Source organism: Mesorhizobium sp. B2-8-9, assembly GCF_006439475.1.
Taxonomy (GTDB): Bacteria; Pseudomonadota; Alphaproteobacteria; order Rhizobiales; family Rhizobiaceae; genus Mesorhizobium.
Map to the genome: position 1 here is coordinate 57081 of NZ_VFTQ01000006.1, position 55456 is coordinate 112536.

Genomic DNA, 55456 nt, shown 5'->3' on the forward strand with positions numbered 1-55456 from the left:
GCGGCTTCAACGACATCGAGTGGCTGTAGGCCGCTCTGTCACGAACCGCTTTTCGACAGATTTCATGGGAGGAAACCATGGCAGCACAATTTGATCTCAACAATGACGGCGTGGTCGTCATCATCGGCTCGGGCGCGGGCGGCGGCACGCTCGGCAACGAGCTCGCCCAGAAAGGCATCGACGTCATCATCCTCGAGGCGGGCGCACGCCACGAATATGAGGACTTCACCAACGACGAGTGGGAGTCGTTCGCCCAGTTCGCCTGGAAGGACAAGCGCACCACTTCGGGCGACTGGCGCGTGGCCAAGGATTTTCCGAACCTGCCGGCCTGGATCGTCAAGTCGGTCGGCGGCTCGACCACGCACTGGGCCGGCGCCTCGCTGCGCTTCCAGGAGCACGAGTTCAAGGCGGCCACGACCTACGGCAAGGTCAAGGGCGCCAACCTCCTCGATTGGCCGGTGACGCTGGCCGAGATGGAGCCGTATTACGCCAAGGCCGAAGCCAAGATGGGTGTCACCGGCACCAACAATTGGCCGCGGCTGCCGGGCAACAACAATTTCAAGGTGCTCAAGGCCGGCGCCGACAAGCTCGGCTACAAGGAATGCCATACCGGCAACATGGCCATCAATTCGGTGGAGCGCGACGACCGCAATTCCTGCCAGCAGACCGGCTTCTGCTTCCAGGGCTGCAAATGGGGCGCCAAATGGTCGACGCTCTACACCGAGATCCCGAAGGGCGAGGCGACCGGGCATCTGGAGGTGCGGCCGAACTCGATGGCAATCAAGATCAATCATGACGCCTCCGGCAAGGTGACCGGCGTCGTCTATGCCGACAAGGACGGCAAGCTGCAGGAGCAGAAAGCCCGCATCGTCGCCGTCGCCGGCAATTCGATCGAGAGCCCGCGCCTGTTGCTCAATTCGGAATCATCGAAATTCCCGCACGGGCTCGCCAACTCGTCGGGACAGGTAGGCAAGAACTACATGCGCCACACCACCGGCTCGGTCTATGCCATTTTCGACAAGCCGGTGCATATGTATCGCGGCACCACCATGGCCGGCATCATCCGCGACGAGGCGCGCCACGATCCGTCGCGTGGCTTCGTCGGCGGCTATGAGATGGAGACGCTGTCGCTCGGCCTGCCATTCATGGCGGCCTTTCTCAACCCCGGCGGCTGGGGCCGCTCCTTCACCACGGCGCTCGACCATTACGACCATATGGCGGGCCTGTGGATCGTCGGCGAGGATATGCCGCGCGAAGAGAACCGCATCACGCTGCACAAGGACGAGAAGGACGAGCACGGCATGCCGATCGCCGACGTCCATTTCGATGACCATCCGAACGACGAGGCCATGCGCAACCATGCCTACAGCCAAGGCCAGGCGCTCTACGCCGCGGTCGGCGCGACGCGGACCTTCCCGACGCCGCCTTATCCTTCGACCCACAATCTCGGCACCAACCGGATGAGCGAAAAGCCGGAGGACGGCGTCGTCAACAAGCACGGCCAGTCGCACGATATCAAGAACCTGTTCATCTCAGACGGCAGCCAGTTCACCACGGGTGCGGCGGAGAACCCGACGCTGACCATCGTGACGCTGGCGATCCGCCAGGCTGACTACATCGCCGCCCAGATGTCGGCGAAAACGATCTGACCTCCCGACTGCCTGCTGGCGCGGGACCCAAACGGGTTCCGCGCCTTTTTTATGCGGGCTATCTTTTGGTGCAGGTCGAGGCTGTGAAGGCGCCGTCCTGCTGTTTCATGATGATGTCGAACGAAGGACCGCTCGGGTCATCCAAGGTCGCCTGGGTCATCGAGACCGAATTGCCGCCGCTGGTGTAGCCGCCGAGCGGACCGAGCCAGGTGATCTCGCCATTGGGATTCATCTGGTAATTGTAAGGCGGCGGCGCGGCGCCGAAGGTCACCGGGCCGCTATAGAGGCTGCCCTTGATGGTGATGTCGCCCAGGTTGAGGAACAGGCCGAGCAGGTAGACCTCGCAGTGATAGACGCCGTCCGGTAGCTTGCCGTCGGCAAAATCGGCGCGGGCGCCGCCGACGGCGGACACAAGAAGCAGGAAAGCCAGGATTGTTCGCAGGGCCATGACGTCGCTCGTTTGCACGGCGACCTTGCCCCATTTCGCCATGAGCCCGCAACAGGGCCGACAAAGCTATCCTTGCCTGTGTGGTGAAACCATAGGCATTTTTACAATTTGGGCAAAATCTAGGCAGAGGTGCGTAAACTTTTCTCAATCCTGCCGCGTTGCAGTAGAGGCGACAGTTGCACGCTATCAGATAACCGACTGTAATCACTGCATTATCCCGAAAAGCAGTTCAGCGCATTCCTATCTGGCACGTCGCTTGCACCGCTAATATTGCGATGCAAAACAACCAGCTTGGGAGTGTGTCATATGAGGGGTAACTTCGCGAAAATAACAAAAATCCTGTCCGCCGGCGTCGTCGCGGCTGGTCTGCTGGCTTCAGCTTCCGCCAAGGCGGCTGAGGACACGATCAAGGTCGGTATCCTCCATTCGCTGTCGGGGACCATGGCGATTTCGGAGACGACGCTGAAAGACGTCATGCTGATGCTGATCGACGAGCAAAACGCCAAGGGCGGCCTGCTCGGCAAGAAACTGGAAGCCGTGGTGGTCGATCCGGCGTCCAACTGGCCGCTCTTCGCCGAAAAGGCGCGCGAGCTGATCTCGAAGGACAAGGTCGCGGCTGTGTTCGGCTGCTGGACTTCGGTGTCGCGCAAATCGGTTCTGCCGGTGTTCTCGGAACTCGACAATATCCTGTTCTATCCCGTCCAGTATGAGGGCGAGGAGAGCGAGCGCAACGTCTTCTACACCGGTGCGGCGCCGAACCAGCAGGCCATTCCGGCCGTCGATTACCTGATGAGCGCCGATGGCGGCTCGGTGAAGCGCTGGGTGCTTGAAGGCACCGACTATGTCTATCCGCGCACCACCAACAAGATCCTCGAAGCCTATCTCAAGTCGAAGGGCGTGCCGGCCGAGGACATCATGGTCAACTACACGCCGTTCGGCTTCTCCGACTGGCAGACCGAGGTCTCGGCGATCAAGAAATTCGGCTCGGCCGGCAAGAAGACGGCCGTGGTGTCGACCGTCAACGGCGACGCCAACGTGCCGTTCTATAAGGAGCTCGGCAACCAGGGCGTCAAGGCCGAGGACATTCCGGTCATGGCCTTCTCGGTCGGCGAGGAAGAGCTGGCCGGCCTCGACACCGGCCCTCTGGTCGGCCATCTCGCCGCCTGGAACTACTTTGAAAGCATCGACACGCCGGCGAACAAGAAGTTCATCGACAACTGGCACAAGTTCATCAAGAACGACAAGCGCACCACCAACGACCCGATGGAAGCCCACTATATCGGCTTCAACATGTGGGTGAAGGCGGTCGAGAAGGCCGGCACCACCGATCCCGACAAGGTCATCGACGCCATGGTCGGCGTTTCGGTGCCGAACCTGACCGGCGGCTATTCGACGATGATGCCCAACCACCACATCACCAAGCCGGTGCTGATCGGCGAGATCCAGGCCGACGGCCAGTTCGAGACCGTCTCGCAAACGCCCGGCCTCGTCATGGGCGACGAATGGTCCGACTACCTGCCGGATTCCAAGGACCTGATCTCCGATTGGCGCGCGCCTCTGTCCTGCGGCAACTTCAACGTCGCTACCGGAAAGTGCGGCGGCAAGGGCACCAACTGATCCCGGTCCGTGATCCCAGGTCTCGGATCGCGGAGTGGCCCCGCGATCAGAGACCACGGCCCGGGCAGGTTCCTGACCCGCCCGGGCAAGACCCCTGAAACCTAGTTTTGCGCAATTCCGGACGGAAAACCGCTTCACACTTTTCCTGGAATTGCTTGAGAAAGCTGCTTGAAAACGACGATGCTGCTGCTGCGCGCAATCGGTCTGATGTTGCTGCTGACGATGGCTGGACTGACGCCGTCGAAGGCGGCTGAGGCCGACCTTCGCGCATCGATCGGCAAATTCGCAGCTGCAACCGGCTTCTCGGCTACCGAGGCCGTCGTGCGCGAGCTTGCCGCGAGCGGCGATCCCGCCGTCGAGCGGCCGCTTTCGGCGCTGGCCGACGGCAATCTCTACATCCGCAAGGCCGATTCCCAGGTTTTTGTCGGCAAGGAGAGCGGCGACAGCATCGAGCTGCTCGATCCGCTGAGCGGCGAGAACGCCGCCGAAGCGGCCAAGGCCGATCTCACCAAGATCAAGGTCAACAACAGCCTGCGCCGCACGATCCGCGATGCCCTAGGTACGCTGACCTTGCGCGCCAAGGACGCAAGCGTGCGTCTTGCCGCGGCAATGACGATGTTCAAGACGCCCGATGCGGCGAACATCGGGCCGCTGGATGCCGCAATCGCCGCCGAAATCGATCCCGGCGTCAAGGCCCTGTTCGAGCAGGCGCGCGCGGCATCGGTTCTGGTTTCCGACAAGCCCGAAGCCGATAAGCTCGCGGCGATCTCGGTCGTCGCCGCGCGTGGTGATCGCGACGCGCTCTCGCTGCTCACCTCAGTTGAGGCGAACGCCCAGGGCGCGGTCAAGGAGGCGGCAGCCGCCGCGATCGGCAAGATCAACTCCAAGCTGGCTTTGTGGGATGCGGGCCAGAACATCTGGTACGGCATTTCGCTGGGATCGGTGCTGCTGCTTGCGGCGATCGGGCTTGCCATCACCTTCGGCGTCATGGGCGTCATCAACATGGCGCATGGCGAGATGGTGATGCTCGGCGCCTACACCACCTTCGTCGTCCAGCAAGTTATCCGCACCTCGTTTCCGGGCCTGTTCGACTGGTCGCTGGTGATCGCGCTGCCGCTCGCCTTCCTTGTCGCGGGGCTGGTCGGCCTTGCAATCGAACGCGGCATCATCCGCCTCCTCTATGGCCGCCCGCTGGAAACGCTTCTGGCCACCTGGGGCGTCTCGCTGGTCCTGCAGCAGGCGGTGCGCACCATCTTCGGGCCGACCAACCAGGAGGTCGGCAATCCGTCCTGGATGTCGGGTTCGTTCGATGTCGGCCAGCTGGCCATCACCTGGAACCGGCTGTGGATCTTGGTGTTCGCGTTCGCCGTGTTCGGTGTGCTGCTCTACGTCATGAAGCGCACGCCCTGGGGGCTGCAGATGCGCGCCGTCACCGCCAACCGCCGCATGGCCGCCTCGATGGGCATCAGGACGCCTTGGGTCGACGCGCTGACCTTTGCGTTGGGCTCGGGCATCGCCGGGATCGCGGGCGTGGCGCTCAGCCAGATCGACAATGTCTCGCCCAATCTCGGCCGCGGCTACATCATCGACAGTTTCATGGTCGTGGTCTTCGGCGGCGTCGGCAATCTGTGGGGGACGCTGGTCGGCGCCTTCTCGCTCGGCATCATCAACAAGTTCCTCGAGCCCTATGCCGGCGCGGTGCTCGGCAAGATCGTCGTTCTGGTGCTGATCATCCTGTTCATCCAGAAGCGTCCGCGCGGCCTGTTCGCGCTGAAGGGCAGGGCGGTGGAAGCATGATCGCGCAGCGCTTCCTTTCCGCCGATCGCCGCATCGGCATTGCCATCTTCGTCCTGCTGGCCGCCGCCATCATCGTGCCCCTGCTCGACCTGGCGGTCTCGCCGCAAAGCGCCTTCTACATCCCGCCTTACATCGTGGCGCTGATTGGCAAATATCTCTGCTACGCGCTGCTGGCGCTGGCGCTCGACCTGGTCTGGGGCTATTGCGGCATCCTTTCGCTCGGCCACGGCGCCTTCTTCGCGCTTGGCGGCTATGCGATGGGCATGTATCTGATGCGCCAGATCGGCTCGCGCGGCGTCTACGGCAATCCCATCCTGCCGGACTTCATGGTGTTCCTGAACTACAAGCAGCTGCCCTGGTTCTGGTACGGCTTCGATCATTTCTGGTTCGCGGCGCTCATGGTGCTGGCCGTGCCCGGCCTGCTCGCCTTCGTCTTCGGCTGGTTCGCCTTCCGCAGCCGCGTCACCGGCGTCTATCTTTCGATCATCACCCAGGCGATGACCTATGCGCTGCTGCTCGCCTTCTTCCGCAACGACATGGGTTTTGGCGGCAACAACGGCCTGACCGATTTCAAGGATATACTCGGCTTCAGCGTCCAGGCCGACGCTACGCGCTCGGCGCTGTTTGCGGCCAGCGCCGTTACGCTGGCGCTCGCCGTCTTCGTCACCGCTGCGATCGTGCGCTCAAAATACGGCAAGCTCCTGATGGCGGTGCGCGACGCCGAAAGCCGCACCCGTTTCCTCGGCTGGCGGGCGGAGAACGTCAAGCTGTTCGCCTTCACGGTCTCGGCTATCATGGCCGGCATCGCCGGCGCGCTTTACGTGCCGCAGGTCGGCATCATCAATCCCGGCGAATTCGAGCCGTCCAACTCGATCGAGGTGGTGATCTGGACCGCTGTCGGCGGGCGCGGCACCATTGTCGGCCCGATCCTCGGCGCGCTGCTGGTCAACGCCGGCAAATCCTGGTTTACCGGCGTGCTGCCGGAATTCTGGCTGTTCGCCCTGGGTGGCCTGTTCGTCGCCGTCACGCTGCTTTTGCCCAAAGGCATCGTCGGCATGTGGGATGCCTGGCGCAGCCAGGCCAAGGCGCGGCGCTCAGCTTCGCTTGCGGCGGAAGCCGGCGCCGATCCCGAGGAGCCGCCGCAGCCGAAGATCATGCGCTCGGCGGCGACGACGCCCGGCGCCTGGTCTGCCACCGGCGCCGAGCCGCAGCCGGCGGAGTGAACGATCATGAGCAAGTCGAACACCATCCTTTATCTCGACGGCGTCTCGGTTTCCTTCGATGGCTTTCGCGCTATCAACAACCTGTCGCTGGTGCTCGACAAGGGCGAAATGCGCGCGATCATCGGGCCCAACGGCGCCGGCAAGACAACGATGATGGACATCGTCACCGGCAAGACGCGGCCGGACGAGGGCGAGGTGTTCTTCGACGGCGAGGTGGATCTCACGCGGCATGACGAGGCCGAGATCGCCATGATGGGCATTGGCCGCAAGTTCCAAAAGCCGACCGTCTTCGAGAGCCACAGCGTCGAGGACAATCTCATGCTGGCGCTAAAAGGGCCGCGCTCGATCTTTCCCGCGCTGTTCCATCGCCGTTCGGCGGCCGAGACGCGGCGCATCGACGATATCCTCGGTATCATCCGTCTCGGCGACAAGCGCGGTGAGCTCGCCGCCAATCTCAGCCATGGCCAGAAGCAGTGGCTGGAGATCGGCATGCTCCTGGCGCAGGACCCAAAGCTTTTGCTCGTCGACGAGCCTGTCGCCGGCATGACCGATGCGGAAACCGAGGAGACCGCGCGTCTGCTCAAGGACATCGCCCGCGACCATTCGGTGATCGTCGTCGAGCACGACATGCATTTCGTGCGCGAGCTCGGCGTCAAGGTCACCTGCCTGCACGAGGGCTCTGTGCTGTCGGAAGGCACGCTCGATTTCGTTTCGGCCGACGAGCGCGTCGTCGAAGTCTATCTGGGGCGGTGAGCATGGTCTGGCGGGTTCCCTTCCACCGTTTCGATTTCGCTTTCCTGAAGCGCTGGAGAAGGGGCTGACCATGCTCGAGGTCTCCAATGCCACGCTGCATTACGGCGCCGCCCAGGCGCTGCGCGGCGTTTCGCTGAAAGCCGGCGCCGGCAAGATTACCTGCGTGCTCGGCCGCAACGGCGTCGGCAAAACCAGTTTGATGAGATCGATCGTCGGCCATCACCGGCTGACGAGCGGAAGCGTTGCCTTCGAGGGGAAGGCGCTCGACCGGAGCGCGGCGTATGATCGCGCCCGGTCGGGCATCGCATTCGTGCCGCAGGGCAGGGAAGTCTTTCCGCTGCTCACGGTGCGCGAAAACCTGGAGTCCGGCTTCGCGCCGTTGAGGCGCGCCGACCGCAACATTCCGGCCTATGTCTTCGAGCTGTTTCCGGTCTTGAAGCAGATGCTCGGCCGCCGCGGCGGCGATCTCTCCGGCGGCCAGCAGCAGCAACTTGCCATCGGCCGCGCGCTGGTGATGCGGCCCAAGCTCCTGGTGCTCGACGAGCCGACCGAAGGCATCCAGCCGTCCATCATCAAGGATATCGGCCGCGCCATCCGCTATCTCCGCGACCAGGCGGGGATCGCCGTGCTTCTGGTCGAGCAGTATCTCGACTTCTGCCGGGAACTTGCCGACGAGGTCAACATCATGGATCGCGGCCAGATCGTGCATACCGGCCCCGCCGAAGACCTGGACCGGGCGGATGTGCGGAAGTTTCTGACAGTCTAGAATCGTTTGCTCGACTTCGGTCGACATCGCGAGACGGCAGCAATCCCAGTATTTCTCTCCGCTGGCCAGGCCGAGCTCTGGCGCGTTGAATACCGCATGCTAGTCTTTTCTTGGCCCTGGTGAGTCGGCCGCTTTCCGTATCGGTTGCGAATGAGGGGGAAGGCGCGGACTCCGTCCGCAAGTTCCACGCAAGCCAATCCACCTAGCTTTCCCCGCAGTGATTGTCGGTCAATGCGTCCAAAAAGAATCTTGCCAGGGGATGGCGATGGAACGTTTTGTCGAGGACTACCAAAAGCGGCGCCTCACCGAGCGCGTCGACATCATGACCGCGATCAACATCCTGATGTCGCAAGGCTATGACGAAGATCATCTCCTGGATGAGATCACCAAGGTTTTCTACGTCGATCTCGACGCCTTCAACGAAGTAATCTCACACCATTGAGAGTTTGCACGCGGCGCTAAAACTCAACCGGCGCGGCGAAAATCCAGGACGCGGTTGCGGCCGCCGCGCTTGGCGGCATAGAGCGCCTTATCGGCGGCGCTGAGCACCTTGTCGAAGCTCATGCCATCCCTGCTGCCAAATGCGAAGCCCGCGCTGACCGTGCAGCGCAGCGGTCCGGTCTCGGTCTCGACCGTGCGCGCGGCGAACGCGGCCCGGACGCGTTCGGCCGTCGCCTCGGCTGTCTCGGGCAAAGTGCGCTTCAACACCATGGCAAATTCCTCGCCACCCATGCGGGCGACGGAGTCGTTCGGGCGCAGGTCGGCGGAAAGCACTTGGGCAAAAACCTTGAGCACCTCGTCGCCGGCGGCGTGGCCGAATTGGTCGTTGATCGCCTTGAAGCCGTCGAGGTCGAACACCACCACCGCCGTGAAAGCGCTGACGGGCGTCTTGCCGTGCAGGTCGAACAACGCGCGGCGGTTGAGCAGCCCGGTCAGCACGTCGGTCTCGGCCTCATGCTTGTGGTGGCGCGCGAGCCGCCCCTGGTTGAGCGCCAGCGACAGCGCGCCGATGCCGGTCATCGAGGCGATGACGATGACCAAGCTCAGATCCTCCGCCCAGTTGCTCGGCGCGTGGCCGAGGATGAGCTTGCCGTCCCAAGCCAGCACGGCCGCGCAAAGCACGAAGGAAACAGCGGTCAATGAATAGAGCAGCGCCACGCCCACGAGTTGCGCCGGTGCCTCCTCGCGACCCTTCCAATATTCATGCGCGGTGCCGAATAGGAGCAGCGCGGCAAGGAAATTCTCAAGCATGAAGCCCAGACCGTCATAGCCGAGCGCCATTGGCGGTAACGCCAGCGCAAAGGAGATGGCAGTGCCAAGCGTGATGCGCGGCAGCGGCGAGCGGCCGGTCCGGAACTGGTGGGCGGCGCCCAGCATCACCGAGAAGCCGAACAGCAGCAGCGCCAGCGCCAGGATGCCGAGGGCTGTTCCGGGCGCATCGATATAGGCGTCATAGACAAAAACCTCCGCCACCACCACCAGCACGCTGGTCGCCCAGGTCAGCAGGAACCTGTCGGAACGGGCGGTCAGCCAGGTTCCGAACAGGGTGAGGCTGAGGCAGGCGGCGGAGAAGCCGACGGCCAGCAGCAATGAATTGTAGTCGAGAAGCATGCACTCGCCCTTGCCGCCGCCGGGTCTCTGCAACCTGCCGTGCGTTCTATTAGTGCAGCAAGGAAGTATCGATTACGTTACGATAGCGGTGAAGATGCCATAATTCCGCGGCGTCAGAGGACCGCCACCAACAACAGCAGGATGATGCCGACCCCCATCATCAGCAGACCCGGCCAGTTCTGTGACAGGCCGAGGAAACCGAGGCCGCGCCGGCGTGGCTCAAGCGTCGGGCCAGGCGTTGTAAGGTTTGGCACCCGGCGATCCGAGGCTGCAGCTGCCGGATCGCTAAGTTTCCCGCGCCTGAGGACCGCGCCGGCCATGTACACAATGCCGGCGACAATGAGCAATGCCCCGATGAGGATGACAGCCATATCACCTCGCTTTCTTTGGGCTCCCCCGATACCGGAGCCTGGGCCGTGGTTCCGCGAAAGCTCAACCGCTGTGAAAACCGGCTCCCGGCGAGAAAGGCAAAACGGTCAAGATGCCCCGTAAGTTCCGGCGGAGCTCGCCCCTTCAATCGGTCACCCGCTTCATCAGTGCCATGGCGCCGAACGGCGCGCGCACCTTGCCCTCGGTGATGAAGTAGACGAACACGTCGCGCGGCTTGACCGGCGCATCGGTCTTGGGATCGGCGCGCGGCAGGTCGGCGGGCTGCTTGCCTTGCGCCCAGGTCTTCACCCGTCCCGCCCATTCGTCGAGGCCTTTCGGCGTGTAGCAGTCAGGGTTGTCGTCGCTGCCGGTCTGCAGCCGCGCATAGACGAAGTCGCCGGTTACATCGGCGATCGCCGGATATTTTGCGTGATCGGCATAGACGATCGCGGCGTTGTATTTTCGGGCGAGCGCTGGAAACTCCGGCACGACGAAGCTGTCGTGGCGCACCTCCAGCGCGTGATGCAGAGGCACACCGTCCTGCTTCTCGGGCAGCAGCTTCAGGAAGGCTTCGAAATCGTCCGCGTCGAATTTCTTGGTCGGCGCGAACTGCCACAGAATCGGGCCGAGCTTCTCGCCGAGCGCGGCAACGCCGGAGCCCAGGAAGCGCATCATCGATTCGCCGGCCTCGCCGAGCACCCTCCGGTTGGTGACGAAGCGGTTGCCTTTGAGCGAGAAGACGAAACCCTCCGGCGCTTCGTTGGCCCACTTGGCGAAAGTCGGTTCCTTGAAGCTGGAATAATAAGTGCCGTTGACCTCGATGGTCGGGACCTGCCGGCTGGCGTAGTGGAGTTGCTTGGCCTTGGCGAGCTTGTCCGGGTAGAAGGAGGTGTCCCAAGGCTCGAAAGTCCAGCCGCCCATGCCGGAGCGGATTTTTCCTTGGCTCATTATCGTCCTCCTCTGTTCAAATGTGATCAGGCGGCTCGGTCGACCGACTTCATCATGTCGACCAGGGTCCATCCTGGCCGGTGTGGGTTGGCGCGGCGACCCGTTTCCCGATAGCCGTAGGCGGAATAGAGCGCGATGTTCCGCTCCATCCGCGAATTGGTGTAAAGCCGCACCTCCGGTACGGCCCACAACCGCGCCTGCTCGTCGGCGAAGTTGAGCAGTTTGATGCCGAGTTTTTTACCTTGGAAGGCCGGCGCGACGGCGATGCTGAAGATCATGGCGTGTTCGGGATGCCGTTCGAGGACGATCAGCCCGGCCAGTCCTCCGTCCTCTTCGAGCAGCCAGACCTCGCCGCGCTCGATGCGCGGCGCGTAGTCTTCCGTCACCGGAATCGGCGGGGCGCCGAACAGAGCGGTGTAGGACGCATAGGCAGCCGTCGTCACCGCGGCAACGGCCGGAAGATCACCGGAAAGCGCTCTTCTAATTGTCATTCAAGCGCCCTTCCGACGAAATGCGCGCTCACTCCGCCGCTTCGCGTTTGCCTCCGGGGCGCCGCTCCAGCAGCTCCTTGAGGAACTGGCCTGTGTAGCTGCGCTTCTCGCGCACGATCGCTTCCGGCGTGCCGGACGCCACCAGCTCGCCGCCGCCGTCGCCGCCTTCGGGGCCGAGGTCCAGCACCCAGTCGGCGGTCTTGATCACTTCGAGATTGTGCTCGATCACCACCACCGTGTTGCCCTGGTCGACCAGCTCGTGCAGCACTTCGAGCAGCTTGGCGACGTCATGGAAGTGCAGGCCCGTGGTCGGCTCGTCGAGGATGTAGAGCGTCTTGCCGGTCGCCTTGCGCGACAGTTCCTTGGCAAGCTTGATGCGCTGCGCCTCGCCGCCCGAGAGCGTCGTCGCCTGCTGGCCGATATGGATATAGCCGAGGCCGACCTGCTTCAGCGTCTCCAGTTTGTCGCGCACGCCCGGCACCGCCGAGAAGAAGTCGACGCCTTCCTCGACCGTCATGTCGAGCACGTCGGCGATCGACTTGCCCTTGAACAGCACGTCGAGCGTCTCGCGGTTGTAGCGCTTGCCGTGGCAGACGTCGCAGGTGACGTAGACATCGGGCAGGAAGTGCATCTCGATCTTGATGACGCCGTCGCCCTGGCAGGCCTCGCAGCGGCCGCCCTTGACGTTGAAGGAGAAGCGGCCCGGCTGATAGCCGCGCGCCTTGGCTTCGGGGAGGCCGGCGAACCAGTCGCGGATCGGCGTGAAGGCGCCGGTATAGGTCGCGGGGTTGGAGCGCGGCGTGCGGCCGATCGGCGACTGGTCGATGTCGATGACCTTGTCGAGGAATTCCAGGCCCTCGATGCGGTCGTGCTCGGCCGGATGCTCGCGCGAGCCCATGATGCGGCGCGAGGCCGCCTTGAACAGCGTCTCGATCAGGAAGGTCGATTTGCCGCCGCCGGATACGCCGGTGACCGCGGTGAAGGTGCCAAGCGGGATTTCCGCCGTCACGTTCTTGAGATTGTTGCCGCGCGCGCCGACCACCTTGATGCGCCGGTTCTTCTTCGCCTCGCGCCGCACTGCGGGCGTTGCCACTTCGAGCTCGCCCGACAAATATTTGCCGGTGATCGAGGCAGGTGTGGCCATGATCTGCTGCGGCGTGCCTTGCGCGATGATCTGGCCGCCATGGATGCCGGCCGCCGGGCCGATGTCGACGACATAGTCGGCATGCAGGATGGCGTCCTCGTCATGCTCGACGACGATCACCGTGTTGCCGATGTCGCGCAGGTGCTTGAGCGTATCGAGCAGGCGCGCATTGTCGCGCTGATGCAAGCCGATCGACGGCTCGTCCAGCACATAGAGCACGCCGGTGAGGCCGGAGCCGATCTGCGAAGCGAGCCGGATGCGCTGGCTCTCGCCGCCCGACAGCGTGCCGGAATTGCGCGACAAGGTCAGATAGTCGAGGCCGACATCGTTGAGGAAGCGCAGCCGCTCGCGGATTTCCTTCAGCACGCGGACCGCGATCTCGTTCTGCTTGTCATTCAACTGCGCCGGCAGGTCGGTGAACCACTGGTCGGCCTTGCGGATCGACATCTCCGTGACTTCACCGATATGCTTGCCGCCGATCTTCACCGCCAGCGCTTCCGGCTTCAGGCGGTAGCCGTTGCAGGCGGGGCAGGGGGTGGCCGACATGAAGCGCTCGATCTCCTCGCGCATCCAGGCGGATTCGGTTTCCTTCCAGCGCCGGTCGAGATTGGGGATGACGCCCTCGAAGGTCTTGGTCGTCTTGTAGGAGCGCAGGCCGTCATCATACTGGAAGGTGATCTCGCGCTCGCCCGTGCCGCGCAACACGGCTTCTTTGGCCTCGGCGCTCAGATCCTTGAACTTGTCGCCGAGCTTGAAACCATAGACCTTGCCCAGCGCTTCCAGCGTCTGCGCGTAATAGGGCGAGGTCGATTTCGCCCACGGGCTGATGGCGCCGTCGCGCAGCGACACGTTCTCGTCCGGCACGACGAGGTTGGGATCGATGGCGCGCTGGCTGCCAAGGCCGTCGCAGGTCGGGCAGGCGCCGAACGGGTTGTTGAAGGAGAACAGCCTGGGCTCGATCTCCGGAATGGTGAAGCCGGACACCGGGCAGGCGAATTTTTCCGAGAACAGGATGCGCTCATGCGTCTCGTTCTTCGACTTGTTGACCGAATCCTCGCCGGTCTGGCTGGCGTCGAGCGGCTTGTCGGCGAATTCGGCCACGGCAAGACCTTCGGCAAGCTTCAGCGCGGTCTCGATCGAGTCCGCGAGCCGCGTGGCCAGGTCGCCGCGCACGACGATGCGGTCGACGACGACGTCAATGTCGTGCTTGTATTTCTTGTCGAGCGCCGGCACGTCGGCGATCTCGTAGAAGACGCCGTCGACCTTGACGCGCTGGAAGCCCTTCTTCTGCAGTTCCAGCAGTTCCTTGCGGTACTCGCCCTTGCGGCCGCGCACGATCGGCGCCAGCAGGAACAGGCGCGTGCCCTCGTCCAGCGCCAGCACGCGGTCGACCATCTGCGAAACCGTCTGGCTTTCGATCGGCAGGCCGGTGGCCGGCGAATAGGGGATGCCGACACGCGCGAACAGCAGGCGCATGTAGTCGTAGATTTCGGTGACGGTGCCGACGGTCGAGCGCGGGTTGCGCGAGGTGGTCTTCTGCTCGATCGAGATGGCGGGCGACAGGCCGTCGATCTGGTCGACGTCCGGCTTCTGCATCATCTCGAGGAACTGGCGGGCATAGGCCGACAGGCTTTCGACGTAGCGGCGCTGGCCCTCGGCATAGATGGTGTCGAAGGCAAGCGACGATTTGCCGGATCCCGACAATCCGGTCATGACGATCAGGCTGTCGCGCGGCAGGTCGAGATCGACGTTCTTGAGATTGTGTTCGCGCGCCCCGCGAATGGAAAGGTATTTATGGTCGGCCATCGCCGGTCGCCGCCTCAGATCTGGAATTTGCTGGATTGGCGGGATTGTCCCGGCCATCCCCTATGTAGGTATTTTCACCGCCACGTCGAGAGACGCCACAATCTCGACGGGACAAGCCGATCATGGGTTTAACCGTCTTTCGCGCGACCGGGCAAGCGGAAAGAACAAAGGTCGAACACGTTCCTGACAAAGCGTTGTGGAAACAATCGCTCAAGCGTTGTGAGAACAATCGTCCAAGCGTTGTGGAACCAATCGCGGCCGAGCTACGCGCCGTTGGGTGTGCCGAAGCACTCGACTTACCTCCACGTAACCTCCAGGCGATCACATTTTTCGGTAACCGACTATTCAACAGTTGACGTCCCGGGCCCAGGGGAGCAGTCTCAAACGCGTCAACGAAGCCGGCCGTCTTTCGATGGCCTCGCCGCCCAATAGGCGGTCTGCGAGACGCCGCAGGCGATAGCGATTTGCGCTTCGAACGACATTGTCGCAACGGACCCAGGAGCGGAGCATGACGCCACCGGACAGTCCCTTGAGGCTCCACACTGAGATGGAGCCGCGGCGGGCATAAGTGCCAGGGCAGACTTGAAACGCCGGCCCGACAAACCGTGACTTGCCGATTCTTAACAATTAGAGACGATAGTCGGATCGTCGGCTGAACGCCGCGTTGCATCCGAAACAGAACGCCGGCAGTCCACTCCCGGCTAAAATTGGATTATCAGATCCATGAAAGCCCCGTCCACCTGCGGAAGCAGTGGCGGGGCTTACATTTTGTGGTGTTCGCGTTTGACCCGCTCGCGATCAATGGTTCGGGATCCGAGCGCCGCCCGTGGCCATATCGATCGTTATGCTGCCACCGATCCTGACATCGGTGTCGCCGATCTTGAAGGAACCGTCGCTGCCGGCCGGTAGCGCGTTTGGTTCCGGCTGCGGCGCCGGCTTGGCGATGCGGTAGTCGCCGCTGACGCCAGGCAGTTTCTGCGCCGAACTGTCGTCGGCAAGGGCGGCGCCGGCCATCAGCGCGCCGGCAAGCGCGGCGAGGGCGGCGCATAGATGTCTGGGCTGAACGGACCTGATCATGCGCGGACTATAGGGACGCGGCTAGGCCAATGCCAGACGCGCGGCGATCAATTTGCCGCGCGCCTGCCCGCAACGTCAGGCCGCTTTCTTGCGCGTGTCGTAGACGTGGTCGACAAGGCCCCAAGTCTTGGCTTCCGCGGCGCTCATGAAGTAATCGCGATCGAGCGTGCGCTCGACCTCCTCGTAGGTCCGGCCGCAATGCTTGGCGTAGAGCTCGGTCATATGCTGCTTGGTACGCACGATGTCCTCGGCATGGCGCTGGATGTCTGAGGCCTGGCCCTGAAAGCCGCCCAGCGGCTGATGCAGCACGATCCTTGTGTTGGGCAGCGCGATCCGCCGCCCCGGCGCGCCGGCCATCAGCAGGAAGGAGCCCATCGAGGCGGCAAAGCCCATGCAGACCGTCGACACCGGGCAGGAGATGTACTGCATCGTGTCGTAGATGGCGAAGCCGCTGGTCACCATGCCGCCCGGCGAGTTGATGTAAAGCGAGATCTCCTTGTCGGGGTGGTCCGATTCCAGCGACAGGAGCTGTGCGCAAACCAGAGCCGAGACGTTGTCGTTGATCTCGCCATTGATAAAGACGATGCGCTCGCGCAGCAGCCGCGAAAAGATATCGAAGGAACGCTCGCCGCGGCTCGATTGCTCGATGACCATCGGCACCAGATTGGCAATGCTCATGACGGGTTTCCTCGGTCCTCTTTTTGATCAGGCCGCGCGCAGCATCATGCAGGGCGCATTGGCGGCGGTCGGGTTCTTGCGCGCGTCGAGCGAAAGCCCGCAGCCGGCGCCGGAAACAGCGATAAGAGGCTGTGCGACCGGCACGAAGCCGTCATGCACGATGCTGAGATGTGTGCCGCCCGAGGCCGTGCCGGCAAGCGTGAAGGTGACGACACTGTCGAAGGGTGGAAGCCCGCCGTCGTCAGCACCAGGTTTTTCGCGCCAGGAATAGCGCAGCAGCCTGCCGGGCTCGGCCTCGAGCACCTCGCATTCGATCGGCGCATCCGGTCCGGCAAAGGCGAAGCGGCTGCCGGCTTCCGGCTTGATGTCGTTCGGCATCATCCAGGCGGCGAGCAGTTCCGGCTCGGTCAGCGCCCGCCAGACCTTTTCCGGCGGCTCAGGGAGGTCGCATTCGAAGCTGAGCGGCGCTTCGTTGACAATCGGGTTTTCGGTTGCCGTCATTGGTCCATTCCCTTCAGAACCGTCTTCAACTTCTCGATGCGTTCCGGCCAGAAGGCGCGGTAGCGTTCGATCCAGCCGAGCAGCGGGTCGAGCCCTTGCGGATCGGCGCGATAATATGCGTTGCGGCCGGCGCGCCGCTCGACCACCAGGCCGGCGCCGCGCAATACGGCAAGGTGCTGCGAGACCGCCGGCTGGGACACCCTCATGCCGGCGCGCAGCTCGCTCACGCTCATCTCGCCAGCGGTCAGCCGCTCGTAAACCGCGCGTCGCGTCGGGTCGGCCAGAGCGCGGAAAATCTCTGCTTCGATCATGGCAGAAGCATAAGTCGATACTTATCGATTTGGCAAGCTTCTATTTGATCGCCATATCAGAATGCACGTCCACTCCTGCCTTTGCTGACATTCCTTGACAGAAAGTTCAGCTATGACTAGAACGAAAAGAGAACAAAAACCTTGTGGGAAAAGCCAGCCTTTTGCGGGCGGCGACGACCCGCAGGCTATAAGGTGAGCGACTTGAAATTTGTTTCGGATGAGCGCGGAGAAGTAAGATGGCGGGTAGCGTCAACAAGGTCATTCTGGTCGGCAATCTCGGAGCGGATCCTGAAATCCGCCGCCTGAATTCCGGTGATCCGGTCGTCAACATTCGCATCGCCACGTCGGAAAGCTGGCGCGACAAGAACTCGGGCGAGCGTAAGGAAAAGACCGAGTGGCATAACGTCGTCATTTTCAACGACCAGCTCGCCAAGGTGGCCGAGCAGTATTTGAAGAAGGGCATGAAGGTCTATGTCGAGGGTCAGCTGCAGACCCGCAAATGGCAGGACCAGACCGGTGCCGACAAATACACCACCGAGGTCGTGCTGCAGAAATTCCGAGGCGAGTTGCAGATGCTCGACGCGCGCGGCGAGGGCGGCGGCGGCCAGGTCGGCAATTATTCCGGTGGCGGCAACAGCCGAGGCTCGGATTTCGGCCAGTCCAGCCCGAATGAAAGCTTCAACCGCGGCGGCAGTGGCGGCTCCAGGGGCGGCGGCTCGTCACGCGAGCTGGACGACGAGATCCCGTTCTAAGCGTCTCGAAACGGCCATCTGAGGGGAAGGCGTGATGTCGCTCGGACCGCTTCTGTCGGCGTCGCCTCCCATTCCGTGGCATGCATTCGCGGCCTTCGCCGCTTTGGCCATCGGCGGCGCCCAGTTGGCGCTGCCGAAAGGTACTGTGCGTCATCGTGTGCTGGGCTACACCTGCGTGGCGTTGATGCTGGTCATCGCCATATCGAGCTTCTGGATCCAGCAGATCCGGCTCGTCGGTTCGTTCAGCCCGATCCATCTGTTGTCGATCCTGGTGCTGGTCACCGTGCCGCTGGCGGCCTGGTACGCGCACACGCATAAGGTAACCGCGCATCGCGGCGCCATGATCAAGCTCTATCTGTTCGCGCTGGTCGGCGCCGGCATCTTCACGCTGCTGCCGGCCGGATCATGCACGCCGTTGTGTTCGGCCAGTAAGGCGTGTTGATATTCAGGTGAGGCCGGCCTGACCTGAATATCAACACGCGTTGGCGGACGGCAATTTCTCAAGGAAGGTCAACGTGAAAGCACGCATCAAATGGGTCGAGGAACGCACCTTCGTCGGCGAGTCCGGCAGCGGCCACAAGGTCGTGCTGGGCACGGCGCACAGGCCGGAAGGCAAGACGCCGGGACCGAGCCCGATGGAACTGGTGCTGATCGGCACCGGCGGCTGCTCGGCCTATGATGTCGTGCACATCCTCGAGAAGGGCCGGGAGGCGGTCGAGGATTGCGTGGTCGAGCTCGACGCCGACCGAGCCGAAGCCGATCCAAAGGTGTTCACCCGCATCCACATGCATTTCATCGTCAAGGGCAGAGCCCTGTCGCACGACAAGGTGAAACGCGCGATCGATCTGTCGATCGAAAAATACTGCTCGGCTTCAGCCATGATGGCCAAGACGGCGACCATCACGCATGATTTCGAGGTGGTCGAGACGGCGGCGAAGTGAGGCAGTAGGCAGTAGGCAGTAGGCAGTAGGCAGTAGGATACTTGTTCAAGCGGCCATCAGCGCCTTGATGCCGTCCGCCACAAACTGAACGGCAAGCGCCGCGAGGATGACGCCGAGCAGACGGGTCAGGATCGAGCGGCCGGTCTGGCCGAGGATGCGGTCGATGCGCTCGGACAGCACGAAAACCAGAAAGGTGATCACCAGGCAGATCGCTATGATGCCGACCAGCGCCGCCTGTGCGCCAAAACCCTGGAAGGAGCCCGACAGCAGCACGGTTGCCGAGATGGCGCCCGGACCGGCGATCAGCGGGATTGCCAGCGGGAAGGCGGCTATGTTGTGAATCATGTCCTTGGTGATGGCGACGTCGCCGATCTTCTCCTTACGGTCCTGGCGGCGCTCGAACACCATTTCGAAGGCGATGAAGAACAAGAGGAAGCCGCCGGCGACGCGGAAGGCCGGCAGCGTTATGCCGAACACCGACAGGATTGAGGCGCCGGCAATCGCAAACAACGCCATGACCAGGAAACCGATCACCGAGGCGCGGACCGAAACCTGCTGGCGCTCGTCACGGTTCATGCCGCGCGTCACAGCAAGGAACAGCGGCGCCAGTCCCGGCGGGTCGATGGTCACCAGGATGGTGACGAACGCGTTGAACAGGCTGTCGAAACTCGGCATCGCTGGTCCCCTCCCGCCGGGGCGAAGCCCAGGTTTTGCAATTGGTAGAGCAAAGCCGTGGCGCTGGAAAGCGGGAAGGAAATGGTGTGCGAAGCTGCGAAAGCAGGCGCGAAGGATCGCTACGTTCAATTCCTTGCGGCTTTTCAATCGCTATTGAGGTTCATTTAGGCGACGAGCCAGAAACTCGACCTCCATGCGCCAGGTCGCGCCGCCATCATGCGAGCGCTCGCCGAGCCAGCGAAACGAGTTTTCGGTAATGCGTGAAAAGCTCCAGCGCACAGACGCGCCGGTGCCGTCGGTACCGACCTGGACGATCGTGCCGTCCTCGGCGTGGCCGAGTTGGCGGCTGTAATACTGGTTCCGTGGATCGCTCCAGAAGATGTGCCAGGCGTCGGCGCCCGGATCGTAGACACGCAATGTGGTGCCGTAGAAGGTCCATGCTCCGAGCGAAGTCTGGGCCCCGGTGTTCCGCGCGGGCAAGATCCAGACGTCCTGCACGGCGCGGCCTTCGAGAACCCAGCCGAAATGCACTTCGCCGCGACCCGTGAGCCTTGTGCCATCCTCGAGAATGCGTGTGGCATCGAACGTCCATGCGCCGATGAAGCGGCCATAGAGTTTCAGCTTTTCGGCAAGGTCCGGTTTTGGGCCGTCGCTGTGCAGGGCCTCGGCAAAAGGATCGGTCATTGTTGCTGCCTCGTTTGTCAGGAGAGGGCCAGCAATAGCGGTATGGCAGGGTTCTGCGCTTGGGAAAAATTGCTATCTTTCAGCCATGACGACCGCGCAGAAAACTCTGGCTTCCGGACATGGCTGGCAGGTGTCCGACGTGGTGTGCACGGCCATCGCCGGCGACAAGCCATTCGAGGAAGAGCATTGCAGCTTTTGCGTCGCCGCCGTAACCAGGGGCGCGTTCCGCTACCGCACGCGCCAGGGGACGGCGATGCTGGCGCCGGGCGCCATCCTGCTCGGCAATCCCGGCGCCTGCTATGAATGCGGGCATGAGCACGGCGCCGGCGACCGCTGCCTCTCCTTCCATTTTTCGCCGGCCTATCTGGAGCGCGTCCTGGCCGACCTGCCGGATGTGAAACGGCTCGGCTTTACCCATCCACGCCTGCCGCCCTTGCCGGCGCTGGCGCCTCTGCTGGCCGAGGCGGAGGCGGCACGGGAAGCGGGCGACGGCGACGCATTCGAGGAACTCGGCCTGCGCATGGCCGGGGCGGTCGCCACGGCTGCGGCCGGCACTTCCACAGCTGGCCGGACGCCCAGCCGCCGCGACCAGAAGCGCGTTGCCGAGGCGGTGCGGCTGATCGAGCTCAACGCGGATCGACCATTGTCGCTTAGCAAGCTCGCCGCCGGCGTGGCGACAAGCCCGTTTCACTTCCTGCGCACGTTCCGGCAGGTTGCCGGCATGACGCCCTATCAATTCCTGCTGAGGACGAGGCTGCACCGCGCCGCGGTGCGTCTGCGCAGCTCGGGCGCGGCGATCTCGACGATCGCCTTCGATGCCGGCTTTAACGATCTGTCGACCTTCAACCGCCGGTTCCGGCGCGAGATGGGACAAGCTCCCGGCGCGTATCGCGCAAGACGGACCAGAGGGCGCTAACGCCGGCTGAAGCGAAATCGACCTTGGCCATATCGTCGCAATCAGCGATATCCATTTGAAATTGCCATCAAAATTGTCTCTGGAAAAGTCCGGCCGACATTGGAGTTTCGGCGAGGCTTCCTATATAAGCGGTGAGTGATTCCCGACTGGATTGTGACCTGATTTGACCGACCAGAAGACACCGCGCGGGCCGGACGGCGGCCCCACCGGCATCGAGCCGATTTCGATCATCGAGGAGATGCAGCGCTCCTATCTCGATTACGCCATGAGCGTGATCGTCAGCCGTGCGCTGCCCGACGTGCGCGACGGCCTGAAGCCGGTGCATCGCCGCATCCTCTATGCCTCGCATGAGAGCGGCTACCACTGGAACCGCAAATATGTGAAATCGGCCCGCCCGGTCGCCGACGTGATGGGTAAATACCATCCGCATGGCGATGCCTCGATCTATGACGCGCTGGTGCGCATGGCGCAGGACTGGTCGCTACGCGTGCCGCTGATCGACGGTCAGGGCAATTTCGGCTCGATCGACGGCGATCCGCCGGCGGCGATGCGCTACACCGAGTCTAGGCTCACCAAGGTCGCGCATGAGCTCTTGGAGGACATCGACAAGGAAACCGTCGATTTTCAGGATACTTATGATGCGTCCGGCAGCGAGCCCAAGGTACTGCCGGCCCGTTTCCCGAACCTTCTGGTCAATGGCTCCGGCGGTATCGCAGTCGGCATGGCCACCAACATCCCACCGCACAATCTCGTCGAGGTCTGCAACGGCGCCATCGCTCTCATCGACAATCCGGCGATCGACCTGACGGCGCTGATGGAGATCGTGCCCGGTCCGGATTTCCCGACCGGCGGCATCGTGCTTGGCCGTTCGGGCATCTACAATGCCTATTCGACGGGCCGCGGCTCGATCGTCATGCGCGGCCGCGTCGAGATCGAGCAGCGCGGCAATGACCGCGAATCCATCGTCGTCACCGAGATTCCCTATCAGGTGAACAAGGCCTCGATGATCGAGAAGATGGCCGAGCTGGTGCGCGACAAGCGCATCGAGGGCATTTCCGACATCCGCGACGAGAGCGATCGCCAGGGCTACCGCGTCGTCGTGGAGTTGAAGCGCGACGCCGTAGCCGACGTTGTCCTCAACCAGCTCTACCGTTTCACGCCGCTGCAAACCTCGTTCGGCGCCAATATGGTGGCGCTCAACGGCGGCAAGCCGGAAGTGCTGACGCTGATCGACATGCTGAAGGCCTTTGTCGGCTTCCGCGAGGAAGTCGTCAGCCGTCGCACGAAATATCTGCTGCGCAAGGCGCGCGAGCGGGCGCATGTGTTGGTCGGGCTGGCGATTGCGGTCGCTAATATCGACGAGGTGATCAAGCTGATCCGCACCGCGCCGGATCCGCAGACGGCGCGCGAGCAGTTGATGGAGCGGCGCTGGCCGTCACACGACGTCGCTCCGCTGATCCAGCTGATCGACGATCCGCGCCATCGCATCAACGAGGACGGCACCTATAATCTGTCCGAGGAACAGGCGCGCGCCATTCTTGACCTGCGCCTGCAGCGCCTGACCGCGCTCGGCCGCGACGAGATCGCCGACGAATTGAACCAGATCGGCGCTGAAATCGTCGATTTCCTTGATATTTTGTCATCGCGCGCGCGTATCCAGCAGATCGTCAAGCACGAGCTGGTCGCGGTCCGCGACGAGTTCGGCACACCGCGCCGCACCGAGCTGACCGACGGCGGTTCGGATATGGAAGACGAGGACCTGATCCAGCGCGAGGACATGGTCGTCACCGTCAGCCATTCCGGCTACATCAAGCGCGTGCCGCTTTCACTCTACCGGGCGCAGCGCCGTGGCGGCAAAGGCCGCTCCGGCATGTCGACCAAGGAAGAGGATTTCGTCACCCGCCTGTTCGTCGCCAACACGCACACGCCGGTGCTGTTCTTCTCATCGCGCGGCATCGTCTACAAGGAAAAGGTCTGGCGGCTGCCGATCGGTAACCCGCAATCGCGCGGCAAGGCGCTGATCAACATGCTGCCGCTCGAGCAGGGCGAGCGCATCACGACGATCATGCCGCTGCCGGAGGACGAAACCAGCTGGGGCGAGCTCGATGTGATGTTCGCGACCACGCGTGGCACCGTGCGCCGCAACAAGCTGTCCGACTTCGTCCAGGTCAACCGCAATGGCAAGATCGCCATGAAGCTGGAGGAAGAGGGCGACGAGATCCTCGGCGTCGAGACCTGCACCGACAATGACGATGTGCTTCTGACAGCGAATTCCGGCCAGTGCATCCGTTTCCGGGTCTCCGATGTGCGTGTGTTCCAGAGCCGCAATTCCGTCGGCGTGCGCGGCATAACCATGGCCGAGACCGACCGCATCATCTCGATGTCCATCATCGAGAACGTCGATGCGTCGCCCGCAGAGCGCGCGGCCTATCTGAAGCGCGCCGCGGCGGAGCGCAGGCTTGCCGCCGGCGGAGCCGGCGAGGAGGAGGAGATCGCGCTCACCAATGAGGAAATCGGCGAGGAAGCCGAGCTTTCCGAGGAGCGCTACGAGTTCCTCAAGGCGCATGAGAAGCTTGTGCTCACGGTGACCGAATATGGCTACGGCAAGCGCTCGTCGTCCTACGATTTCCGGCTGACGGGCCGCGGCGGCAAAGGTATCCGCGCCACCGATGTGTCGAAGGTAGCCGAGATCGGCCGGCTGGTCGCGACGTTCCCGGTCGGCAATGACGATCAGATCATGCTGGTTTCGGACGGCGGCACGGTCATCCGCGTGCCGGTCAACGGCATACGCTTCGCCAGCCGGGCCACTAAGGGCGTGACGATCTTCAACACGGCCGAAGGCGAGAAGGTTGTATCGGTGGAGCGGATTTCGGAGCCGCAGTCGGACGAAGAGGCCGAAGACGTGGCTTCAAGCGAGACCGGCACCGAGGGCATGGGCGAAGGCGAATAGGTTCAAGCTTCACCGGCCTCTCTGGGCCGGTGCGATCATGATCAGTGGCGACGGTAGACGTTGCGATGGGCGAAACCATCGAGCCGCTTGGTATTGGCCTTGACGCGCACCCGCGCTGCTTCCTGATGCAACCCGAATGCAGTCGCGATCAGCATCACAATGGTCATTGCAGTGGCAAGCATGTAGATCAGCATTTGCGTGTTCTCCTGGGCGTACAACGATGAGGTGGGGATTTGGTTTCACCTCTTGAAGCGGCAACCTAGTGAACGCTGCGTGAAATGTTCGTGATTGCCGCATTCATCTGTCGTTCATCGGTGCGAAAAGGTTCACGGCAATGCAATTAATGAGATTTGCCTTTGTCCGAGAGGCTCGCTAGAAGCCTGCCATGACGGAACGCACCGCCCTTTACGCCGGCTCTTTCGACCCGCTGACCAATGGCCATCTCGATGTGCTGAAAGCGTCGCTGGCGGTGGCCGACACCGTCTACGCGGCGATCGGCATTCATCCGGGCAAGAAGCCGTTGTTTTCCTTCGAGGAACGCGTTGAGTTGATCGAGGCCGCAACCAAGGCCGAATTCGGTCGCGACAGCGATCGTATCAAGGTCGTGTCCTTCGACGGGCTGGTCATCGACGCGGCCCGCAAGCACGGCGCCTCGATCATGATCCGGGGGCTGCGCGACGGCACCGACCTCGATTACGAAATGCAGATGGCCGGCATGAACGAGACGATGGCGCCGGAATTGCAGACGGTTTTTCTGCCCGCCAGCCCTTCGGTGCGCACCATTACCGCCACACTTGTGCGCCAGATTGCGTCGATGGGCGGCGATATCCGCCCGTTCGTGCCTGCGGCCGTTGCCGGCGCGCTCGCCGCCAAGTTCACCAAATAGGTTTTCCCGGAGATACCCATGCAGCTGAAGAAGCTCGCTTCGTTCCTTGTCGTGGTTGCCGGCCTTTTCGCGGCGTCCTTGCAGGCCGTCGCCGCCGACAAGGAAAACACAATGATCATCACGCTCAAGGACGGCGACGTGACCATCGCGTTGCGTCCCGATCTGGCGCCCAAGCATGTCGCGCAGATCAAGAAGCTGGTGCGCGACGGCGCCTACGACAACGTCGCCTTCCACCGCGTCATCGACGGCTTCATGGCGCAGACGGGCGACGTCAAATTCGGCAACATGAAGAAGGGGTTCAACCCCGAAGCCGTCGGCACCGGCGGCTCCGATCTTCCCGACCTGCCGGCCGAGTTTTCGCAGAGCGAGCAGTTCGCGCGCGGCGTGGTCGGCATGGCCCGTTCGCAGGACCCGAACTCGGCCAACTCGCAATTCTTCATCATGTTCGCGCCGGCGCCGAACCTCGACGGCCAGTACACCATCGTCGGCAAGGTGGTCGGCGGCATGGATATCGTCGACAAGATCAAGAAGGGCGACGAGGCCGACAACGGCACGGTCACCGACCCCGACCGCATGATCAAGGTTCGCATCGCCGCCGACAGCAAGTAACCCCCTCAATTTTCAAAGGAATTTCCGACATGGCTGAGATCAAGGACCGCGAGAACGCGCTCATCATGGAAACGACCAAGGGCCCGGTCGTCATCGAAATGTACCCTGAATTGGCGCCCGGGCACGTCGCCCGCATCAAGGAACTGGCGCGTGAAGGGGCCTATGACGGCGTGGTGTTCCATCGCGTCATCGACGGCTTCATGGCGCAGACCGGCGACGTCAAGTTCGGCAATTCGAGCAAGCCCACCTATGCGCCGTCGCGCGCGGGCATGGGCGGCTCCGACAAGCCAGACCTCAAGGCCGAGTTCTCCAACGCCAATCACGGCCGCGGCGCCTGCTCGATGGCTAGGGCCCAGAACCCGAACTCGGCGAACTCGCAGTTCTTCATCTGCTTCGACGACGCGGCCTTCCTCAACCGCCAGTACACGGTTTGGGGCCAGGTCATCGAAGGCATGGAGAATGTCGACAAGATCAAGCGCGGCGAGCCGGTGCAGGATCCCGACAAGATCGTGTCGCTGAAAGTCGCGGCAGACGTCAAGTAAAGGCGGAACGATGATGGGCGCTGTCTGGTCCCTGCTCGGCATCCTGTCCGGCGCCTTCATCGCCATCCAGGCGCCGATCAATTCGCAATTGGCTAAGGGCCTCGGCCTTCCGGTCGCGGCCGCCGCCTTTTCCTTCCTGTCCGGTGCCATCGTGCTCGGCATCATCTCGATCTCGGTGGTGAAGCTGCAGGGCATCTCGCTCGACTGGAAGGCGCCGGCGCCCTGGCTGTTCGTCGCCGGCGGCATGCTCGGTGGCTTCTATGTGACGCTGTCGACGATCCTCACGCCACGCATCGGCGCTGCGGCGCTGATGGCCTTCCTCGTCGCCGGCCAGCTGATCGCCGGCATGCTGATCGACCGCGCCGGCTTCCTTGGCGTGGCGGTGCGCGAAATCTCGCTTGGCCGCGTCGCCGGCGCTGTGCTGCTCTTGGCCGGAGCGCTGCTGGTGCGGCTGACCTGAGCGTCGGCTGTTTCGTTCGACGGCAATTGCTCGCAAGGCGCGGCAACAAGACGGTGGCGAGAGCGCGGCGATCGGGTTATTGCCGCAGGCATGAAAGTGGACCTCTTCGATTTCGATCTTCCCGAAGACCGCATCGCGCTCAGGCCGGCCGAGCCGCGCGACAGCGCTCGGCTGCTGGTGGTGAGGCCGGACACCGGTTTCGAGGACCGGACGGTCCGGGACCTGCCGGCGCTGCTCAAGGCCGGCGACGTGCTGGTGTTCAACGACACCAAGGTCATCCCGGCGCAATTGAAGGGCATCAGGCTGCGCGGCGAAGCGGCGGCGCAGGTCGAGGCGACGCTGCACATGCGCACCGGTCCCGACCGCTGGCTGGCCTTCATGCGGCCGGGCAAGCGCATCGCCGCCGGCGACCGCATCCATTTCGGCCACGACGGCAATTCCTGCTTTCTGGGCCGGCTCGACGCCACGGTGCTTGAAAAAGGCGAGGGCGGCGAAGCGCTGCTCGGCTTCGATCTGTCGGGCGCCTTTCTCGACGAGGCGCTGCATGCCGTCGGGCATATCCCGCTGCCGCCCTACATTGCGTCGAAGCGCGAGGACGACGAGCGCGACCGCGCCGATTATCAGACGATCTATGCGCGCGAGGAAGGCGCGGTCGCCGCGCCTACCGCCGGCCTGCATTTCACCCCGGAGCTGTTCGCGGCGCTCGACGCCAAGGGCATCGAGCGCCGCTTCGTCACGCTGCATGTCGGCGCCGGCACTTTTTTACCGGTGAAGGCCGACGATACGACCGACCACAAGATGCATGCCGAGACCGGCTCGGTAAGCCCGGAGACGGCGGCGGCACTCAACGCGGCCAAGGCGCGGGGAGGGCGGATCATCTGCGTCGGCACGACATCGCTGCGGCTCTTGGAGAGCGCGGCGCGCGACGACGGCAGGATAGAGCCTTGGTCCGGACCCACCGACATCTTCATCACGCCCGGCTATCGCTTCCGTACGGCCGACATGCTGATGACCAATTTCCATCTGCCGCGCTCGACGCTGTTCATGCTGGTCTCGGCCTTCAGCGGGCTGGAGACGATGCGCTCGGCCTATGCGCATGCCATCGCGAACCGCTACAGGTTCTACTCCTATGGAGACGCAAGCCTGCTTTTTCGTGCGGAGACGAGCAATGGACGATGACCTCGACAGCATGGACCGCGATACGCTGATCGCGCAGGTGAAGAAACTGCGCGCCGGCATTCGCGCGCATCGCGACGCGACCGGGCATGATCTGTGCTGGCATCATCCTGACCTCTGGGAGCTTTTGCCGGAAAGGACCGACCCGGCGATTGCCGTGCCGCCATGGCCGAAATTCATGCGCGGCTGCATCCGCTACCGGCAGTCGCTCGACGAGCAGGCACCCGGCGCGCCGGAGCACGACAAGGAATTCAATGGCTGAGACTTTTTCATTTCAGGTGCTTGCCACCGATGGCAAGGCGCGGCGCGGCCTGGTCTCGATGCCGCGCGGCGAGATCCGCACGCCGGCCTTCATGCCGGTCGGCACCGGCGGCACCGTCAAGACCATGTATATGGACCAGGTGCGCGGGGTCGGCGCCGACATCATCCTCGGCAACACCTACCATCTGATGCTGCGACCAGGCGCCGAGCGCGTGGCCAGACTCGGCGGCCTGCACGAGTTCGCGCGCTGGCCGCATCCGATCCTGACCGACAGCGGCGGCTTTCAGGTCATGTCGCTGTCGAAGCTCAGGAAGTTGACCGAACAGGGCGTCACCTTCCGCTCGCATATCGACGGCGCGCCCTACGAGATGTCACCGGAGCGATCGATCGAAATCCAGGGACTGCTCGATTCCGACATCCAGATGCAGCTCGACGAATGCACGGCGCTGCCGGCCAAGCCCGAGGAGATCGAGCGCGCCATGGAATTGTCGCTGCGCTGGGCAGAGCGCTGCAAGGCGGCGTTTGGCGACCAGCCGGGCAAGGCGATGTTCGGCATCGTCCAGGGCGGCGACAACCCGGCCTTGCGCGTGCGTTCGGCCCAGGCGCTGAAAGCGATGGATCTGAAAGGCTATGCGGTCGGTGGGCTGGCGGTCGGCGAGCCGCAGTCGGTGATGCTGGAGATGCTCGACATCACCTGCCCGGAGCTGCCGGCCGACAGACCGCGCTACCTGATGGGCGTCGGCACGCCGGACGATATCCTGAAATCGGTGGCGCGCGGCATCGACATGTTCGACTGCGTGATGCCGACCCGCGCCGGCCGCCATGGCCTTGCCTACACGCGCCGCGGCAAGGTCAATCTCAGGAACGCCCGCCATGCCGACGATCCGCGCCCACTCGACGAGGAAAGCGACTGCCCCGCCGCGCGCGATTATTCGCGCGCCTACCTGCATCACCTGGTGCGCTCGCAGGAAGCGCTCGGCGCCATGCTGCTCACCTGGAACAACCTGTCCTATTATCACAGGCTGATGCAGGACGTCCGAACAGCCATCGAGGCGCAGGCTTTCGAAGCGCGCGCCGCCGAGATTACCGAAGGCTGGGCACGGGGCGATATCCCGGTCCTTTGATCAGGAAGCGTCGGAAAACCTTTCATAAATCAGATCAAGAGTAAGTATGCCTTGCCATATCGAGGCAAGGGGCGGCACGACTTTGGTAAAGATGGATGCGTCGATCGTCGACCATAAAGCAGCAAGCGCTGATGTTTACCGGCCAGGTTCTGCGGCGACCCAGCAATGGAGTTACAGTCTATTACTTGTAATTTCAGGGGTCGTGCTTGTCGGCCTTATCTTGCGCCTGCTCGGCGCGCGCGGGGATCTCTGGCACGACGAGATCTGGAGCATCACGTTGCTGAAGCCGCTGACGTCGATCGACCAGATATTCTGGCGTGTGAACCACGACAACAACCACTTTCTCAACTCAATATACCAGTATGTCGTCGGGCCCGATGCCGCGCCGCTGGTCCAGCGCGGCTTGTCGATAACGCTCAGCGGATGCACCGTCATTGCAGCCGCGGCGATATCGCGCGGACGTTGGGCAATGATTGGGTCGGCGCTGCTGTTTGCGTTGAGCTATCCGATGGTTCACTACGGCTCGGAGGCGCGTGGCTATGCCGGCCTGGCGCTGTTCACGCTCGTTGCGGTGGCTCTTCTGGAGCGCTGGTTCGACAAGCGGGGCGCGTACGGCGTCGCTCTTGCTGCCGCAATTCTGCTTGGCTTCCTTTCCCACCTGACAATGGTCGAAACGGTGGTGGTGCTAACGGCCTGGACGGCGTGGCTGAGCTGGCGAGGCAGCCGCAGTCTGATTGTCGTCAACAAGGAGGTCGTCCAGGCCTTTCTGCCTGCTTTCCTTGCCGTGCTTCCGCTTGCCGCGGCAATGCTTGTAGGCGGGCGATTGTTTAGCTTCAATATCGGCGGTTTTTCCTCTTTCTCGCTCGAGAAATTCGCCGCCGGCTATGGCGGAATGATCCGCTATCTTTTCGGTCTACCGGACTGGATCGGCGACTGGACGTGCGTCGCGGTGACCTGCATCCTGGTCTTGGCACATGCAGGCGTCTCGCGCGATCGCCGGGCCAGCCTTTATGCCATCGGCATCGTCGGGCTGCCCGCCCTGATGGCGGCGGCGCATCTGCCGAATGTTGAATTCCCGCGCTATTTCATTGTCAGCGGAACCTTGTTGCTGCTTTGGGCCGGAGACTTGATCGGACGCGGCTTCGACGCCGGCGGTAAGAGAAGGCTTTTTGCCGCCGGGATGCTCGTTCTTGTGGCGGGCGGCAACGCGGCGTTGCTGGCCCATTTCTATGAGCATGGGCGCGGTTCCTATTCCGAGATGGTGGACGAGATGACAAAGAGCGGCGCCGCCACATATGCCACCAACGCCGATTTCCGCACCGGCATGGTGGTCGATTATTTCGCCGCGCGCATTGGCCGCCAGGCATCGCTCGTCACCCAGGACAAGATTTGCGCCGGGCGCGCGGACTGGCTGATTCTCGAAGGCGATACCCAAAAACAGCCGGAGCGCGTGGATTTCGATTGCGCGCTTGCCTACGAACGAGCCGGAGCCTCGACCTTCTGGGGCCTCTCCGGTCTGGGCTGGACACTGTATAGCCGCCGAGATTGAGCGGTCATGCCGGTCGGGCTCAGGTACTGACCGAAGTCGAGGCGCGCAGGCTGCAGCCGGTGATCTTGAAGCTGCCGTCCGCTTGTTGCTGCAGCGTGTAGACCGCCTCATAATCCTTGCCGTCGGGCCCGACGATCAGCACCTGCTGGATGATCGAGCCGGGTCCGGTCTGCTCGACCTTGCCGAAGAAATAGGACCGGGGCTTGCGCACCGGCGCGTAGCCATTCGTCACCATGTTCATGAAGGTGTCGACGGTCGGAAAGATCTGCTTCACGTTCGGCGCGGCGAAGCTGTAGGCGGTGGCGCCGTCATCGGCGACGAAGGCCTTCAACTGGCTGTCGATGACCGTCTGCGCGGCCTTGATCTCGGCCTCGCCGGCAAAAGCAAGCGAGGCTATCAACATCGGAACAAGAGCAAGTGCGAACAAAGCGCGGCGCATGGCCTGCCTCCCCGGAATTCGCGTTGGCGAATGCAATCTAACATACGCATCGCGCCATGGCGTGGTTTCACCGGGATGCGAAGATTTCACCATTTCAGCGTCGGGAAGCGGGATCAGGTACTCTTCGAGGTGCGCGGCGCGGGAAGCTTGAAAGCCGGGCAGCAGTCTGCCACAAGGGCCGCTTATTCATGAAGCAGGCTGGTAGGACCGGGCAATGAAGGCATTTTTCGTGCAGATCAAGTGCGACCTGGGCAAGTCCTATGAGGTCGCCAGCGCGCTCGCCGATGCCGAGATCGCCTCCGAGATCTACTCGACCGCGGGCAATTACGACCTGCTTGCCAAATTCTATATCGACGACGAGGAAGACGTCGGCCATTTCGTCAACGAGCGGGTGCAGATTCTGCCTGGAATCAAGGACACCTTCACGATCGTGACCTTCCGGGCGTTCTGACCGGGCCTGTCTGTGCCCCGCCGGGAAGCAGGAGCTGACCCAGCCTTGCTGTCCGTGCCTTGATTTTAGGCAATTTGCATAGAGTGGCCGTCGCGGCTTCCTAAATCACCGATTGCGCTTGATTTTCTCCGGCGAGGCCAGTGAAATGGTCTCAGAGGGGAGTACGCGATTGGCAGCGTTCGACGAAATGCTTCCGGAAGTTTCCGGATTGAGAAGACCTTATGAGGCTTACGATCGCTGGCTGAAGGAGCAGGACCCAGCCAGGCTTACCCAGAAAATGCAGGACGCCGAGCGCGTCTTCCGCAAGACCGGCATTACCTTTGCCGTCTATGGCGAGCAGGAAGCTTCCGAGCGGCTGATCCCTTTCGACATCGTCCCGCGCATCCTCTCCGGCCAGGAATGGCGCCGGCTGACGCAAGGCATCGAGCAGCGCGTGCAGGCGCTGAACGCCTTTCTCGACGACATCTATCATCGCCAGGAGATCCTGCGCGCCGGGCGGGTACCCAAGGATCTGATCGCCAGGAATGAGGCCTTCCTGCCCGAGATGATCGGGATCAGGCCGCCGGCCGGCGTCTACACCCACATTATCGGCGTCGATATCGTCCGCATCTCGGAGAACGAGTTCTACGTGCTGGAGGACAATGCCCGCACGCCGTCGGGCGTCTCCTACATGCTAGAGAACCGCGAGACGATGATGCAGCTCTTTCCGGAGCTGTTCCAGAAGATCAAGGTGCGGCCGGTCGAGAACTACCCGCAACTCCTGCGCCAGTCGCTGGCCGCGGTGCGGCCGCAAAGCAGCAAGGGCGCGCCGACCATCGCGGTGCTGACGCCGGGTTCGTACAATTCGGCCTATTTCGAGCATGCGTTCCTTGCCGACCAGATGGGCGTGCAACTCGTCGAAGGGCAGGACCTGCGTGTCGTCGACGGCCATGTGGCGATGCGCACGACCGAAGGCTACAAGCAGATCGACGTGCTCTACCGGCGCGTCGACGACAACTTCCTCGATCCGCTGACCTTCCGGCCGGATTCCGCGCTCGGCGTGCCCGGCATCATGGATGTCTATCGCGCAGGCAACATCACCATCGCCAACGCGCCGGGAACCGGCATCGCCGACGACAAGGCGATCTATTCCTACATGCCGGAGATCGTCGAGTTCTACACCGGCCGCAAGGCGATCCTCGGCAACATCCCCACCTGGCGCTGCTCGGAACCGGACAGCCTCAAATATGTGCTCGAGCACATCCACGAGCTCGTGATCAAGGAAGTGCACGGCTCTGGCGGCTACGGCATGCTGGTCGGCCCGGCGGCGACCAAGAAGGAATGTGAGGCGTTCGCCAAGAAGCTGCAGGCGAAGCCCTCGAACTATATCGCCCAGCCGACGCTGGCGCTGTCGACCTGCCCGATCCTGACCGAAAAGGGCCTGTCGCCGCGCCATGTCGATCTTCGGCCGTACGTGCTGGTTTCGGATCGTATCCAGATCGTGCCCGGCGGCTTGACGCGCGTCGCGCTCAAGGAGGGGTCCTTGGTGGTCAATTCCTCACAGGGGGGCGGGACGAAGGATACGTGGGTGCTGGATGATTAAGAGCGAATAGAGAGTAGCGAATAGCGAGTAGGGAAAAGGGGGATACGACGGCATTCAATTCCTACAGAGATCTGATTGTTTGGAAGGCGGCTTTGAGGTTGGCCGTGGATTGCTATTCGGCCACGAAAGCTTTTCCAAACAGCGAAGCGTACGGAATGACCTCTCAGATAAGACGCTCGGCGGCTTCCATCGCAGCGAATGTTGCGGAAGGTCACGGAAGAGAAAATACGGGAGCTTTCATTCAATTTCTTCGGGTAGCGCAGGGCTCTCTGAAAGAGTTGGAGACACATCTCATCCTGTGCGGAGAGGTTGGGCTGATGGTCGAAGCGAAGGTCGCCAGCTTGCTTGGCCAAACTGACGAAATAGGAAAGATGCTACGTTCGATGATCCGGAGCCTGCAGCAAAAGTCATGAAGTCTTTTTCTCCCTATTCGCTACTCGCTATTCGCTATTCGCTCGATACCGGAGCAAGCTGATATGCTTTTGGGCCGCACCGCAAACGGTCTCTATTGGATGAACCGCTATATCGAGCGGGCCGAAAACATGGCGCGCCTGGTCGATGCGGGATTGCGCATGGCGCTGACGCGCACGCAGAGCGCTTCGGAGGAATGGAACTCGGTCCTGCTCAGCGCCGGCTCGGACATCGCCTTCAGCCAGAAGTACCAGGACTATACAGCCGCCAACGTCTCGGACTTCCTGCTACGCGACACCTCGAACCCGTCGAGCACGATGTCGTCGATCGAGACGGCGCGCAACAATGCCCGCATGGTGCGCACGGCGCTGACCCGCGAGACCTGGGAAAGCATCAACGAAGCCTGGATGTCGCTGAAGCGCATGCTGGCAAGGCCGATCGACGAACGCGACCTGCCGACGGTGCTCGATGCAATCAAGCGCGAGACGGCGCTGATCCGCGGTTCATTCTACGGCACCATGCTGCGCAACGAGATTTTCGATTTCTCGCAGCTCGGCACCTATGTCGAACGCGCCGACAACACGGCGCGCATCCTCGACGTGAAATACTATGTGCTGCTGCCGTCGCTGTCCTGGGTCGGCTCGACGCTCGACAACTACCAGTGGGAATCGATCCTGCGCTCGGTGTCGGCGCACCGTTCCTATCGCTGGGTTTATGAAGCCGACTACAAGCCGACGAATATCGCCGACTATCTGATCCTCAACGTGCGCATGCCGCGCTCGCTGACTTTCTGCTACCGCTTCCTCGGCGAGCATTTGAAATTCCTCGCCGACGATTACGGTGAACGCCATGCCTGCCATGGCACGGCCGAGAAGATCCAGGCGCTGCTCAAGAGGGGTTCGATCAAGGACATATTCGATCATGGCCTGCACGAGTTTCTGGCCGAGTTCATTCGCGACAACACCAGGCTGGGCGACGAGATCGCCCAGGACTACCGGTTCTATTGAGCACAGCCGAGGCGAGCGTTATGCGGCTCAAGATCACCCATCGTACCGAGTACCGCTACGATCAGCCGGTGCAGTATCTGCTGCAGCGGCTGCGCCTTTGGCCTTCCAGCGGGCGCACGCAGACCGTCGGCTCCTGGGCGGTCAAGGTCGAAGGCGCGCGCGAGGAGGTGCGCTTCACCGATCATTTCGGCAACGAGACGCGGCTGGTGAGCGCCGAGAGCGGCCAGAATTCGATCACCGTCGAGGCAGCCGGAGACGTGACCACGCATGACAGGGCGGGCGTGACGGGTCCGCATCAGGGCTTTGCGCCGCTCTGGCTGTTCGGACAGCAGACGCAGCTCACCGCCGCCGGCGAGGGCATACGTGAACTGGCCGGCACGCTGGGCCAGGGCACCGAGATCGAGCGACTGCACCGACTGATGGGCGCTATCGGCGAACGCGTCGCCTACAGGCCGGGCACGACCAGCGTTGTGACGCCGGCGGAGGAGGCGCTCGCGTTGAAGTCCGGTGTCTGCCAGGACCACAGCCACATCTTCATCGCCGCCGCCGTCGCCCTCGGCTTTCCCGCACGCTATGTCAGCGGCTACCTGATGATGGATGCGGCCGTCGAGCAGGCGGCAAGCCATGCCTGGGCCGAGGCCTATGTCGTGGGACTCGGATGGGTTGCCTTCGACCCGGCGAACGGTATCTCTCCCGACGAACGCTATGTGCGGGTGGCGACGGGGCGCGACTATCGCGATGCCTCGCCGGTGTCGGGAATACTGCTCGGACAGGCGCAAGAGAAGCTTGCCGTCACCGTCACGGTAGAGCAGTAATCTGCGCCGGAATCGCTAGCAGAAGAGCAATCATGACCTATTGCGTCGGCCTCAAGATCGATAGCGGGCTCGTGTTCATGTCGGACACGCGCACCAATGCCGGCATGGATTCGATCTCGACCTTCAAGAAGATGCATGTGTGGGAACAGCCCGGCGAGCGCGTCATCGTGCTGATGTCGGCGGGCAACCTTGCCACGACGCAGGCCGTTGTCAGCCTGCTCGACGAGCGTAACAAGGCGGTCAGCGACCGTCATCCGAAGCTACTCGAAACTCCCTCCATGTATCAGACGGTGCGGCTGGTCGGCGATACGGTGAAGGAAGTGATAGAGCATGCCTCGCCGAATGGCGACAAGGCGGATTCCTACTTCAATGCCTCCTTCATCCTCGGCGGCCAGATCAAGGGCAGCCCGCCCAGACTGTTCATGATCTATCCGGAAGGCAACTTCATCGAGTCGACCGACGACACGCCTTTCTTCCAGATCGGCGAGACGAAATACGGCAAGCCGATCATCATCCGTGCCTATGATCGGGCAATGAGCCTGGCCGAAACGGTGAAGCTGCTTCTGGTGTCGTTCGACTCGACGCTGAAATCCAACCTCTCGGTCGGGCTGCCGCTCGATCTGCTGTTCCTGGAACAGGATGCGCTCGGGGTGGGGCTGAACCGACGGATCGGCCATGATGACCCTTACTACCGCACCATATCGGACGGCTGGTCCAACGCGCTGAAAATCGCTTTTTCAAATCTGCCGGACTTTCCGGGATAGGGCTTTGCGAAAGCGGTTCGACCGGCCGCTATCTTCGACGGCCGCTGGGGAGGGAAAATATGGACAGAGACGAATTCCGCGATTGGTCGAGGCGCGCCGCCGACTGGGGCGCCGACTATCGCGCCAACCTGCGCGACCGTCCGGTGCGGCCGGCGATCGCGCCGGGCGAGATTTTCAGAAGCATCGAGGCGTCGCCGCCCGAAATGCCGGAGCCGATGGTCAGGATCTTCGCCGACTTCGAAGAAAAGATCGTGCCGGGCATGACGCATTGGCAGCATCCGCGCTTCTTCGCCTATTTTCCCGCCAATGCAGCGCCGGTTTCGGTGGTGGCCGAATATCTGGTCTCGGCGATGGCCGCGCAATGCATGCTGTGGCAGACCTCGCCGGCGGCGACCGAACTCGAGACGCGCATCGTCGACTGGATGCGCCAGGCGCTCGGCCTGCCCGAGGGCTTTTCCGGCGTCATCCAGGATTCGGCTTCCTCGGCGACGCTTGCGGCGGTGCTCACCATGCGCGAGCGGGCGCTTGACTGGCAGGGCAACAAAAAGGGGCTGGCCGGGCAGGCGAAGCTACGCGTCTATTCCTCCGACCAGGTCCATACCTCGATCGACCGAGCCATCTGGGTCTCCGGCATCGGCGAGGACAACCTTGTCCGCATCCCGGTCGCCGGACGTTTTCGCGCCATGGATACGCACGCGCTCGAGGCCGCGATCGTTGCCGATCGCAAGGCCGGCCTGCTGCCAGCCGGCATCATCGCCTGCGTCGGCGGCACCAGCACCGGCGGCACGGACGACATCGCGGCGGTGGCCGCGGTCGCTCAGCGGCACGGGCTTTACCTCCATGTCGACGCCGCCTGGGCAGGGTCGGCGATGATCTGCCCGGAATACCGGCATTTCTGGGCCGGCGTCGAAGGCGCCGATTCCATTGTCTTCAATCCGCACAAGTGGCTCGGCGCGCAGTTCGATTGCTCGATCCAGTTCGTGCGCCAGCCGGAAGATCTGGTGCGCACGCTGGCCATCAGGCCGGAGTTTCTGAAGACGCTGGGTCGTGACGGCATCATCAACTATTCGGAATGGTCGGTGCCGCTCGGCCGCCGCTTCCGCGCCCTGAAACTTTGGTTCCTGCTGCGCGCCCATGGCCTCGAGAGCCTGCGCACCATGATCCGCAACCATGTCGCCTGGAGCGCAGGGCTTGCCGCGCGCCTTGCCGGGGAAGAGGATTTCGAGCTCGTCAGCGAGCCAATGCTTTCGCTGTTCTCGTTCCGGCACCGCACGGTGGCAGGCGCCGACCCTGACGAGCACAACCTCCGCCTCGTCGACGCCATCAACACCGACGGCCGCATTTACCTGACTCAAACGCGGGTCGATGGGCGCGTGGCGATCCGCTTTCAGGCGGGGCAGTTCGAGTCGACGGCGGCAGATGTCGATGCGGCGTTCGACGTCATAACCGAGATTGCGCGGCGCGTATCCTGAGGCAGCAGACCTGTTCCACACTGGTTTGCCTTTTTCAATCAGGTGATTTTCGTTAGCCGGCTTATACCTTTTCTTCGCTTTCGTTTTCCGATATAGACGGGAAAAAACGAAAGTGGAGGACGCGCAATGTTTCTTTCGCCACGCCATGCCGAGATCATCCAGAGGGCGAAAGACCATGGCCGGGTGCTGGTCGATGACCTGGCGACGCATTTCAACGTGACGCCGCAGACCATCCGCAAGGACCTCAACGATCTGTGCGATCAGCGCCTGCTGACCCGTATCCATGGCGGTGCGCTGTTCCCGTCCGGCATCGAGAACATGGAGTACGAGGCACGCCGCAAGATTGCCGCCGACGAGAAGGAGGCGATCGGCAGCGCGGCGGCGCGGCTGATTCCTGACAATGCCTCGCTGTTCATCAATATCGGCACCACCACCGAGGCCGTCAGCAAGGCGCTGCTCGACCATAACGGGCTTATGGTCATCACCAATAATATCAATGTTGCCAATAGGATGCGCATCTACCCCACAATCGAGGTGGTGATTGCCGGCGGCGTTGTGCGCGGTTCCGACGGCGGCATTGTCGGCGAGGCGGCGGTCGATTTCATCCGCCAGTTCAAGGTCGATTACGCCGTCATCGGCGCCTCGGCGATCGACCATGACGGTGCGCTGCTCGACTTCGATTTCCGCGAGGTGAAGGTTGCGCAGGCCATCATCGCAAATGCCCGCCACGTCATCCTGGTTTCCGACCGGACGAAATTCGAACGCACGGCGCCGGTCCGGATTGGCCATCTTTCGCAGGTAAATACCTTCATCACGGATCGTTGCGAGATCCCGTCGATTCGCAGGATTTGCGAGGAAACCGAAGTCCGGCTGATCGAGACAGCGTTCGAATAGGCACGCCTTGACGGCTTGCTCAGCCGACTGCGATATTTCGTTTGACATTCGCTTTGAGTTCGAAATAATTCCGTCACGGTTTCGTAAAACACAAAAATGGTGCAATGCGAAATCGTTGGAGGAATCTTTGGACGCATATCCGATCCATGACATTTTCGTCATCGGCGGCGGCATCAACGGCTGCGGCATAGCCCGCGATGCCGTTGGCCGCGGATTTTCAGTTTACCTTGCCGAAATGAACGATCTCGCCAGCGGGACCTCCTCCGGTTCGACCAAGCTCATCCATGGCGGCCTGCGTTATCTCGAATTCTATGAATTCCGGCTGGTGCGCGAAGCGCTGATGGAGCGCGAGGTTCTGTGGAAGAACGCGCCGCACATCATCTGGCCGATGCGCTTCGTGCTGCCCTATGCCAAGGGCCTCAGGCCCGCCTGGCTGATCCGGTTGGGATTGTTCCTTTACGATCATATCGGCGGGCGCAAGCTGCTGCCGGCGACGAAGACGCTAGACATGGCCCGCGATCCGGCAGGCAAGCCGCTCAAGCCATTGTTCCGCAAGGCTTTCGAGTATTCGGACGGTTGGGTCAACGACGCGCGCCTGGTGGCGCTGAACGCGCGTGACGCCGCCGACCGGGGTGCCATTATCCGCACCCGCACAAAAGTCGTCAGCGCGCGGCGCGACGGTGCGCTTTGGGCCGTGAAAGTGCAGAATGTGCTCACCGGTGATACCGAAGAAGTTCGGGCGCGGCTTCTCGTCAACGCTGCCGGCCCCTGGGTCGATCACGTGCTCTCGACCGCCGTCGGCCAGAACGACGTCCACAATGTCCGCCTCGTCCAGGGCAGCCATATCGTAGTCGGAAAGAAGTTCGACGATCCGCGCGCCTATTTCTTCCAGAACAAGGATGGCCGCATCATCTTCGCCATTCCTTACGAGGAAGAATTCACGCTGATCGGCACCACCGATCGCGACTATCCGGGCGATCCGCATGAGGTGAAGATCTCCGACGCCGAGATCGACTATCTGTGCGCTGCGGCAAGCGAATATTTCGCGCAGCCGGTGAAGCGGTCCGATATCGTCTGGACCTATTCGGCGGTGCGCCCGCTCTATGACGACGGCGCTTCGAAGGCGCAGGAAGCAACGCGCGACTATGTGCTGAAGGCCGATGGCGGGGAGGGTGCTGCCCCCTTGCTCAACGCTTTCGGCGGCAAGATCACCACCTTCCGCCGGCTGGCGGAATCGATGTTGGAGAAGATCGAAGGTTTTCTCGGCAAGCGCGGCAGGCCGTGGACGCATGATGCGCCGCTGCCTGGCGGCGATTTCGCCGCGACCGGCTTCGATGCCCAGGTTGCCAGGCTGAAGAGCGCCTATCCGTTCCTCGACCAGCGGCTGGCGCGCCGCTTCACCCGGCTCTACGGCACGCGGGCGGAAAGGCTGCTCGGGCTCGCCAAGTCGAATGCCGATCTCGGCCGCAATTTCGGCGCCGACCTTTTCGAGGCGGAAGTTCGCTATCTGGCCGAAAATGAATGGGCGGTCACCGCCGAGGACGTGTTGTGGCGCCGCACCAAGCGCGGCCTGCATTTCAGCCGCGAGCAGACGGCGGCATTGGAAGAATTCATGCGCGGACTGAGCAGCCGCCATGTCGCGGCGGCGGAATAAGGATCGGCCGCTGATGCGTAAGGCCTGGGAGGAGGCGTGATGCTGGAATTGAGGAACGTGACGAAGACCGTCGGCGCGCAGGAGCACATCCGCGACGTGTCGCTGACGCTTCAGCACGGCTCGCTGAATGTCCTGCTTGGGCCGACGCTCTCCGGCAAGACCAGCCTGATGCGGCTGATGGCTGGCCTCGACGCGCCGACTTCCGGCTCGGTCTGGTTCGATGGCAAGGACGTCACCGGACAGAAGGTGCAGAAGCGCAACGTCGCCATGGTCTACCAGCAGTTCATCAACTATCCGGCGATGACCGTCTACGAGAACATCGCCTCGCCGCTGCGGGTCGCCGGCGTCGAGCAGGCCATGATCGACAAGGAGGTGCGCAACGCCGCGGCTCTCTTGAAGCTCACGCCTTATCTCGACCGTACGCCGCTCAGCCTGTCCGGCGGCCAGCAGCAACGCACCGCGCTTGCCCGCGCCATCGTCAAGAATGCCAGTCTGGTGTTGCTCGACGAGCCTTTGGCCAATCTCGATTACAAGCTGCGCGAGGAATTGCGGGCCGAATTGCCGAAGATCTTCGCCGCAGCCGGCACGATCTTCGTTTATGCGACGACCGAGCCGCACGAGGCGCTGCTCCTCGGCGGCAATACGGCTACGCTCTCGGAAGGCCGCGTCACGCAATTTGGCCCGACGGTCGAAGTATTCCGCAAGCCCATCGACCTGGTGACGGCGCGGACCTTCGCCGATCCGCCGCTCAACACCATCGTGCTCTCCAAGAAGGGGTCGGATTTCCTGCTCGAAGGCGGCGTCAAGCTGCCGGTGCCGACGGAACTCGCCGGCATTGCGGACGCCAGCTACACGATCGGCTTCCAGCCGCATCATTTGTCGCTGGAGCGGCCGAACGCCGGCGCCGTGCCGGTGCGGGCCAAGGTCACCATCACGGAGATCACCGGCTCGGAAAGCTTCGTCCATCTCGATTTCGCCGATGCGCGCTGGGTGATGCTTGCGCATGGTATTCTCGATTTCGAGACGGACGACGAGGTCGAGGTGTTCATCGACCCGCGCCACATCATGGTGTTCGACCATAACGGCCGCGCCGTGACGGCGTCGAAGCTGGCGGCCTGAGGAGAAAACGATGGCGCGCATCGAGGTCAACCACATCCGCCACTCCTACCTGCCCAACCCGCAGAAGGATTCCGACTTCGCTCTGAAGGAAGTGCACCACACTTTTGAGGATGGCGGCGCCTACGCGCTGCTCGGGCCTTCGGGCTGCGGCAAGACCACCTTGCTCAACATCATTTCGGGACTGCTGCACCCCTCGCATGGGAAGTTGCTGTTCAATGGTCGGGACGTGACCAGGCTGTCGACGCAGGAGCGCAATATCGCGCAGGTGTTCCAGTTCCCGGTCATTTACGACACCATGACCGTCTACGACAATCTGGCCTTCCCGCTGCGCAACCGGCGCGTGCCGGCAGCCGATGTCGATCGCAAGGTGCGCGAGACGCTCGACATGATCGATCTCGCTTCGATGGCGAACAGGAAGGCGCGCCGGCTCACCGCAGACCAGAAGCAGAAGATCTCGCTTGGACGCGGCCTGGTGCGCTCCGACGTCAACGCCATTCTGTTCGACGAACCGCTGACGGTCATCGACCCGCATATGAAGTGGGTGCTGCGCTCGCAGTTGAAGCAGCTGCACCGCCGCTTCGGCTACACCATGGTCTATGTCACGCATGACCAGACCGAAGCGCTGACTTTCGCCGACCGCGTCGTGGTCATGTATGACGGCGAGATCGTGCAGATCGGCACGCCTGCCGAACTTTTCGAGCGTCCGCGCCACACCTTCGTCGGTTATTTCATCGGCTCGCCGGGCATGAACGTGCTGCCGGTTGCGCTGGAAGGCAGGACGGCGAAGCTCGGTGCCCAGCGCATCGAATTACCCGGCGTGCCCAAGGCCGAAGGCGGCGCCGTCGAGCTCGGCATTCGTCCCGAATATGTGCGGCTCGGCCGCGAGGGCATGACGGTGCAGGTCAACAAGGTCGAGGACGTCGGCCGCCACAAGGTCGTGCGCGCCAACCTCGAGGGCAGGGAGATCGCCGCGGTGATCGGCGAGGATGACGAAGTGCCGGCCGAACCGAAAGTCCGCTTCGATCCGGCAGGCATCAACATCTATGCCGATTCCTGGCGCGTCGAGATGGGGGCATAGATGGACAAGACCTGGAACAACAAGGCCTGGTTCCTTGTCCTGCCGGTGCTGGTGCTGGTGGCGTTCTCGGCCGTCATCCCGCTGATGACGGTCGTCAACTATTCGGTGCAGGACACGTTCGGCAACAACGTCTTCTTCTGGGCCGGCACCGAATGGTTCGAGGACCTGCTGCACTCCGACCGCTTCTGGGAAGCGATGGTGCGCAACCTGATCTTCTCCTTCATCATCCTGGCGATCGAGGTGCCGCTCGGCATCTTCATCGCGCTCAACATGCCGAAGAAGGGCTGGGGCGTGCCGGTCTGCCTGGTGCTGATGGCGCTGCCGCTGCTTATTCCGTGGAACGTCGTCGGCACGATCTGGCAGGTGTTCGGCCGCAACGACATTGGCCTGCTCGGCTATTACATCAATGCGCTCGGCATCGACTACAACTACGTCCAGGATCCGATCGATGCCTGGGTAACCGTCATCATCATGGATGTCTGGCACTGGACCAGCCTGGTCGTGCTGCTTTGCTATGCCGGCTTGGTCTCGATTCCCGACGCCTTCTACCAGGCGGCCAAGATCGACGGCGCGTCGCGCTGGGCTGTGTTCCGCTACATCCAGCTGCCCAAGATGCAGCGCGTGCTGCTGATCGCCGTGCTGTTGCGTTTCATGGACAGTTTCATGATCTATACCGAGCCCTTCGTCGTCACCGGCGGCGGTCCCGGCAATTCGACCACCTTTCTGTCGATTGACCTGGTCAAGACGGCGCTCGGCCAGTTCGACCTCGGCCCGGCGGCGGCGATGTCGCTGGTCTACTTCCTGATCATCCTGTTGTTATCGTGGGTGTTCTACACCGTGATGACCAACTACGACGCGGAGCGCTGAGATGGCGGGTGCCAACGAAACGACGCGCGTGAGCGAGACGGCGGTCACCGAAGTGGGCAGCACGCTGTCGCAGGACGAGGTGGCGAAGCTGATGCGCCGCCGCGGCGAGGAATCGCGCTGGTGGTGGATCGTGCCGACGGTCTACATTATCGTTATCCTGCTACCGATCTACTGGCTCATCAACATGAGCTTCAAGACCAATGCGGAGATCGTGTCGTCGCTGACGCTGTTTCCGCATAATCCGACACTGGCGAACTATCGCACCATCTTCACCGACCCTTCGTGGTATTCGGGCTACATCAATTCGATCACCTATGTGGTGATGAACATGGTGATTTCGGTGGCGGTGGCGCTGCCGGCGGCCTACGCCTTCTCGCGTTACCGCTTCCTCGGCGACAAGCATTTGTTCTTCTGGCTTTTGACCAACCGCATGGCGCCGCCCGCGGTGTTCGCGCTGCCGTTCTTCCAGCTCTATTCGGCGTTCGGCCTGATCGACACCCATATCGCCGTGGCGCTGGCGCACTGCCTGTTCAACGTGCCGCTCGCGGTGTGGATCCTCGAAGGCTTCATGTCCGGCGTGCCGAAGGAAATAGACGAGACCGCCTATATCGACGGCTATTCCTTCCCGCGCTTCTTTCTGAAGATTTTCATGCCGCTGATCGCGAGCGGCATCGGCGTCGCCTGCTTCTTCTGCTTCATGTTCTCGTGGGTGGAGCTCTTGATCGCGCGCACGCTGACCACGACGGACGCCAAGCCGATCGCCGCCACCATGACCCGCACGGTCTCTGCCGCCGGCATGGATTGGGGTCTGCTCGCCGCCGCCGGCGTGCTGACGCTGATCCCCGGCGCCTTGGTTATCTGGTTCGTGCGAAATTATATCGCCAAGGGCTTTGCCCTGGGGAGGGTCTAAAGCCATGAATCTCGACTTCTCCTGGATGGCGTGGACGTGGCCGACGGCCGCCTTCTTCATCGTCATCGTGCTGATGCTCTTTGGCATGGGCGTCTGGGAATATGCCTCGCCCGGCGGTCATCCGCGCATCGGGGTGCTGCGCTTCGAGACGACGCGCGGCGATCGTTTGTTCCTGTCGCTGCTTGGCAGCGCATTTATCCATCTCGCTTGGCTGGGTCTGGTTGGACCCAACCTGTGGTGGGCTCTCGCTCTCTCCGTGGTCTACGCCGTTGGCGTGTTCCGATACGTATAGAGGGGGGAATAGCCGGAGCGGCCGCGTGCTGGCGGCCGCCCCGGATCGCACTTGCAACTTAAGACTGGAGGAGACACATGCGACGGCAATTTCTAACATCGACGACAGCCCTTGTCCTTTTGGTGGGAGCGGGCCATGCCTATGCCGGTATGGACGAGGCAAAAGCCTTTCTCGACAAGGAGATAGGCGACCTGTCGACGCTTTCACGCGCCGACCAGGAAAAGGAAATGCAGTGGTTCATCGACGCAGCCAAGCCGTTCGCCGGCATGGACATCAAGGTCGTTTCGGAAACCATCGCCACGCACCAATACGAGTCACAGGTGCTGGCGCCGGCCTTCTCCGCCATCACCGGCATCAAGGTCACACATGACGTCATCCAGGAAGGCGACGTCGTCGAGAAGATCCAGACCCAGATGCAGACCGGCCAGAACCTCTATGACGGCTGGGTCAACGACTCCGACCTGATCGGCACGCATTGGCGCTACCAGCAGGTGCGCAACCTGACCGACTGGATGGCGAACGAGGGCAAGGACGTCACCAATCCGAACCTCGACCTGAAGGACTTCATCGGCACCTCGTTCACGACGGCGCCCGACAAGAAGCTTTATCAACTCCCCGACCAGCAGTTCGCGAACCTCTACTGGTTCCGCTACGACTGGTTCAACGACGAGAAGAACAAAGCCGACTTCAAGGCCAAATACGGCTACGACCTAGGCGTTCCCGTCAACTGGTCGGCTTATGAGGACATCGCCCAGTTCTTCACCGGCCGCGAGATCGACGGCAAGAAGGTCTACGGCCATATGGACTACGGCAAGAAGGACCCGTCGCTCGGCTGGCGGTTCACGGACGCCTGGCTGTCCATGGCCGGCAATGGCGACAAGGGCATTCCGAACGGCCTGCCCGTCGACGAATGGGGCATCAAGGTCGACGAGAAATCGCGTCCTGTCGGCTCCTGCACGGCGCGTGGCGGCGATACCAACGGCCCGGCCGCGGTCTACTCGATCCAGAAATATCTCGACTGGCTGAAGGCCTACGCTCCGGCGGAAGCCCAGGGCATGACCTTCTCCGAATCCGGCCCGGTGCCGGCGCAGGGCGGGGTCGCGCAGCAGATCTTCTGGTACACCGCCTTCACCGCTTCGATGGTCGACGCCGGCGCCAAGGCGGTGCTGAACGACGACGGCACGCCGAAGTGGCGCATGGCGCCGTCGCCGCACGGCGTCTACTGGAAGGACGGCATGAAGCTCGGTTACCAGGACGTGGGTTCCTGGACACTGATGAAGTCGACGCCTGACGATCGCGCCAAGGCCGCCTGGCTCTACGCGCAGTTCGTCACCTCGAAGACGGTCGACGTGAAGAAGAGCCATGTCGGCTTGACCTTCATCCGCGAGAGCACGATCCACGACAAGAGCTTCACCGAGCGCGCTCCGAAGCTCGGCGGCCTGATCGAGTTCTATCGCTCGCCGGCCCGCGTCCAGTGGTCGCCGACCGGCACCAACGTGCCTGATTATCCGAAGCTGGCGCAGCTCTGGTGGCAAGCGATCGGCGATGCCTCTTCCGGCGCGAAGTCGGCCCAGGAAGCGATGGACTCGCTCTGCGCCGAGCAGGAAAAAGTCATGAGCCGCATCGAGAAGTCGGGCGTCCAGGGCGACATCGGCCCGAAGATGGCCGAAGAGCACGATCTTGCCTACTGGAACGCCGACGCGGTCAAGAAAGGCAATCTCGCTCCTCAGTTGAAGATCGAGAACGAAAAGGAAAAGCCGGTCACCATCAACTACGACGAACTGGTGAAGAGCTGGCAGCAGCAGTAACTGCATGACGCGGGCGTGCTTGCCCATGTCGGAAGTGCAGGGGAGGCGGCTTTGCCGTCTCCCCTGTTGCATGAAAAGCGGAGGGATGCGGAATGAGCGGTTTTGTGCTGGCCATCGATCAGGGAACGACCTCGACCAGGGCGATACTGTTCGACGACAAGATGAAAGTCGCCGGCACCGGCCAGCAGGAATTCGCGCAGCATTATCCGGCTTCCGGCTGGGTCGAACATGACCCGGAAGACATCTGGGCAAGCGTTCTCGCCACGGTGAAAGCGGCTTTGAAGGCCGCCGCCCGCACGGCATCGGATGTGGCCGCGATCGGCATCACCAACCAGCGCGAGACCGTCGTCATCTGGGACAGGGCGACCGGCAAGCCTATCCATAACGCGATCGTCTGGCAGGACCGCCGCACCGCGCCGCTCTGCCAGAAGCTGAAGAAGCAGGGGCTGGAGAAGACATTCACGAAGAAGACCGGCCTGCTGCTCGACCCCTATTTCTCCGGCACCAAGATCGCCTGGATGTTGGACAAGGTGAAGGGTGCCAGAAGGCGCGCCGAGAGGGGCGAACTGCTTGCCGGTACCATCGACAGCTTTCTTATCTGGCGGCTGACCGGCGGCCAAGTGCACGCCACCGACGCGACAAATGCCTCGCGCACGCTGGTCTACAACATCGAGAAGAATATCTGGGACGACGAGCTGCTTTCGATCCTGAAGATTCCGGCCGCGATCCTGCCGCAGGTGAAGGACTGCGCCGACGAATTCGGCGTCACCGAGAAGAGCCTTTTCGGGGCCGAGATGCGGATCCTCGGGGCGGCCGGCGACCAGCATGCGGCGACCATCGGCCAGGCCTGTTTCGAGCCCGGCATGATGAAATCGACCTATGGCACCGGCTGCTTCGCGCTGCTCAACACCGGCGCCGATCTGGTGCGTTCGAAGAACCGGCTTTTGACCACCATCGCTTATCGGCTCAACGGCAAGACAACCTATGCGCTGGAAGGCTCGATCTTCATCGCGGGCGCCGCCGTGCAGTGGCTGCGCGACGGCATCAAGGTGATCGGCAAGGCCGAGCAGAGCGGAGTATTGGCTGCGGCCGCTGATCCTGCGCAACAGGTCTATCTGGTGCCGGCCTTCGTCGGCCTCGGCGCACCGCATTGGGACGCGGATGCGCGCGGCGCGATCTTCGGGTTGACGCGCAATTCGGGCCCGGCCGAGTTCGCCCGCGCGGCACTGGAATCGGTCGCCTTCCAGACGCGCGACCTGCTCGACGCCATGCGCAAGGACTGGAAAGGCGCTTCGGCCAAGACGGTGCTTCGCGTCGACGGCGGCATGGTGGCATCCGACTGGACCATGCAGAGGCTCGCCGACATTCTCGACGCACCGGTCGACCGTCCGACGATCCTGGAGACGACGGCGCTGGGCGCGGCCTGGCTTGCCGGGTCAAAGGCCGGCGTGTGGCCGAAAGCGAAGGACTTCGCCAAGAGCTGGGCGCTGGAGCGGTGCTTCAAGCCGCAGATGGACGCCACAACGCGCGGTGCCAAACTGGTCGGATGGCGCGACGCGGTGCGCAGGACGCTGAGCTCCCGCTAACATTGGAACGAGAGAGCCCGTGCCTCTCGAGGCACGGGCTCAGTCAACGGCCCTGGGTACTGACTGGAGGCTGTCAGTAGGGCGAAACGCACTGCTGACGCGGGCCGTTGTTAGGCTGGAAGGTGTTGTCCGAGGCGCGATAGGAGCGGTAGCGGTCGTAGCACCACTGCACGTGCGAGTTGCCGCGATAGACGCGGTTGTTCTCGCTGTTGACGATGGCGCCGGTGATCAGCGCGCCGGTGGCGAAAGCTGCCAGCGGAAACCAATAGTCGCCATGCCGGCGATAGCCGCGGCGATACTCGCGATAGCCGCGATGGCCGTTCCAGTAGACGGCGTCACCACGACGCGAGAAATCCCGGTTGAAGCTGCGGTGCCTTCTCCAGTCCCGATACTGCACGGTCTGAAGATCTGACGACAGACCCTGGGGTTGCGGTACATAAGCTGGCTGAGCGTTGACCGGCACCATCTCCGCCGCGAGGAACGACGCCGAGAGAGCGGTTGCCAACAGGCCGGATGCGATCTTGTTCATTGATCTTCTCCTCGATGGTTGATGGGGACGTCCTGTTTTGCGAAACGGGCCCGAATTGCAATGGTTCCCGTTCCAGCATCAGCCCATTGTGTCAGCCCATTGTTATTGTAGGGCTTTCTGAAGCAGCCCCAGGCCGGGCCATTGGCGCAGGCATCGAAAGCCGTTCACCCGCGGCGTCCCTTCGAATCCGTTCAAGAAATCCGCCTTGGAAGCCCGTCTTTTTCCGGTTGACCGGCCGCGGCACTCTCCCTATGTTCCGCGCAATTTCGAGGGCGGCGTTCCGAGCCCACGGGAGCGCGTAGCTCAGCCGGTAGAGCAACTGACTTTTAATCAGTAGGTCATGGGTTCGAATCCCATCGCGCTCACCAAAATTTTTAACACCCAAATAGATGCGAGATCCGACCCACGGGAGCTTCCATGTCCGGGGCGATCTAAGCAGCACATTTGTCTGCGTCTCCGGCAATCGGAACAAAAGCTTGCGCGCGGCTGTTTCCCTGTTGAAGGGACCGCAATTGGGATGCGGAAACAGTGGACGTACTGAACTTGGAACTGGCCAGGGCCAGGCAGCGCGTCAAGCGCGCGGAGATTTCGCTCAATCAAGCAAAACAACTGCTGGACGAGGAATGCGGCGTCGGGATCAATCTTGTGCTGTGCGACCGCATAAGGTCGGAACAGCAGCGGGTCGCGGAGGCCAGGAAGCGGCTGGTGAAGATCGCTTCGACGGCCTCAACCTGACGGAGTGACTTCCCCGAGACAGAGAGATCCTGCCGCGTTGCCTTGTCCCTGGATGGGGTCGTGGTTAAACTCGGCGCCTCCGAGGGAGGCTCCAGGATGGCACTTGACCTTTCGGTAGATGCGCAGGCGCCCAAGGCGGCGACGCCGCCGGGCAGATATCTTTTCGGCCCGGTTGCCGATTTCCTGATGCTCGGCGGCAGCGCGTTTCTGATCCTGCCACTGCTGTTCTTTGTTCCGCGCGATTATGAAGGTCCATTGGCCGCGACGATGGTCGTCGTGGCCTATCTGGTGAACTATCCGCACTTCGCCCACTCCTACCAGATTTTCTACCGCAATTTCGGCCGCAAGGCGCGCGGCGAGGGCTACGACAGAAGCCTGCAGCTCCGCTACATTTTCGCCGGCGTCATCGTGCCAGTGGTCATGGCCCTGTTCTTTGCCTATGGCGCGGCGACGTCGAACACGCGGCTGCTCGGCTTTGCGGCCAACGCGATGTTCTTTTTCGTCGGCTGGCACTACGTCAAGCAAGGCTACGGCATGCTGATGGTCGACGCCGTCCTGAAGCGCAAATTCTTCGATGACCGCGACAAGAAGGTGCTGCTCGTCAACAGCTATGCGGTTTGGATCCTGGCCTGGCTGCAGACGAATACGGCCGTGACGCAGGGGCAATATTACGGCCTTCAATATTACACCTTCGCGGCGCCGTCATGGATCACCGACATTGCCGTGCTGGCGGCCGTCGGATCGACGGCGGCCACGCTTTTCATGCTGGTCAACCGCTGGCGAAGGAATGGCCGCGGACTGCCTTACAACGGCATCGTGGCCTATGTCGCCTCGCTCTATCTCTGGATCCTGATCGCCAGGATTAACCCGCTCTGGCTGCTCGTGGTGCCGGCGCTGCACTCGCTGCAATATCTGGCCGTGGTGTGGCGCTATCAGACCAATGTCGAGCGTGACGTCTTGGATGCCGCGCGGGATCCGGAGCCGAAGATACTATCCGTGCTCGGGCCCCGCTATCGGTTGCGTGTGCTGGGATTCATCATCGGTGGCGGCGCGCTTGGCTATCTCGGCTTCTGGCTGATCCCGTTCTTGCTGACCGCCCTGGTTCCCTACGACAAACAGGTGCTCGGTTCGTCGCTGTTCTTCTTCATCGTGCTGATCTTCATCAATGTGCACCACTATTTCCTCGACAATGTGATGTGGCGCCGCGGTAATCCGGAAGTGTCGAAATATCTGTTCCGGTAAGGAAATCAGCGTTGCGGGCAAACGCGCCCGGTCACGCGATCAGCGACACGTTTCCGCCGGCGTGGCGCTCGAGCCGTCCGGCAAGGTCGAGTTCCAGGAGCACCATGGCAATCTGCGCGGCGCTCAGTCCCGTGTGGCGGATGATCTCGTCTATGCCTGTCGGCGTAGGCCCGAGCGCTTCCAGCACATCGGCGCGGTCGTTTTCGCCTGGCGGCGGCATGGCTGATATGTCGGGCGCCTCGGCAAGTGGGGCGGTTCTTGGAAGCCGGGCGCCGGCAAGCGGCGCCAGCGCGCTAAGGATATCGGCGGCTTCAGTGACCAGCGTGACGCCGTCCTTGAGCAGCGCGTTGCAGCCGGCGGCGCGCGGATCGAGCGGCGAGCCCGGCACGGCGAAGACCAGCCGGCCCATTTCGTTGGCCAGGCGCGCGCTGATCAGCGAGCCGGAGCGCTGCGCCGCCTCAACCACCACCAGTCCAAGCGCCATGCCGGCCACCAGGCGGTTGCGGCGTGGGAAATCCTGCGCGCGCGGCTGCCACCCGAAGGGCATCTCGGAAACAATGGCGCCGCCGCGATCGGCGATCTCATCGCAAAGGCCGGCATTCTCGGGCGGGTAGGGGACATCGAGCCCGCCGGCCAGCACGCCGACTGTGCCGGTCGAAACGCTGCCTTTGTGCGCGGCCGTATCGATGCCGCGCGCCAGGCCGGAAACGATGGCGTAGCCGTCTCGGCCGAGATCGGCCGCCAGCATGCGCGCCATCTTGATGCCGGCCAGCGAGGCATTGCGAGCGCCGACAATCGCCACCGCCGGCAAGCGGAAGACCGCGCCTTCGCCTTTCACCGCGAGCAGCGGCGGCGGGTTGTCGACAGTCTTCAGCAGGGGCGGATAATCGGCCTCGCCGATGCCGACGAAGCGGGCGCCGGCGCGCCGGGCGGCGTCCAGCTCGGCTTCGGCCTCGGCGATGGAGGGGATGCGGACGATGCGATTGGCGCCGCCGGAGATCATCAGCTCCGGCAGCATTTCAAGCGCGGCTTCGGCCGAGCCGAAGCGGTTGATCAGCTCACGAAACGAGGCCGGACCGACATTGGGCGTGCGGATCAGGCGAAGCCAGGCAAGCCGCTGCCGATCGCTGAGACGCGGGCCGGCAGCCAGGGCGCTCATCCCTTCGCCCCGATCTTGCCCTCGGTGCCGGCGAGCAGTCGCGAGATGTTTGCTCGATGCTTGACGATGACGATCAGGCTCATCAGCGCGAACAGGCCCGCGATCTGCGGCGTGCTTGTGACATAGAGCGCGATCGGCACGACCACCGCGGCCGCCAATGCCGCCAACGAGGAATAGCGGAACAGGAAGGCCATTGCGAGCCAGACGACGGCGAAGACAAGCATGCCTTGCCAGGCAAGGCCAAGCAGCACGCCGAGATAGGTGGCGACACCCTTGCCGCCCTTGAAGCCGAGCCAGACCGGGAAGAGGTGGCCGAGAAAGGCACCGAAACCGGCCAACAGTCCGAAGTCCGGCGAAAAATGCCTGGCGATCAGCACCGCGGCAGTGCCTTTCAGCGCATCGAGCAGCAGAGTGGCGGCAGCAAGGCCCTTGTTACCCGTCCTCAGCACATTGGTCGCGCCGATGTTGCCGGAGCCGATCTGGCGGACATCGCCGAGCCCGGCCGCACGGGTGATCAGGAGCCCGAACGGGATCGAGCCGAGCAGATAGCCGAAGACGAGCGCGATCACGTAACCCATTGTTTCCCCCATATTTCCTGCCGCCCGGTTGCTCTCCCTATGATTGACGCAATGTGCTCGATGCAACCATAGTTTGCAAGTGCTGGCCCTGCTTGGGCGTGAATTTATCATAATGGTAGAGTCGGGAGGGTTCGCCAAGCAAGTCTATGCCGGGCAGGCTGAGCAGGGCTTAAGCGATGCGGTGGCTTATGCGGAAAACACCGTGCGGCCCGCCACCACCGTTTGCAGGACCGTGCCCTGCAGACGCGCGCCCTCGAAACAGGTGTTCTTCGAGCGCGAGCGCAGACCGCTTTCGCTGACGATCCACGACGCGTCCAGATCGACGACCGCGAGATCGGCCGGCGCCCCCGGCTTCAGCGTGCCGCCCGGCAGGCCGAACAGTCTGGCCGGCGCCGTGGACAGCGTCTCGATTAGCCTCAACAGCGGCACATCGCCATTGTGGTAAAGCCGAAGCGCCGCGCCCAGCAACGTCTCCAGCCCGATGGCGCCGGCAGCGGCGTCGGCGAAGGGCAGGCGCTTGGTGTCGACGTCCTGCGGGTCGTGCGAGGAGACGATGATGTCGATCGTGCCGTCCTTGATCGCCTCGACCATCGCCAGCCGGTCGTCCTCGGCGCGCAAGGGCGGGGTCAGCCGGAAGAAGGTGCGGTATTCGCCGACGTCGTTCTCGTTGAGCGACAGATTATGGATGGCGACCCCGGCCGTGACATTGGCGCCGTCCGTCTTTGCCCGGTTCACCGCGCCGGCCGCCATCGCCGACGAGATTTTTGCCGCGTGATAGGCGCCTCCGGTCAGCCGGGCCAACGCCAGGTCGCGTTCGAGCGGGATCAGCTCCGCCTCGCGCGGAATGCCCGACAGGCCGAGCCAGCTCGCATAGAGCCCTTCGTTCATCACGCCGGACGAGGCGAGATTGGCATCTTGCGTTTCGTGCGCGATGACGCCGCCGAAATCGCGCGCATAGGTCAGCGCCCGGCGCATCACCAGCGCATTGGCGATCGTGTGGCGGCCGTCGGTGTAGGCGACGGCGCCGGCCTCGCGCAGCAGGCCGAACTCGGTCATCTCGCGGCCTTCGAGGCCCTTGGTGATCGCTGCCGACGGGAAGATGTTGACGCTAGCGGTGTCGCGTGCCGTGCGCAGCACGAACTCGACCAGCGCCACATTGTCGATCACGGGATCGGTGTCCGGCATCATGACGATGGAGGTGACGCCGCCCGCCGCCGCGGCGACGCTTGCCGAGGCGATGGTCTCGCGATGCTCGCCGCCTGGTTCGCCGATGAAGACACGCGCGTCGACAAGGCCCGGAATGATCGTCTTGCCGGCGCAGTCGACGACAGTGGCGCCTTCCGGCACGCCCTGGTTCAACGCGGCTTTCCCGGCCGCGACGATCTTGCGGCCGTCGACAATGACGCTGCCGATCTCGTCGACGCCGCGCGAGGGGTCGACAATGTGCGCCTTGCTGAAGACGGTCATGCTCATGCGCCGCGCCCTTCATGGTTGCGGCGCGGATCAAGCAGCGCCTCCATCACCGCCATGCGCACGGCGACCCCCATCTCCACCTGTTCCTGGATGACGCTTTGCGGTCCGTCGGCGATCTCGGAGGCGATCTCGACGCCGCGGTTCATCGGGCCGGGATGCATGACCAGCGCATCGTCCTTGGCGGCTTTCAGCTTCTCGGCATCGAGGCCGAAATAGCGGAAATATTCGCGGGTCGACGGCACGAAAGCGCCTTCCATGCGCTCGCGCTGCAGGCGCAGCATCATGACCACGTCGGCGTCCTTGAGGCCTTCGGCCATCGAGCGCGACACGATCACGCCCATCCTGTCGATGCCGGACGGCAGCAATGTCGAGGGCGCGACGACGCGTACCTGCGCGCCAAGCGCGTTCAGAAGCATGATGTTGGAGCGGGCGACGCGCGAATGCAGGATGTCGCCGCAGATCGCCACGATCAGCTTCGACAGCGGCCCCTTGGCGCGGCGGATGGTCAGCGCGTCGAGCAGCGCCTGCGTCGGGTGCTCGTGCGCTCCGTCGCCGGCATTGACCACCGAGCAGCCGACTTTCTGGGCAAGCAGGGCAGCCGCGCCAGCCGATTGGTGGCGGATGATCAGGATGTCGGGCCGCATAGCGTTGAGGGTCATCGCCGTATCGATTAGCGTCTCGCCCTTCTTCACCGAGGAGCTTGCCACCGACATGTTCATGACGTCGGCTCCGAGACGCTTGCCGGCGAGCTCGAAGGAGGATTGCGTGCGGGTCGATGCCTCGTAGAACAGGTTGATTTGGGTGCGGCCGCGCAGCGTCGAGGTCTTCTTTTCCGATTGCCGCGAGATCGCCACGGCCTGGTCCGCCCGATCAAGCAACAGCTCGATATCGGCGGGGGAAAGATCGCGGATGCCCAGAAGATGGCGGTGGGGGAAGAGCGGCAGGGACGAAGCGTCGGTCATCTCAAGGCGCTGCTATAGGGTGCGGTCCGGCCTGCCGCAAGCGCCAGCTTTGGATCGCGGGCGTTCTCCCCGGTATTTTCGTCGCGCGCCTTCCGTGGCTTGGGCTATAAGGCCCAGTGGCTTCGGATTCGCGACCGCGGGCTTGGAAATGGTAAGAACCTCTCGGCCAACTGAAGGATTGGGCAACTGAAGGATTGGGCGTGACCGACGAGGTGATCAACCAGCCGCCGCCATTGGCAGGCGGCAATGCGTGGCGGGGCGATCCGTTGCTCATCCAGCTGGCCGAGCGTTTTTCCGACCCCGTGCGCAAGGATCTCGATGGGCTTGGCCGGTTCGTGATGACGCAGGAAGCGCAGGAACTCGCCCGCCTCGCCAACACCGACACGCCGAAATTGCGCACCCATGACCGCCAGGGCCGCCGCCTCGATCTTGTCGAATATCATCCGGCCTATCATGCCTTGATGCGCCGCGCGATCGCCGGCGGCCTGCATTCTTCGGTATGGGAAAACGGAGATGCCGAGATCGGCCGCCGCCATCAGGTGAGGGCGGCACGCTTCTACCTGACCGCTGAGCTCGAGACGGGGCATCTTTGCCCCATCACCATGACCAGCGCCTCGCTGGCGGCCTTGATGGCAAGCCCGAAGCTTTTCCGCGAATGGGCGCCGCGCGTGACGACCCGTAAATACGACCAGGCGCAGAAGCCTCCCGTGCAGAAGACCGGGCTGACGCTCGGCATGGGCATGACCGAGAAGCAGGGGGGCACCGATGTGCGCGCCAACACCACCAGGGCGGAGCGCACGGGAAGCGGGTTCTACCGGTTGACCGGTCACAAATGGTTTATGTCAGCGCCGATGTCGGATGCCTTCCTGGTGCTCGGACAGGTTCCGGAGGGGCTGTCCTGCTTCCTCGTGCCGC

General features: G+C 62.9%; 58 protein-coding genes, 1 tRNA gene and 1 pseudogene (2 of these 60 only partly in view). 41 read left to right on the forward strand and 19 right to left on the reverse strand.

What is annotated here, in order from left to right:
- Both FJ423_RS09605 and FJ423_RS09610 read left to right on the forward strand, forming a co-directional pair.
- Positions 1-29, forward strand: partial view of a gluconate 2-dehydrogenase subunit 3 family protein gene (locus FJ423_RS09605; protein ID WP_140841161.1) — the 3' portion only. The gene continues 520 nt to the left of window position 1, outside the view; the window shows 29 of its 549 coding nt (coding positions 521-549); the start codon falls outside the window, past its left edge; the stop codon is at positions 27-29.
- A 48-nt stretch (positions 30-77) separates the two neighbouring features.
- Positions 78-1649: a GMC family oxidoreductase gene (locus tag FJ423_RS09610; RefSeq protein WP_140841163.1), complete on the forward strand. Its 1572-nt coding sequence runs from the start codon at positions 78-80 to the stop codon at positions 1647-1649.
- Positions 1650-1707: 58 nt separating this feature from the next.
- Here the strand turns inward: FJ423_RS09610 and FJ423_RS09615 are convergent, their stop codons facing one another.
- A complete protein-coding gene (locus FJ423_RS09615) occupies positions 1708-2097 on the reverse strand; it encodes a hypothetical protein (RefSeq protein WP_140841165.1) in 390 nt (129 codons plus the stop codon).
- Positions 2098-2403: 306 nt separating this feature from the next.
- On the opposite strand from FJ423_RS09615, the gene urtA reads away from it, so the two are divergent.
- The 6 genes from urtA (at position 2404) to FJ423_RS09645 (ending at position 8695) form a co-directional block, all read left to right on the forward strand.
- Positions 2404-3714 carry an urea ABC transporter substrate-binding protein gene (gene urtA / locus FJ423_RS09620; protein ID WP_140841167.1) on the forward strand — a complete coding sequence of 437 codons (1311 nt, stop codon included), beginning with the start codon at positions 2404-2406 and terminating at the stop codon, positions 3712-3714.
- 180 nt (positions 3715-3894) lie between these two features.
- Positions 3895-5511, forward strand: a complete 1617-nt coding sequence (gene urtB / locus FJ423_RS09625; protein ID WP_140841169.1) for an urea ABC transporter permease subunit UrtB — start codon at positions 3895-3897, stop codon at positions 5509-5511.
- Complete coding sequence (gene urtC, locus FJ423_RS09630; RefSeq protein WP_140841171.1) at positions 5508-6734, forward strand: urea ABC transporter permease subunit UrtC; 1227 nt, start codon at positions 5508-5510, stop codon at positions 6732-6734. Before urtB ends, urtC begins: the two co-directional genes overlap by 4 nt.
- A gap of 6 nt (positions 6735-6740) precedes the next feature.
- On the forward strand, positions 6741-7487 hold the full coding sequence (gene urtD, locus FJ423_RS09635; RefSeq protein ID WP_140841173.1) for an urea ABC transporter ATP-binding protein UrtD: 747 nt from the start codon (positions 6741-6743) through the stop codon (positions 7485-7487).
- Between the two features lie 70 nt (positions 7488-7557).
- Positions 7558-8253 carry an urea ABC transporter ATP-binding subunit UrtE gene (gene urtE, locus FJ423_RS09640; protein ID WP_140841175.1) on the forward strand — a complete coding sequence of 232 codons (696 nt, stop codon included), beginning with the start codon at positions 7558-7560 and terminating at the stop codon, positions 8251-8253.
- A 265-nt stretch (positions 8254-8518) separates the two neighbouring features.
- Complete coding sequence (locus FJ423_RS09645; RefSeq protein WP_095765283.1) at positions 8519-8695, forward strand: hypothetical protein; 177 nt, start codon at positions 8519-8521, stop codon at positions 8693-8695.
- Between the two features lie 23 nt (positions 8696-8718).
- On the opposite strand, the gene FJ423_RS09650 is transcribed toward FJ423_RS09645, so the two are convergent.
- The 9 genes from FJ423_RS09650 to FJ423_RS09690 form a co-directional block, all read right to left on the reverse strand.
- Positions 8719-9864 (reverse strand): GGDEF domain-containing protein, encoded by a 1146-nt coding sequence (locus FJ423_RS09650; RefSeq protein ID WP_140841474.1) that lies wholly within the window; start codon positions 9862-9864, stop codon positions 8719-8721.
- A 113-nt stretch (positions 9865-9977) separates the two neighbouring features.
- Positions 9978-10235 carry a hypothetical protein gene (locus FJ423_RS09655; RefSeq protein WP_140841177.1) on the reverse strand — a complete coding sequence of 86 codons (258 nt, stop codon included), beginning with the start codon at positions 10233-10235 and terminating at the stop codon, positions 9978-9980.
- Between the two features lie 142 nt (positions 10236-10377).
- Entirely contained in the window at positions 10378-11184 is an 807-nt protein-coding gene (locus tag FJ423_RS09660) for a DUF72 domain-containing protein (RefSeq protein WP_140841476.1), read from the reverse strand.
- Between the two features lie 23 nt (positions 11185-11207).
- On the reverse strand, positions 11208-11672 hold the full coding sequence (locus FJ423_RS09665; RefSeq protein ID WP_140841179.1) for a GNAT family N-acetyltransferase: 465 nt from the start codon (positions 11670-11672) through the stop codon (positions 11208-11210).
- 28 nt (positions 11673-11700) lie between these two features.
- The gene (gene uvrA / locus FJ423_RS09670; RefSeq protein ID WP_095765286.1) at positions 11701-14622 is read right to left on the reverse strand and encodes an excinuclease ABC subunit UvrA; all 2922 of its coding nucleotides are present in this window, start codon (positions 14620-14622) and stop codon (positions 11701-11703) included.
- A 798-nt stretch (positions 14623-15420) separates the two neighbouring features.
- The gene (locus tag FJ423_RS09675) at positions 15421-15699 is read right to left on the reverse strand and encodes a hypothetical protein (RefSeq protein ID WP_140841181.1); all 279 of its coding nucleotides are present in this window, start codon (positions 15697-15699) and stop codon (positions 15421-15423) included.
- Positions 15700-15774: 75 nt separating this feature from the next.
- Entirely contained in the window at positions 15775-16377 is a 603-nt protein-coding gene (locus tag FJ423_RS09680; RefSeq protein ID WP_095765288.1) for an ATP-dependent Clp protease proteolytic subunit, read from the reverse strand.
- Between the two features lie 27 nt (positions 16378-16404).
- On the reverse strand, positions 16405-16878 hold the full coding sequence (locus FJ423_RS09685) for an SRPBCC domain-containing protein (RefSeq protein ID WP_140841183.1): 474 nt from the start codon (positions 16876-16878) through the stop codon (positions 16405-16407).
- The gene (locus FJ423_RS09690; protein WP_095765290.1) at positions 16875-17189 is read right to left on the reverse strand and encodes a metalloregulator ArsR/SmtB family transcription factor; all 315 of its coding nucleotides are present in this window, start codon (positions 17187-17189) and stop codon (positions 16875-16877) included. The genes FJ423_RS09685 and FJ423_RS09690 overlap by 4 nt, the downstream gene beginning before the upstream one ends.
- A 236-nt stretch (positions 17190-17425) precedes the next feature.
- Here FJ423_RS09690 and FJ423_RS09695 point away from each other — a divergent pair, with 236 nt between their 5' ends.
- From FJ423_RS09695 to FJ423_RS09705, 3 genes and pseudogenes are all read left to right on the forward strand, one after another.
- Positions 17426-17941 (forward strand): single-stranded DNA-binding protein, encoded by a 516-nt coding sequence (locus FJ423_RS09695; RefSeq protein WP_140841185.1) that lies wholly within the window; start codon positions 17426-17428, stop codon positions 17939-17941.
- Between the two features lie 34 nt (positions 17942-17975).
- Positions 17976-18373: pseudogene (locus tag FJ423_RS09700) on the forward strand (DUF2306 domain-containing protein).
- 83 nt (positions 18374-18456) lie between these two features.
- Positions 18457-18882, forward strand: coding sequence for an OsmC family protein (locus tag FJ423_RS09705; RefSeq protein WP_140841187.1), 426 nt, complete (start codon positions 18457-18459; stop codon positions 18880-18882).
- A 45-nt stretch (positions 18883-18927) separates the two neighbouring features.
- Here FJ423_RS09705 and FJ423_RS09710 read toward each other — a convergent pair whose 3' ends face one another.
- Together FJ423_RS09710 and FJ423_RS09715 are read right to left on the reverse strand one after the other, a co-directional pair.
- Positions 18928-19557, reverse strand: coding sequence for a MarC family protein (locus tag FJ423_RS09710; protein WP_140546758.1), 630 nt, complete (start codon positions 19555-19557; stop codon positions 18928-18930).
- 150 nt (positions 19558-19707) lie between these two features.
- Positions 19708-20241: a hypothetical protein gene (locus FJ423_RS09715; protein ID WP_140841189.1), complete on the reverse strand. Its 534-nt coding sequence runs from the start codon at positions 20239-20241 to the stop codon at positions 19708-19710.
- 85 nt (positions 20242-20326) lie between these two features.
- Between FJ423_RS09715 and FJ423_RS09720 the strand changes: the two genes are divergently transcribed.
- Entirely contained in the window at positions 20327-21157 is an 831-nt protein-coding gene (locus FJ423_RS09720) for an AraC family transcriptional regulator (RefSeq protein WP_140841191.1), read from the forward strand.
- A 163-nt stretch (positions 21158-21320) separates the two neighbouring features.
- Positions 21321-24107, forward strand: a complete 2787-nt coding sequence (gene gyrA, locus FJ423_RS09725) for a DNA gyrase subunit A (RefSeq protein WP_140841193.1) — start codon at positions 21321-21323, stop codon at positions 24105-24107.
- A gap of 41 nt (positions 24108-24148) precedes the next feature.
- On the opposite strand, the gene FJ423_RS09730 is transcribed toward gyrA, so the two are convergent.
- Positions 24149-24301, reverse strand: a complete 153-nt coding sequence (locus FJ423_RS09730) for a hypothetical protein (RefSeq protein ID WP_095765297.1) — start codon at positions 24299-24301, stop codon at positions 24149-24151.
- 191 nt (positions 24302-24492) lie between these two features.
- On the opposite strand from FJ423_RS09730, the gene coaD reads away from it, so the two are divergent.
- The 8 genes from coaD (at position 24493) to FJ423_RS09770 (ending at position 30714) form a co-directional block, all read left to right on the forward strand.
- The gene (gene coaD, locus FJ423_RS09735; RefSeq protein WP_140696281.1) at positions 24493-24993 is read left to right on the forward strand and encodes a pantetheine-phosphate adenylyltransferase; all 501 of its coding nucleotides are present in this window, start codon (positions 24493-24495) and stop codon (positions 24991-24993) included.
- 111 nt (positions 24994-25104) lie between these two features.
- Complete coding sequence (locus FJ423_RS09740) at positions 25105-25602, forward strand: peptidylprolyl isomerase (protein WP_245340386.1); 498 nt, start codon at positions 25105-25107, stop codon at positions 25600-25602.
- 29 nt (positions 25603-25631) lie between these two features.
- A complete protein-coding gene (locus tag FJ423_RS09745; RefSeq protein ID WP_095765300.1) occupies positions 25632-26144 on the forward strand; it encodes a peptidylprolyl isomerase in 513 nt (170 codons plus the stop codon).
- A gap of 10 nt (positions 26145-26154) precedes the next feature.
- Positions 26155-26604, forward strand: coding sequence for a DMT family transporter (locus FJ423_RS09750; RefSeq protein ID WP_095765301.1), 450 nt, complete (start codon positions 26155-26157; stop codon positions 26602-26604).
- A gap of 90 nt (positions 26605-26694) precedes the next feature.
- A complete protein-coding gene (gene queA / locus FJ423_RS09755) occupies positions 26695-27783 on the forward strand; it encodes a tRNA preQ1(34) S-adenosylmethionine ribosyltransferase-isomerase QueA (RefSeq protein WP_140841197.1) in 1089 nt (362 codons plus the stop codon).
- Positions 27773-28042, forward strand: coding sequence for a hypothetical protein (locus FJ423_RS09760; protein WP_140841199.1), 270 nt, complete (start codon positions 27773-27775; stop codon positions 28040-28042). Before queA ends, FJ423_RS09760 begins: the two co-directional genes overlap by 11 nt.
- The gene (gene tgt, locus FJ423_RS09765; RefSeq protein ID WP_140841201.1) at positions 28035-29165 is read left to right on the forward strand and encodes a tRNA guanosine(34) transglycosylase Tgt; all 1131 of its coding nucleotides are present in this window, start codon (positions 28035-28037) and stop codon (positions 29163-29165) included. Before FJ423_RS09760 ends, tgt begins: the two co-directional genes overlap by 8 nt.
- Before the next feature lie 91 nt (positions 29166-29256).
- Positions 29257-30714, forward strand: a complete 1458-nt coding sequence (locus tag FJ423_RS09770; protein WP_140841203.1) for a hypothetical protein — start codon at positions 29257-29259, stop codon at positions 30712-30714.
- Positions 30715-30733: 19 nt separating this feature from the next.
- Here FJ423_RS09770 and FJ423_RS09775 read toward each other — a convergent pair whose 3' ends face one another.
- Entirely contained in the window at positions 30734-31153 is a 420-nt protein-coding gene (locus FJ423_RS09775; protein ID WP_140841205.1) for a DUF4864 domain-containing protein, read from the reverse strand.
- Between the two features lie 214 nt (positions 31154-31367).
- Between FJ423_RS09775 and FJ423_RS09780 the strand changes: the two genes are divergently transcribed.
- The 16 genes from FJ423_RS09780 to glpK all read left to right on the forward strand — a co-directional run bounded on the left by FJ423_RS09780 (position 31368) and on the right by glpK (position 47863).
- Positions 31368-31604: an Lrp/AsnC family transcriptional regulator gene (locus FJ423_RS09780; RefSeq protein ID WP_040995065.1), complete on the forward strand. Its 237-nt coding sequence runs from the start codon at positions 31368-31370 to the stop codon at positions 31602-31604.
- A 169-nt stretch (positions 31605-31773) separates the two neighbouring features.
- Positions 31774-33186 carry a circularly permuted type 2 ATP-grasp protein gene (locus tag FJ423_RS09785; RefSeq protein ID WP_181174768.1) on the forward strand — a complete coding sequence of 471 codons (1413 nt, stop codon included), beginning with the start codon at positions 31774-31776 and terminating at the stop codon, positions 33184-33186.
- Between the two features lie 20 nt (positions 33187-33206).
- The gene (locus FJ423_RS09790; RefSeq protein WP_281408958.1) at positions 33207-33599 is read left to right on the forward strand and encodes a four helix bundle protein; all 393 of its coding nucleotides are present in this window, start codon (positions 33207-33209) and stop codon (positions 33597-33599) included.
- Positions 33600-33662: 63 nt separating this feature from the next.
- Positions 33663-34604, forward strand: coding sequence for an alpha-E domain-containing protein (locus tag FJ423_RS09795; protein ID WP_095765309.1), 942 nt, complete (start codon positions 33663-33665; stop codon positions 34602-34604).
- Between the two features lie 20 nt (positions 34605-34624).
- Complete coding sequence (locus FJ423_RS09800) at positions 34625-35419, forward strand: transglutaminase family protein (protein WP_140841209.1); 795 nt, start codon at positions 34625-34627, stop codon at positions 35417-35419.
- A 32-nt stretch (positions 35420-35451) separates the two neighbouring features.
- Positions 35452-36183, forward strand: coding sequence for a peptidase (locus FJ423_RS09805; protein WP_140841211.1), 732 nt, complete (start codon positions 35452-35454; stop codon positions 36181-36183).
- A gap of 59 nt (positions 36184-36242) precedes the next feature.
- The gene (locus FJ423_RS09810; protein WP_140841213.1) at positions 36243-37655 is read left to right on the forward strand and encodes a pyridoxal-dependent decarboxylase; all 1413 of its coding nucleotides are present in this window, start codon (positions 36243-36245) and stop codon (positions 37653-37655) included.
- A gap of 126 nt (positions 37656-37781) precedes the next feature.
- Positions 37782-38549, forward strand: a complete 768-nt coding sequence (locus FJ423_RS09815; protein ID WP_140545843.1) for a DeoR/GlpR family DNA-binding transcription regulator — start codon at positions 37782-37784, stop codon at positions 38547-38549.
- Positions 38550-38676: 127 nt separating this feature from the next.
- Positions 38677-40203 (forward strand): glycerol-3-phosphate dehydrogenase, encoded by a 1527-nt coding sequence (glpD, locus tag FJ423_RS09820; protein WP_140841215.1) that lies wholly within the window; start codon positions 38677-38679, stop codon positions 40201-40203.
- Between the two features lie 39 nt (positions 40204-40242).
- Positions 40243-41322 carry an ABC transporter ATP-binding protein gene (locus tag FJ423_RS09825; RefSeq protein ID WP_140841217.1) on the forward strand — a complete coding sequence of 360 codons (1080 nt, stop codon included), beginning with the start codon at positions 40243-40245 and terminating at the stop codon, positions 41320-41322.
- 10 nt (positions 41323-41332) lie between these two features.
- Positions 41333-42400, forward strand: coding sequence for an ABC transporter ATP-binding protein (locus FJ423_RS09830; protein ID WP_140841219.1), 1068 nt, complete (start codon positions 41333-41335; stop codon positions 42398-42400).
- Positions 42401-43267 carry a sugar ABC transporter permease gene (locus FJ423_RS09835; RefSeq protein WP_095765316.1) on the forward strand — a complete coding sequence of 289 codons (867 nt, stop codon included), beginning with the start codon at positions 42401-42403 and terminating at the stop codon, positions 43265-43267.
- Position 43268: 1 nt separating this feature from the next.
- The gene (locus FJ423_RS09840) at positions 43269-44177 is read left to right on the forward strand and encodes a carbohydrate ABC transporter permease (RefSeq protein WP_140841221.1); all 909 of its coding nucleotides are present in this window, start codon (positions 43269-43271) and stop codon (positions 44175-44177) included.
- A 4-nt stretch (positions 44178-44181) separates the two neighbouring features.
- Positions 44182-44469: a DUF2160 domain-containing protein gene (locus FJ423_RS09845; protein ID WP_095765318.1), complete on the forward strand. Its 288-nt coding sequence runs from the start codon at positions 44182-44184 to the stop codon at positions 44467-44469.
- A gap of 77 nt (positions 44470-44546) precedes the next feature.
- Positions 44547-46277, forward strand: a complete 1731-nt coding sequence (locus FJ423_RS09850; RefSeq protein ID WP_140841223.1) for an ABC transporter substrate-binding protein — start codon at positions 44547-44549, stop codon at positions 46275-46277.
- 92 nt (positions 46278-46369) lie between these two features.
- Complete coding sequence (gene glpK / locus FJ423_RS09855; protein WP_140841225.1) at positions 46370-47863, forward strand: glycerol kinase GlpK; 1494 nt, start codon at positions 46370-46372, stop codon at positions 47861-47863.
- A gap of 73 nt (positions 47864-47936) precedes the next feature.
- Here glpK and FJ423_RS09860 read toward each other — a convergent pair whose 3' ends face one another.
- Positions 47937-48392, reverse strand: coding sequence for a BA14K family protein (locus FJ423_RS09860; RefSeq protein ID WP_140841227.1), 456 nt, complete (start codon positions 48390-48392; stop codon positions 47937-47939).
- 292 nt (positions 48393-48684) lie between these two features.
- Here FJ423_RS09860 and FJ423_RS09865 point away from each other — a divergent pair.
- From FJ423_RS09865 to FJ423_RS09875, 3 genes are all read left to right on the forward strand, one after another.
- Positions 48685-48760, forward strand: a tRNA-Lys gene (locus tag FJ423_RS09865).
- Between the two features lie 160 nt (positions 48761-48920).
- Positions 48921-49127, forward strand: coding sequence for a hypothetical protein (locus FJ423_RS09870; RefSeq protein ID WP_140841229.1), 207 nt, complete (start codon positions 48921-48923; stop codon positions 49125-49127).
- Positions 49128-49223: 96 nt separating this feature from the next.
- Positions 49224-50369, forward strand: coding sequence for a hypothetical protein (locus FJ423_RS09875; protein ID WP_140841231.1), 1146 nt, complete (start codon positions 49224-49226; stop codon positions 50367-50369).
- Between the two features lie 31 nt (positions 50370-50400).
- Here the strand turns inward: FJ423_RS09875 and dprA are convergent, their stop codons facing one another.
- From dprA to FJ423_RS09895, 4 genes are all read right to left on the reverse strand, one after another.
- Positions 50401-51528 (reverse strand): DNA-processing protein DprA, encoded by a 1128-nt coding sequence (dprA, locus tag FJ423_RS09880; protein WP_140841233.1) that lies wholly within the window; start codon positions 51526-51528, stop codon positions 50401-50403.
- Entirely contained in the window at positions 51525-52106 is a 582-nt protein-coding gene (gene plsY, locus FJ423_RS09885) for a glycerol-3-phosphate 1-O-acyltransferase PlsY (RefSeq protein ID WP_140841235.1), read from the reverse strand. Before plsY ends, dprA begins: the two co-directional genes overlap by 4 nt.
- Before the next feature lie 186 nt (positions 52107-52292).
- Positions 52293-53579, reverse strand: coding sequence for a dihydroorotase (locus tag FJ423_RS09890; RefSeq protein WP_140841237.1), 1287 nt, complete (start codon positions 53577-53579; stop codon positions 52293-52295).
- Entirely contained in the window at positions 53576-54541 is a 966-nt protein-coding gene (locus FJ423_RS09895) for an aspartate carbamoyltransferase catalytic subunit (protein ID WP_140841239.1), read from the reverse strand. Before FJ423_RS09895 ends, FJ423_RS09890 begins: the two co-directional genes overlap by 4 nt.
- A gap of 200 nt (positions 54542-54741) precedes the next feature.
- Here FJ423_RS09895 and FJ423_RS09900 point away from each other — a divergent pair, with 200 nt between their 5' ends.
- Positions 54742-55456 carry the 5' portion of a DNA alkylation response protein gene (locus tag FJ423_RS09900; protein ID WP_140545768.1) on the forward strand. It continues 914 nt past the right edge of the window, so 715 of the gene's 1629 nt are visible here — the first part of the coding sequence; it begins with the start codon at positions 54742-54744; the stop codon falls past the right edge of the window.

What these genes read in the sequence shown, in the direction of transcription:
- FJ423_RS09610 (WP_140841163.1), top strand. Translation starts at nt 78, where the DNA reads ATGGCAGCACAATTTGATCTCAACAATGACGGCGTGGTCGTCATCATC.
- FJ423_RS09615 (WP_140841165.1), bottom strand. Translation starts at nt 2,097, where the DNA reads ATGGCCCTGCGAACAATCCTGGCTTTCCTGCTTCTTGTGTCCGCCGTC.
- urtA (WP_140841167.1), top strand. Translation starts at nt 2,404, where the DNA reads ATGAGGGGTAACTTCGCGAAAATAACAAAAATCCTGTCCGCCGGCGTC.
- urtB (WP_140841169.1), top strand. Translation starts at nt 3,895, where the DNA reads ATGCTGCTGCTGCGCGCAATCGGTCTGATGTTGCTGCTGACGATGGCT.
- urtC (WP_140841171.1), top strand. Translation starts at nt 5,508, where the DNA reads ATGATCGCGCAGCGCTTCCTTTCCGCCGATCGCCGCATCGGCATTGCC.
- urtD (WP_140841173.1), top strand. Translation starts at nt 6,741, where the DNA reads ATGAGCAAGTCGAACACCATCCTTTATCTCGACGGCGTCTCGGTTTCC.
- urtE (WP_140841175.1), top strand. Translation starts at nt 7,558, where the DNA reads ATGCTCGAGGTCTCCAATGCCACGCTGCATTACGGCGCCGCCCAGGCG.
- FJ423_RS09645 (WP_095765283.1), top strand. Translation starts at nt 8,519, where the DNA reads ATGGAACGTTTTGTCGAGGACTACCAAAAGCGGCGCCTCACCGAGCGC.
- FJ423_RS09650 (WP_140841474.1), bottom strand. Translation starts at nt 9,864, where the DNA reads ATGCTTCTCGACTACAATTCATTGCTGCTGGCCGTCGGCTTCTCCGCC.
- FJ423_RS09655 (WP_140841177.1), bottom strand. Translation starts at nt 10,235, where the DNA reads ATGGCTGTCATCCTCATCGGGGCATTGCTCATTGTCGCCGGCATTGTG.
- FJ423_RS09665 (WP_140841179.1), bottom strand. Translation starts at nt 11,672, where the DNA reads ATGACAATTAGAAGAGCGCTTTCCGGTGATCTTCCGGCCGTTGCCGCG.
- uvrA (WP_095765286.1), bottom strand. Translation starts at nt 14,622, where the DNA reads ATGGCCGACCATAAATACCTTTCCATTCGCGGGGCGCGCGAACACAAT.
- FJ423_RS09675 (WP_140841181.1), bottom strand. Translation starts at nt 15,699, where the DNA reads ATGATCAGGTCCGTTCAGCCCAGACATCTATGCGCCGCCCTCGCCGCG.
- FJ423_RS09680 (WP_095765288.1), bottom strand. Translation starts at nt 16,377, where the DNA reads ATGAGCATTGCCAATCTGGTGCCGATGGTCATCGAGCAATCGAGCCGC.
- FJ423_RS09685 (WP_140841183.1), bottom strand. Translation starts at nt 16,878, where the DNA reads ATGACGGCAACCGAAAACCCGATTGTCAACGAAGCGCCGCTCAGCTTC.
- FJ423_RS09690 (WP_095765290.1), bottom strand. Translation starts at nt 17,189, where the DNA reads ATGATCGAAGCAGAGATTTTCCGCGCTCTGGCCGACCCGACGCGACGC.
- FJ423_RS09695 (WP_140841185.1), top strand. Translation starts at nt 17,426, where the DNA reads ATGGCGGGTAGCGTCAACAAGGTCATTCTGGTCGGCAATCTCGGAGCG.
- FJ423_RS09710 (WP_140546758.1), bottom strand. Translation starts at nt 19,557, where the DNA reads ATGCCGAGTTTCGACAGCCTGTTCAACGCGTTCGTCACCATCCTGGTG.
- FJ423_RS09715 (WP_140841189.1), bottom strand. Translation starts at nt 20,241, where the DNA reads ATGACCGATCCTTTTGCCGAGGCCCTGCACAGCGACGGCCCAAAACCG.
- FJ423_RS09720 (WP_140841191.1), top strand. Translation starts at nt 20,327, where the DNA reads ATGACGACCGCGCAGAAAACTCTGGCTTCCGGACATGGCTGGCAGGTG.
- FJ423_RS09730 (WP_095765297.1), bottom strand. Translation starts at nt 24,301, where the DNA reads ATGCTGATCTACATGCTTGCCACTGCAATGACCATTGTGATGCTGATC.
- coaD (WP_140696281.1), top strand. Translation starts at nt 24,493, where the DNA reads ATGACGGAACGCACCGCCCTTTACGCCGGCTCTTTCGACCCGCTGACC.
- FJ423_RS09740 (WP_245340386.1), top strand. Translation starts at nt 25,105, where the DNA reads ATGATCATCACGCTCAAGGACGGCGACGTGACCATCGCGTTGCGTCCC.
- FJ423_RS09745 (WP_095765300.1), top strand. Translation starts at nt 25,632, where the DNA reads ATGGCTGAGATCAAGGACCGCGAGAACGCGCTCATCATGGAAACGACC.
- FJ423_RS09750 (WP_095765301.1), top strand. Translation starts at nt 26,155, where the DNA reads ATGATGGGCGCTGTCTGGTCCCTGCTCGGCATCCTGTCCGGCGCCTTC.
- queA (WP_140841197.1), top strand. Translation starts at nt 26,695, where the DNA reads ATGAAAGTGGACCTCTTCGATTTCGATCTTCCCGAAGACCGCATCGCG.
- FJ423_RS09760 (WP_140841199.1), top strand. Translation starts at nt 27,773, where the DNA reads ATGGACGATGACCTCGACAGCATGGACCGCGATACGCTGATCGCGCAG.
- tgt (WP_140841201.1), top strand. Translation starts at nt 28,035, where the DNA reads ATGGCTGAGACTTTTTCATTTCAGGTGCTTGCCACCGATGGCAAGGCG.
- FJ423_RS09770 (WP_140841203.1), top strand. Translation starts at nt 29,257, where the DNA reads ATGGATGCGTCGATCGTCGACCATAAAGCAGCAAGCGCTGATGTTTAC.
- FJ423_RS09775 (WP_140841205.1), bottom strand. Translation starts at nt 31,153, where the DNA reads ATGCGCCGCGCTTTGTTCGCACTTGCTCTTGTTCCGATGTTGATAGCC.
- FJ423_RS09780 (WP_040995065.1), top strand. Translation starts at nt 31,368, where the DNA reads ATGAAGGCATTTTTCGTGCAGATCAAGTGCGACCTGGGCAAGTCCTAT.
- FJ423_RS09795 (WP_095765309.1), top strand. Translation starts at nt 33,663, where the DNA reads ATGCTTTTGGGCCGCACCGCAAACGGTCTCTATTGGATGAACCGCTAT.
- FJ423_RS09800 (WP_140841209.1), top strand. Translation starts at nt 34,625, where the DNA reads ATGCGGCTCAAGATCACCCATCGTACCGAGTACCGCTACGATCAGCCG.
- FJ423_RS09805 (WP_140841211.1), top strand. Translation starts at nt 35,452, where the DNA reads ATGACCTATTGCGTCGGCCTCAAGATCGATAGCGGGCTCGTGTTCATG.
- FJ423_RS09810 (WP_140841213.1), top strand. Translation starts at nt 36,243, where the DNA reads ATGGACAGAGACGAATTCCGCGATTGGTCGAGGCGCGCCGCCGACTGG.
- FJ423_RS09815 (WP_140545843.1), top strand. Translation starts at nt 37,782, where the DNA reads ATGTTTCTTTCGCCACGCCATGCCGAGATCATCCAGAGGGCGAAAGAC.
- FJ423_RS09825 (WP_140841217.1), top strand. Translation starts at nt 40,243, where the DNA reads ATGCTGGAATTGAGGAACGTGACGAAGACCGTCGGCGCGCAGGAGCAC.
- FJ423_RS09830 (WP_140841219.1), top strand. Translation starts at nt 41,333, where the DNA reads ATGGCGCGCATCGAGGTCAACCACATCCGCCACTCCTACCTGCCCAAC.
- FJ423_RS09835 (WP_095765316.1), top strand. Translation starts at nt 42,401, where the DNA reads ATGGACAAGACCTGGAACAACAAGGCCTGGTTCCTTGTCCTGCCGGTG.
- FJ423_RS09840 (WP_140841221.1), top strand. Translation starts at nt 43,269, where the DNA reads ATGGCGGGTGCCAACGAAACGACGCGCGTGAGCGAGACGGCGGTCACC.
- FJ423_RS09845 (WP_095765318.1), top strand. Translation starts at nt 44,182, where the DNA reads ATGAATCTCGACTTCTCCTGGATGGCGTGGACGTGGCCGACGGCCGCC.
- FJ423_RS09850 (WP_140841223.1), top strand. Translation starts at nt 44,547, where the DNA reads ATGCGACGGCAATTTCTAACATCGACGACAGCCCTTGTCCTTTTGGTG.
- glpK (WP_140841225.1), top strand. Translation starts at nt 46,370, where the DNA reads ATGAGCGGTTTTGTGCTGGCCATCGATCAGGGAACGACCTCGACCAGG.
- FJ423_RS09860 (WP_140841227.1), bottom strand. Translation starts at nt 48,392, where the DNA reads ATGAACAAGATCGCATCCGGCCTGTTGGCAACCGCTCTCTCGGCGTCG.
- FJ423_RS09875 (WP_140841231.1), top strand. Translation starts at nt 49,224, where the DNA reads ATGGCACTTGACCTTTCGGTAGATGCGCAGGCGCCCAAGGCGGCGACG.
- dprA (WP_140841233.1), bottom strand. Translation starts at nt 51,528, where the DNA reads ATGAGCGCCCTGGCTGCCGGCCCGCGTCTCAGCGATCGGCAGCGGCTT.
- plsY (WP_140841235.1), bottom strand. Translation starts at nt 52,106, where the DNA reads ATGGGTTACGTGATCGCGCTCGTCTTCGGCTATCTGCTCGGCTCGATC.
- FJ423_RS09890 (WP_140841237.1), bottom strand. Translation starts at nt 53,579, where the DNA reads ATGAGCATGACCGTCTTCAGCAAGGCGCACATTGTCGACCCCTCGCGC.
- FJ423_RS09895 (WP_140841239.1), bottom strand. Translation starts at nt 54,541, where the DNA reads ATGACCGACGCTTCGTCCCTGCCGCTCTTCCCCCACCGCCATCTTCTG.